Source organism: Pseudarthrobacter sp. NCCP-2145, assembly GCF_023708005.1.
In the GTDB taxonomy this organism is placed as follows: domain Bacteria; phylum Actinomycetota; class Actinomycetes; order Actinomycetales; family Micrococcaceae; genus Arthrobacter; species Arthrobacter oxydans.
Map to the genome: position 1 here is coordinate 56,153 of NZ_BRCG01000003.1, position 57,671 is coordinate 113,823.

Here is a 57,671-nt window from a genome sequence, read left to right on the forward strand (position 1 = left end):
TCGGGCACTGGAACCAACAACGAGCCAGCACCACAAATGGCCTGGGCTTTCGGCAGATAACCGACATCAACTGCACGAGCCTATGGAAAGGCTGGACCGACAAGGACGGCAAGCGGCAACGCATGGACAGCAAGCGCCTCCGACGCACCTTCCTTGAACTTCACCAGCGTCCCGTGGCGCACACCGCTGGCACCCTGGCGGACACGTACTTGTCCCGCGACGCTGGATCCCTCGACGCAAACCAGGGGGTTGTCCAACGCGTCCTGGAGACCGAGGTAGAGCGCATCACGTCAGGGAGAATCGCCCTCGCCCTGACCCAGCGCGATGTCGAGCAGGCAGCCACTGACGCGACCGGAGTCGCCCAGCGGTTCGGGATTCCGGTCGAGACACTGCGAACCCTTCTGGAGGGCCGGCTTGAAACGGTGGCAACGTCCTGCATCGACAATAAGAACGGACCCGCAACGGAACCGGGAAAGCCGTGCACGGCATCCTTTCTGCTCTGTCTGGGCTGTGCAAATGCCCGGTCCGAACCGCGGCAGGTCCCGATTCAGGCATTGCTCCGCCAGCGGCTGGAGGCGCTTCGGGATGAGCTTCCACCCCAACGCTGGCAGCAGCTCTACGGCACGGCCGCCGAACAACTCGATGACCTACTCAAACAACAGCGGGCCGACATTGCAGTGGCTGCATCCCGGGCGACCAGCGAGGACGCAGCCCTCGTCGAAGCACTGTTAGACGGAAGGCTTGAACTGCGGTGACTCATCACGCAGCCGCACAAAGCGGGCGGCTCCTCGAGGAAAACCCGCTTGTGCTCACCAACCGGCCGGTCCGGCCAGATGTAGATCCCTCCCGGTTGTCCCGGTTCGCCGACGATAGATGGGACTTGACCCCAGGCATTTTTGAAGACCACGGCACCAAGGTGAGTCTGACCTTCGAGGCCTTTCCGTCCAGGTGGCGGTTGGCAGTAAAAGAATACTTTTGGTCTCTGATCAACGACGACACAGCCAGGTCCCTGCCGGCGGCGCAACTGGGGAAACGCGTTTCACTACGGACGATCAGTTTCGCGCGGACTCCGCTGGCAAAGGTCCTGACCTGGGCCGAAGATCACGGACTGACCTCACTGGAGGAGCTTTCGGCAGCCAAACTCGACCTCATGCTGGACCACATCTCGGCACTCGATGTGAGTTACCTCTCCAAAGGACAAATGATCAGCGAGACCCGCCGGCTATGGGCCTACCGCGACGTGGTCCCCGAGGTGCTCCGCTTGCCGGAACCTCAACCATGGCTTGGGGAGCTCGCGCGGGATTTGTTCGCCGAACCACAGCACCGATCACGGAACCGCACAGCCAGAATCGATGATGAGACCCTGGTCCCGCTCCTTGGGTGGGCCATGCGGTTCGTCGACGAGTTTTCCGCGGACCTCACTGCATCCTTTCGTGAATACTGCCTCCTGCTTCAGCAGGAGGACCGGTATCGTGCACCGGGCATTGGCCGGTGGGCGCCTCCCGGAACGCGACGGGAGAGACTACGGCACGTCCTGGACGAACTTGCCCGCGACGGCAAGAAACTGCCGGGCCGTTCCCGCGAGGACGGCAGCCGCGAAATCCGCTGGCAGCACCTTGGCAGGCTCACCTACTCGACGGGGCATGAACACTCGCGGCATGACCGGGATCTGATCCACGAATCGGGTCTCGAGATTGACGACAACGTCTACCTGGGAACGCCATGTGAAGGGATGGTTGACGGTGAACCATGGCGAACAAGGCCCATACCCTTCGATGACGCAACCAATCTCGCACAGCATCTCGCCACCGCGTGCTTCATAGTTATCGCGTATCTGTCCGGCATGCGGCCCGGGGAGGTGCTGAGCCTCGAGCGTGGTTGTGTTGAACACCATGAACCCACCGGACGGTGGTCAGTCACCGGAGTGCGGTGGAAAGGCGCGCGGACCGATGGCTGCGCCAAGGCGGTCGAGGGTCAACAAAGGGAAATTCCGTGGGTGGTCCATCCGATCGTGGCCCGGGCCATCGATGTACTGACCCGGCTGCACCCCGAGAAGCTTCTCTTCCCGTTGCGTCTTCGTCCCAAACCGGTGCGGGGTCCGGCCGAGCCAGACAATCTCAGGCCGGGCAAGGCCCTCACGACCTCTCAGATCGGCGCCGACATCGTCGAGTTCATTGAATGGGTCAACAAATACTGTGAGGACAACGCGAGGCCCGATTCCATTCCTGCTGACCATCATGGCCGTGTCAGCCCGAGGCGCTTTCGCAGAACTCTCGCCTGGCACATCGTTCGCCAGCCGAGGGGCCTGGTTGCAGCAGCAATCCAGTATGGGCACGTGGCTACGCACATCACCCAGGGGTACGCGGGAACCTACGGCGCGGGCTTCCTGGACGAGCTCGCGCTGGAGCGCTGGCTGGAACGCATCGAAGACGTTGATGAACTGGAAGCCTACCTCGACTCCGGAGGCCAGGTCAGCGGACCAGCGGCGACCGAATTCGAATCGAGAATCCAACGTGCGCAGGCGAAGTTTGCCGGCCGGACAATCCCCACGGGACGCCAGGCCGACAGGCTTCTCCAGGATCCGGTGCTTCAAGTCTTCAAGGGCCGGGGAATGCACTGCGTGTTCAACAAAGCCACAGCCCTGTGCACAAAGGAATCCGAAGAGAAGCCTTCCCTTGGAGAATGTAGAAGCTCATGCTCGAACATTGCGCGAACTGACGGAGACATCCTCGAACTTCGCGCCGACATCGAGTCGCTTCCCGACGATCCACTGGCACCCCCGATTCGGCACCGCCGACTCGAACTCATAAAACAAACCCTGACCGACGCCGTCAAGAACCACGAGGAGCCGAAACGATGAGCGATCAGGACGCACACATCATTCGTGCAGCACTCGAACGGGCCAAAGATGACTTGCTGGAGGGCCGGGTTCCCGGTCCCCTCACAAGCATCAGGCTGGTCGAGGTCGCCGGAGTCAAACGCCACCGCCTCACCCACGACAACAAAGACATCAACGACGAATTTCAGCAGAGAGCGCGCGAATTGAACCGCACAAAGCCTGAAGTCGACGGCGTCCGGGCACAACTCGACGACGAACGCAAACGGAACAAGCGACTGGTCGCAGAACGCGATGCACTCGATAGACGAGTCAACGCCTATGCCACCGCCCTGCACGCCGTGCTTGAGGAGCGCGATCGGCTGACCGCAGCCTTGAAAGGCCAAGAGAACATCCGCGACATCTCAGATCACAGGCGTTAGTTCAGGGTTCCGGAGCATGATCCCATCGCGATGAATCGACCAAATATGAGAGAGTGCTAGGCCGGACTGAACAAGGGAGGACATGGCCGCCTTAGCGCATCTGGCCGCTACAGTCCGCCGGCCAGCTTGTAGTAGGCGGCGTTCCAGGCCAGTTCCTTCTTGAACTGCCGGATGGTGGTGCCCTCGTCGATGGTGAGGAGTTCGGTCTTGGCGATCTCGGCGAAGTCCTCGAAGACCTCCATGCCCACCTGGGTGGAGAGGACGGTGTGGTGGGCGGCGCCGGCGGTGAGCCAGGCGGCGGCGGAGGTGGCGAAATCGGGCTTGGGCGACCAGAGCGCCCGGGCCACCGGCAGGTTCGGCAGCGGCTCGTCGAGATCGACGACGTCGACGGCGTTCGCCACCAGGCGGAACCGGTCGCGCATGTCGGACAGCGCCACGACGACGCCGGCGCCGGCGTCGGCGTCGAAGACCATCCGGACGGGATCTTCCTTGCCGCCGATGCCCAGTGCGTGGATCTCGACGCGCGGCTTCGTGGCGGTCAGGGAGGGGCAGACCTCGAGCATGTGGGCGCCGAGGATCTTCTCCTGGCCGGGAGTGAGGTGGTAGGTGTAGTCCTCCATGAGGGAGGCGCCGCCGGGCAGTCCGGCGCCCATGACCTTGGCGGCCCGGACCAGGATGGCGGTCTTCCAGTCGCCCTCGGCGCCGAAGCCGTAGCCGTCGGCCATGAGCCGCTGGACGGCCATGCCGGGGAGCTGGCGCAGTTCGCCGAGGTCTTCGAAGGAGGTGGTGAACGCGGCCGAGCCGTTCGCCTCCAGGAAGCTGCGGAGACCGAGTTCGATGCGGGCGCTGTAGCGCAGCGACTCGTGGCGGGCGCCGCCCTTTTGAAGTTCGGGGACCACCTCGTACAGGCGCTCGTACTCCGCCACCAGTGCGTCGACGTCGGACTCTGCGGCGCCGTGCACGGCGTCGGCGAGCTCGTTGACGGACCAGGTGTTGACCGAGACGCCGAAGCGCAGCTCGGCCTCGGTCTTGTCGCCTTCGGTGACGGCCACGTTGCGCATGTTGTCCCCGAAACGGGTCAGCTTCAGGGTCCGGACGGCGGCCCAGCCAGCGGAGGCGCGCTGCCAGGCACCCACCTGGCGGGCCACCTCCGGGTTGCTGACATGCCCCACCACGGTCTTCCGCGGCACACCCAGACGGGACTGGATGTAGCCGAATTCGCGGTCGCCGTGCGCGGCCTGGTTGAGGTTCATGAAGTCGAAGTCGATGTCCGCCCAGGGCAGTTCCACGTTGGCCTGGGTGTGCAGGTGCAGCAGCGGCTTGCGGAGCAGGTCCAGGCCCTGAATCCACATCTTCGCCGGGCTGAAGGTGTGCATCCAGGCCGTCACGCCGATCACGGCGTCGTCCGAGTTGGCCTCCAGCGCAGTGCGGCGGATGGCGTCCGAGTCGGTCAGCACGGGCTTCCAGACGAGCTTGACGGGCACGTCGGAGGAAGCGTTCAGGGCGGCGGCGATCTCCTGGGACTGCGCGGCGACCTGTTTCAGCACATCCTCGCCGTAGAGGTGCTGGCTGCCGGTGAGGAACCAGACCTCGTACTGCTCAAGGGACGTGTTGTTGGCGTTGGGCATGTGGGGCTCCTTGGGTAAGCTTGCGGGGCCGATCTAGCGGCCGTAGACGTTTTGGTAGCGGTCGTAGAGGGATTCGATCTTGGCCTGGTCAATGGGCAGCGGATCGCCCAGCTGCCGGGCAATGTGCACGGTGCGGGCCACTTCCTCGCACATCACGGCGGCCTTGACCGCGGATTTCGCGTCCTTGCCGATGGTGAACGGGCCGTGGTTTTGCATGAGGACCGCGGGTGAGTGGGAGTTCTTTAGCGTCTCCACGATGCCCTTCCCGATCGAGTCGTCGCCGATCAGTGCGAACGGGCCCACCGGGATAGGTCCGCCGAATTCGTCGCCCATCATGGTCAGCACGCACGGGATCTCCTCGCCGCGGGCAGCCCACGCGGTGGCGTAAGTGGAATGCGTGTGCACTACTCCGCCGACCTCGGGCATGTGTCGGTAGACGTACGCGTGGGCTGCCGTATCCGATGAGGGAGACAGGTCCGGGTTGCCCCAGGCGGCCGGATTGCCGTCGGCGTCCGAGCTTAGGCGGGCTACGGGCGTTCCGTACAGGTCGGTGACCACCATCTGCTCGGGGGTCAGGTCGTCGTAGGAGACGCCGGAGGGCTTGATGACCATGAGGTCATACCCCGGGATGCGGCCCGAGACGTTGCCCGCGGTCCACACCACCAGTTGATAGCGGGTTAGCTCGGCGTGCAGATCGCAGACTTCGCGCCTGACTTGCGCGATGGTTTCCAGCAGGTCGCTCATGCTCGGGTTCCTGCCGGGACGGTTGCCTCGTGTGCAGTGCGCTGGATTGCCTTGAGGCGGTGCATGACCTCGTTGGTTCCGCGGCCGAAGTAGTCGTGCAGGGTCCGGTATTCCTGGAAAAGGGCTTCGTAGGCTGCGACGTTCTCCGGGATCGGTGTGTAGACCGCGCCGGGGGCGGCTGCCATGGCGGCCGCGGCTTCCCGGATGTCCTTGTATTTCCCGGCGGCCACGGCAGCGTGGATTGCTGAGCCAAGGGCCGGGCCCTGCTCCGAGCCGATCGTGGAAAGCTGCAAGCCCGTGATGTCCGCGTAGACCTGCATCAGGAACGTGTTCTTCAAGAGCCCGCCGGCCACGATGAACTCCTTGACCGGAACTTCGGAATCGCGGAAGGCGTCCACGATGGTGCGCGTGCCGAACGCCGTGGCTTCAAGCAGCGCCCTGTAGGTGTCTTCGGGTTTGGTGGCCAAGGTTTGGCCGATCACCACGCCTGAGAGCTCGTGGTCCACCAGCACGGAGCGGTTGCCCGAATGCCAGTCCAGGGCGAGCAGGCCGTGCTCGCCGATGGCCTGCTTCGACGCGAGTTCGGTGAGGTATTCGTGGATGCCCAAACCCTTTTCGGCTGCGGCCTCGTGGTACTCCGGCGGCACACCGTTCTTGGTGAACCAGCCGAAGATGTCTCCGACGCCGGACTGGCCGGCTTCGTAGCCCCAGAGACCGTCCACGATGCCGCCGTCTACCACGCCGCACATGCCGGGCACTTCGCGGAGGACATCGCCGTTCATCACGTGGCAGGTGGACGTGCCCATGATCGCGACGAGTTGTCCCGGCTGTACTGCGTTGGCAGCCGGGGCGCTGACGTGGGCGTCCACGTTTCCAACCGCCACTGCGATGCCTGCAGGCAGCCCGGTCCAGGCCGCGGCTTCCTCGGTGAGGTAGCCCGCGGCGTCACCCAGACGGCCGACGGTGTGTTCCAGCTTTTCGGACACGAAGCCCTTGAACTCCGGGTTCAATGCTGCGAGGAAGTCCTCTGACGGGTATTCGCCGTCTTGGTAGATGCCCTTGTATCCGGCCGTGCAGGCGTTGCGGACGTACTTGTCGCAGAGCTGCCACACGATCCAATCGGCTGCCTCAACCCAGTGGTCCATCGCGTCGTAGACTTCGGGGTCTTCCTCGAGCAACTGCAGGCCCTTGGCGAACTCCCACTCCGAGGAGATCAGGCCGCCGTAGCGCGGGAGCCAGAACTCGTTGCGCTCTTCGGCGAGCTGGTTGATGCGGTCAGCCTGCGGCTGCGCTGCGTGGTGCCGCCACAGCTTCACGTATGCGTGCGGCCGGTCCGCGAAACGTTCCAGTTCGTTCAGCGGCGTGCCGTCCGCCGCCGTCGGGACCATAGTGCACGCGGTGAAGTCAGTGGCGATGCCCACCACCTCTGCCGGGTCGATTCCGGCGTCGGCGACGGCAGCTGGTACCGCATGGCGCAGGACGTCGCGGTAGTCGTTGGGCACTTGGAGCGCCCAGTCAGCCGGCAGCCGCTTGCCGGTGGAGGGAAGCCGCTCAGAGACGACGGCGTGCGGGTATTCGAAGACGCCGCTGCCCAGCTCGGCGCCATCCGAGACGCGGACGACGACGGCGCGCCCTGACAAGGTGCCATAGTCCACGCCGATCACGTAGCTGGCTGACGGATCCAGTGTTGGCGTCATCTGTATTTCTCCATTCGGAACGGTAGATCAATGTATTAGCGCTAACAACAAATCGGAAGATTTGCCGCTAGGCCACGTAGGTTCCAGACCCTTGCACTCGAACGACGACGTGGTTCTCAGCAAGCAACTGCATGGCCTGGCGGACAGTTCCTGTCGCCACTTTCAGCTCACGTGCCAGCTGGCCTTCGGTCATGAGTTTGGAACCTGCCGGGATGTTGTTTCGCCGCACGTCTGCGCGAATCGCTTCGGCTATCTGGAAATACAGCGGCACCGGAGAGCTCTTGAGGATCTGAATATTCATCAAGGGGACTATCTCCTTTTCGGTGTCTTCTGCCGGTGTGGCATCCGCGGGTTCCAAGGTCCGGCGCTCGTCATCGGTTGCAAGCACAGTGATGTCGTTTGCGGTTGGTGTGTTACTTTTCGGCTCCGGCGAGGGCGCCTTTGACGAAGTACTTTTGGAGGAAGAGGTAGGCGATGAGGATTGGGAGGAGTCCGATGAGCGCGGCGGCGGCTGCGGCGCCGACGTTGTTGCCCTGGGTACCGAAGAAGCTGGCTGCGGCGGGGGCGAGCGTGCGGACTTCGGCTTTGTTCAGGATGTAGGAGCTCATGGCGAACTCGTTCCATACGTTGGTTGATGTGAGGATCACGACGGTCGCGAAGACGGGCTTGAGTGAGGGGAGCACGATGCGTAGGAACGTGGTGGTGAGTCCGGCGCCGTCGATGGCGGCTGCTTCCTCGAGAGAGAGTGGCAGTGTCCGCATGAACTGGGTGAACAGGAACACTGCGAGGGGGAGTTGCAGGGTGGTGAGGACCAGGATGAGGCTGACGTAGGTGTTCAGGAGGCCGAGCTGGGCGAGCATTGTGTAGAGGGGAACGAGGATGCTCAGGGGTGGGACCATGAGCATGCCGAGGATGGCCAGCGAGACGAAACGGTTCAGTTTCGTGCTGCGGCGCGCGAGGGGGTAGGCGGCCATGGCGCCGACGATGCAGGTGAGCGCGGTGCTGACGACGGTGACGATCAGGCCGTTCTCCAGGGCCCAGTCGAGGTGCCCGGAGTCCCAGGCTGTGGCGAAGTTATGGAGTGTTCCGCCGTTCAGGGGTGGGAGCCACAGCGAGGTGGTGTCGGTGACGGGTTTGAAGGCTGTGGTCAGGGCCAGATAGAACGGGGTCACCTGTGTGATCACGGCGATGGCGATGAAGATCCAGCGTCCGAGTTGTCCGGCTTGGGAGGTGCGCCGGACGCGTGGTGAAGCGGTCCGTTTCGGTGCGATTGTGGTGGCCATCAGAGGTCCTTTCCGGTGCGGTCCATGCGCGCGACGAGGAAGATTGAGACCACGGCGATCAGCACGAAAAGCGCGACGCCCATGGCGGAGGCGTAGCCGGCGGCCTGCTGGCCGAAGTAGCTGCGTGCAATCAGGGTCGACACTGAGTGTGAGGAGTATCCGGGGCCGCCGGCCGTGAGGACCTGGATGACGTCGTAGAGCTTGAGCCCGCCGATGAGGTTGATGATCACGCTGGAAATGATGGCCGGTCGCAGCAGGGGCAGGGTGATGGACCGGAAGAGGCGCAGTCCGCGGGCGCCGTCTACTTCAGCGGCCTCGGTGATTTCCTGGCCGATGCCTTGGAGGCCGGCGAGGTAGATGACCATTGAGATGCCGACGAATTGAAGCGTGTTAATGAGCACGACGATGGTGACCGTTCCGGGGCCGGTGGAGAGCCAGGCGATCCGGTCGAATCCGACCGAGACGAGGATGTCGTTCAGGGCGCCGCGGTCGTACTGGAAGAGGAAGTAGTACATCATGGTCATCACGACGGGCGAGACGAGAACGGGCAGGTAGATCAGGGCCCGGGCGAAGGCCTTGCTGCGGCCGGCGCCGTCGAGGGCGACGGCGAGCCCGAGGCCGAGGACCTGCTGCAGCACCGTGCAGCCGATGCCGTAGATGAGCGTGTTGACCAGCGCGGTCTGGAACGTCGCGTCGGTGAAGAGCCGCGCGAAATTATCGAGTCCAACGAAGGCCTTGGTGGGGGAGTATCCGTCCCAGTTCGTGAATGCGAGTCCGATGCCCTGGACAAGCGGGTAGAGCATGAAGATGGCGACCATGGCGATCGCAGGCACATACATCAGGTTCATTGACCCGCCACGGCGCCGCCGCGGCCGGCGTTCTTTGTGGGATTCGACCCCCTTGGTGGTCCGGGGGAGGGTGGTTTGTTGGCTCATGTCTCTTGCTTTCGCGAGGTTTTGGATCGGCGGTGCCGATGGGTAATGCGGATGGGGGCCTGCCGGTTGGTTCGTGGGCAGGCCCCCTTTTTTGGGCTATTTCTGGCCGTACAGTGTGGCGAACTGGTTCTTCATCTGGGCGACGGCGCCAGCGACGTCGGATTGTCCGGAGATCACGGAGTCGGTGGTCGCGACCATCGTGTTCCACGAGCCGTTCGGAAGGTACACGCGGTCGAAGTATGGCTTGACCGGGGTCGATCCGCTGGTGACGTACTTGTCGTAGCTGGCGGTGAGCTTGCCGAAGTCGACCTTGACGTCCACAAGGCCTGCCGCGGCGCCGTTCGCTTCGGCAAGGGCAGTTGCGTTCGCCGGCTGGGCGAGGAAGTCAAGGAACGCCAAGGCGTTGTCTTTGTGGCTGCTGGTCTTGGAGACCCCGAACGAGTCGATGCCTTCGCCGCCGATCAGGTACGGGGTATCGCCGTTGGTGGGCGGCAGCGGGATGAAACCGACGTTGGCGTCCGGGTTGTAGGTCCGGGCCGAGGCGAGGATGTTGTTGTTGTAGATCTCGAAGCCGGCCGTTCCGTTGGCGAGGGCGCGGGCCATGTCATCTTCCGAAGCGGAAGAGTAGTCCTTGTTGAACCAGCCCTTGCTCTGCCAGGACTTCACCCGGTCGAGGACCTTGGTGTAAGCGGAGGTGACGAAAGTGCCCTCCTTCATCTGGGTGAGTTCGGCGTCCGTGAACGAGTCTGCGGCCAGGTAGTCGGCCATGTGGCCGGCCGGGCCTTGGGCCTTGCCGCTGGAAAAGATCGGCGTGCTTCCCTTGGCTGCAACCGCCGCTGCTGCGGCATCGAAAGCGTCCCATGTGGTGATTGTGGCCGGGTCGATGCCGGCCTTGTCAAGGACGTCCTTGTTGTATGCGATGCCGGCCGTGTCGAAGGCGCCGGGGAAGGCGTAAATCTGGCCGTCACTGTCACGCATCGCGGAGTCCAGGCCCGGGTTGACCTTTGATGCCCATGGCCGGTCGGTGAGCGGTTCCAGGAACTTGCTGTAGCGCAGCAGGGACCAGCCGTGGGTGGTGAAGATATCGGGGATGTCACCGGAGGCGAGCTTGACCTTCATCTGGTCCTCGTAGTCCGTTGACGCCGCTGTCATCTTCACGGAGATACCCTTCTCCTCCTTGAACTTGGCGATGAGGTCCGTCATCGCCTTGTACTGGGGAGTGTCGGTGCCGCCGTTGAGGAACAGCTGAACCTCATCACTGCCGGAGGAGGTGCCGCGGTCGCATCCGGTTGCGCTGACAAGGAGGGCAGCGACACCGAGAGCCGCGATTGCCGCCCGTGCCGTTTTCCGAGAAAGCTTCATTGCTTGTCCTTCGTGGTTGGGTTACTGCAGATGGGTTGGAGGAGTTAGCCGCGCGGGATCGTGTAGACCCGTGCGGTGGCACCGCTGATGCCGGGTCGCATCAGAACGGTGTTGCCCGGGCCGTCGGTAACGTCCCAGGGGGCGAGGGTGCGGGGGTAGATTTCAACGAGTTGCCCGGCGTGGACACCGTCGCCCAGGTCCAGCGAGATTTCAGAGTTCTCATCGCCGCGGTTCCAGATGTAGAGGAGGTCAGCCTCGGGACCGGAGAGCGTCAGCGCGATGGTGTCGGCGTACCACTGGGGAAGACCGGCAGGCCAGCTCGGAGTGGACGCGGCGATGTTGTCGCGGATCACTTTGAATTGCCTGTAGGCATCGTGCACGAGCTCAAGCTGATCCGGGTTCATCCGGTTGAGATAGCCGGAAGCGTAGAGCCGGCCGCTGAGGCCGGTGACCATGGTGAAGGCGATCTCCTCCTGGGTCATCCACGACTGTGGATAGGCCCAGTTGCCCGCCTGCTCAGGGAGCATTTGCACCGGTGCGCCTGCGGCGATCGCCGGGTAAAGGCGGAAGTCCTCCTGGTCGGAGGTGGACTGGAAGTCGAACAGTTCCAGCATGGCGAAGTCGGCCCGCATGGCACCGGAACTGCAGTTCTCGAAGACCACGTTGGGGTAGCGGCGGCGGAGCCCGGCGAACCAGTCGAGATGGGCGCGGTTGTGCCCGAGCAGGCCCGCGCCGACTGAGAAGGCTTCGAAGTCCGTGCCCGGCCCGGGGGTCACGTTGTAGTCCAGCTTGAAGAAGTCGATGCCGAACGTCGTGATGAGCCGGTCGAATGTCGTGTCCAGGTGCGCGCGGGCAGCGGGGTGGCGCAGGTCAAGGAAGTAGCGTTTATGCTCTGTGACGCGGTGCCCATGGCGCTGCAGAAAAGCACCGTCCGGGAGTTGCTGGGCGACCGGGCTGTCGACGCCGATGACTTCAGGCTCCAGCCAGATCCCGACTCCCATACCGGCATCCCGGATCGCCGAAACCACCCGTGCCAGTCCGCCGTCGGGAAAGCGCCGGGCCGAAGGAAGCCACTCGCCGACAGAGGGCCACCAATCGCCGGCCGCCGTGTCGTCGTACCAGCCGGCGTCAATGCAGAAGCACTCGGCGCCGGCGGCCGCCGCTTCCTGGATAAGAGGGAGCAGCTTCTCGGTCGTCGGGTCGCCGTTAATCGTGTTCATGTAGTCGTTGAAGACCAGTAGTGAACTAGTGTCGGCATTCTGGTGGCGGCGCAACCACCGACGATGGCGGGTGAGCTCTGCGATGACGCCCACGAACCCGTCCCCGCTGACGGCAAACGACACCGGCACCGACGTGAACGCTTCGCCTGGTGCAAGTTTGTGCGACCAGTGGTGATCGAGATCCTCCGGGCCGAGCAGGACGAGGGCCACGGAGTCCTCATCCTCGCGGACGTTATCAACCTCCCAGCGCCACCCCCCATTGTGTTCGATCTGCCACGCAAAGGACCGTCCTGTGGCCTTGTTCTCAAGGGCGCCGGTCGGCAGGGCACGTGCCGTGGACCAGGTAGAGGTGCTGACCTTCTCAACGCCACCACGACCGGGCTGGTTCATGTTGGCCGAGTTGAAATCGGCAAGGTTTTTCTGGCTCCACAACGCCTGGGTCGTCCAGCGGAATTCCGCCAACTGCTCGCCAGTACCGGAGTGCAGCAGCAGGTCCTTCGTCGATTCGCCAGGATAGACGAACGCCCCGGCCGAAAAGGAACTGACCGCCTCAAGGATCACTGGAGTGGCCGATGTGTTCACGACAGTCGTCTTCACGCGGGCGGCTGCCAGCGCGGGCGACGCGGTGAACGTCGTCGTCACCTCCAACCCCGTATGCGGGTCCCGCTGCACGACCTCCAGTTCGGCGGCTCCGTCGTGGACGCTCTCGGCGTGGCTTGCGTAGCGAAGGCGGGAACCCACCCCGGTGTTGGTGAAGCGCGTCGTTGTCCGGGCACGGCCGTCGCCCGTTGCGATGAGTTCGACAATCGGCTGCATGGTACGCGCCACCGCGGAATCCGTGTCACTGACGCCGCTCAGGATCACCGGCAGATCGGTGTCGGCGGTGAAGGTCAGGCGCATTTGGCCCGTGGTCCACTCGAAGCGGAACGGGAGCGGGGCAACGGATTCTTCCGCTTCCTGCTCTGCCACAACCGTGGTGGTTGGCGAGGTCTGCGTGTTGTCCAAACGATGCTCCTTTGCGTCGATCCGCCTAATGCAAGCGTTGATCAAATCCGATTGAAGAACAGCATATGTCCTGACATGAAGTCATGCAAGCGTTGATCATTTTTTAATTGCAAGAAGTTTTCGGGCCGGTTTCGTCCCGCAGGGTGTTCAGACAGCGGGTGTGGGAGGTGCCGTGCTTTCCCTGATGACAAGTCCGTAAGACGGCATGCCGGCCGTGCGGTGCGGCTCTTCGAGTTCCATCAGCAGTTCCAGTGCCGCCACGCCGGCCCAATCAAAATCAAGCCGGTAGGTGGTCAGGGCCGGAACCCAAGCCGCCGCCAGAGGCTCGTCGTCGATCCCTGCGACGCTGATGTCTTCCGGGACCCGCTTGCCCGCTTCGTGGATGCTGCGCATCACGGCGAACGCGAGCTCGTCGTTGGCGCAAAAGATCGCTGTTACGTCGGGGTCGCGCGCCAAGGCCGCGCCTGCCTCGCGGGCGGCAGTGATTGACCAGTCGGTTCTATGGACTTCAGGGACGGAGGCGCCCGCATCAATCAGCGCCTGGCGCCAGGCCGCTTCGCGGATATGTGGTTCCCCGCCGCGGCTTGGGGCGGCGACGTGATGAACTGTCCGGTGGCCAAGCGCGAGCAAGTGATTCGTGACCTCGTACGCCGCCCTCCTGTCATCGACGCGCACATGGGGTACGTCGATGTCGGTTTGGTCGCCATGTATCACCGTGGAGATGGGCAAGGTACCCAGGCTGTCCTTCAGGCGCGCGTCGTAAGTGGTGTAGTCAAGGACGACGACCCCGACGATAGGCTGACCAAGCAGCAGATCCAGAGCCGAGGTGGCGTTTTGCAGGTCTGCAGGGTCGAGGGCGACAATGGCAACGAGGTAGCCGGCCTGGCGTGCCCGGCTTTCGATGTTGGCCAGCATTCGCGTGTAGCCATGCAATGCGGTGTCACGCGTGATGACGCCGACAATCGGCTGCCGCCCCTGCACGAGTGCGCGGGCCGCACCGTTCGGCCGGTAGCCGAGCTTTTTCATCGCGGCCCGGACACGATCCTTCGTCACATCGCGCACCGGAATGTTGCCGGTCAGGACGCGGGAGACGGTAGGCTGCGAAACGCCGGCAACGCGTGCGACATCGGCAATCGTCGGCGGCCTCTTGCGCTCACCAGACATCCCCGTTCCAAAGTCACGCTGGAAAAGTGGCCGTGCTGATTCGTCGGGCGATGGGGCGTCGGCCTGTTGTTCAGGCGCCACCTCAACCAGGCCATGAATACGTTGATCATCCACAACACCAATCATCGCTCATGCAACTGAAATGCGGGTAATTCACGAAGACATTCCGAGAGTCGAGCACTGTTTCATCCGCCGTGTGGATAGCTTGAGCCAGATGCGGCACGCAAAAGGCAGGACGCGGTGGCACGCAACTAGACTCACCAAGCCGCTCCGGAAAACGGCACCGATCAACTACACCTACGTCTCCAATGACCACCGCCTGACTACCTTAGAGGCAAAACAGTCCGCAGTGGCCCTGTACTAAACCTCTTGCGGCAGCTGTTGTAGAACGCCGTCTTGCCCTCCAGAAGGGAACCTCGAAGGGTTGCCTGGAGGATCTTGTTGCGCTGCTCCAAGGCGACTTTCGCCTTCCACGAGTGCGGCCACAGCCTCCTCCCTGATTTCCCGCGGCCTGGGCGGCGTCCTAATTAGCATCTGATCCAGAAGAAAGTCGAAGCCCTTGAGCGTCCCCGAGGCCTCCAACAACAGCTTTGTGGATACAGAATGTAAACCTCCAGCCACGCGGAGTACCTGCCGAGCAGCTCCATGACCCGGGCGCTGATGTCGCCATAGAGCTCGTAGTTGCTGGATTTGGCCACCAGTCCCCATTCCTTCGCGCGGGGTGCGAGTTTGAACCACGGCTCGCCGGTGGCAATGCCCAGGGCCTTCGCCTCGGGGGAGCGGGTGACGGCGCAGCCGTCGTTGTTCGAAAGGACCACCAGCGGCCTGCCCTCCAGCGAGGGATCGAAGGCACGCTCCGCCGAGGCGTAGAAACAGTTCACGTCTACGTGGGCGATCTGCGGCATCTGCCGCATGGGGACGGTTTTGCTCATCGGCAGGCACCCGGACGCCGCCGGCTAGACATGGTGCAGGCACCTCGTGGCCACGCCCCAGATGGTCAGCTCCGAGAGGGCAGGCACTCTGATGTCCGGATACTTTGGATTCTCCGCCTGCAGCACCACGCCTGTGGCTGTAAGGCGCAGGCGCTTCACCGTCAGCTCCCCGTCCAGCACGGCAATCACCACCGAGCCGTCCCGGGGTTCCAGTGCCCTGTTGACGATCAGCTCATCACCGTCGCTGATGCCCGCGCGCTCCATGGAGTCTCCTGTCACGCGGACCACGAACGTGCTGGTGATGTCCTTGATCAGGTGGGCGTTCAGGTCGATCCGGCCATCGAAGTAGTCCTGCGCCGGCGAAGGAAACCCTGCGGCGACGGGAACCGGGGCAATCAGCACTGACAACAACGAGGCGCCCGCATGTATCACGCGGGGACCGATAATAACGCCCACAACACACCTTTATTCGAATATATGTTCGATTACTTCAGTGTAGACCCTGGCCCTGACAATGCCACCCCCGGAGTATCTGGCGTCCCTGCCTCCGGGTGCTTCACTGTGAGGCAGCCACCTTAAAAAGCAGAGTGGTGCTGCCCGGCTGGGCAGCGCCACTCTGCGTCTGGTTGTGGTTAGGTCAGCCGGCGACGGCGGGCCGTGACTCCCGGACCACCGACGGCGTGAACTTCGCCCCGGTATCCGGGAAGGAGGGCACCTGGATGCGGGCGTGGGTGTGGACTTCCTGAACCGTCCGCCGGGTGTGCTCCGCGATCTCTTCCATGGTGGCCACCCACATGCCGTCCATTCCCTTGACCCGTTCAATCAGCTGTTCCAGGGCTACAGCCTTGGAAGGCCGGCCGGAGATGAAGGGATGGTTGGTCAGGACGAAGCAGCTGCCCTGCGCATGGTGCGCCTCCGCCTCCAGCGTCCACATTTCCAGGACCTTCGCCGGGCTCTCGATGACGCCGCTGCCGGTGACGCCCGGGTAGAACGCGTACTGCTCCCAGTCGTCCAGCGCCCAGTCCACCGGAATCTCCACAATGTCCCGGGAGTCGCCCGGGGCGACGCTGAAGCGGTAGGGGGCATCGCCGTCGAGCAGGCTTGAATCGTAGAGGAAGCCGCGGTCCGCCAGGAGCGCCGGGGAGTGCCAGTTCAGTTCCCACCACGGCGCCCGGTAGCCCACCGGTTCCACCCCGGCTGCCTTGGCCAGCGCCTCCAGGCCGCGGTCGATGTAACGTGCCTCCGTCTCGGCGTCGATACCCTGCATGGGCTCGTGCAGGTAGCCGTGGTGGGCCACCTCATGCCCCGCGTCCACGATGCGCCGGACCGTGTCCGGATAGCACTCGGCGGTGAAGCCGGGGACGAAGAACGTGGCACGGATGTCCTGCCGCTGGAGGATCTGCAGCAGCCGGGGGACTGCCACCTTGGGCCCGTAGGACTGGTGGGTCATCAGGGACATCCGGCTGGTGCTCTTGGGATCGTGGGCGATGGTGCAGGATTCGGCGTCGACGTCGAAGGTGAAGGAGGCTGCCGCCTGCTTGCCCTCGGGCCAGGTGATCGGGTGGGCGGAATCGGGGAATGCGTCAATGGTCATGTCAGGTGTTCCTAGGTTAGAGGCCGGCCGGGGCGCTGGGCCGGGCAGGGATTCCGGCCAGGGCCGGGGAGGGCTGGGCGTCGGCGCCGGCAGCCGGAGCGGATTCGAGGAACTTGCGGTGGACCCTCGGGCCCAGGATGGCGTAGCTCGTGGCGCTCGCCAGCCCGCCGGCCAGCCAGGACAGGTCCCAGCCGCCCAGGGCCACGGCGATGGGGCCCTGCATGGCGGGAACGAGGCCGTACATAAACAGCCAGGTGGCGAAGATGCCGACCAGGAGGGAGGTGACTCCCGCCCAGTTGACGCCGGGCAGCCGCTTGGTCCCGACGCCGTCGAACAGCCGTGCGGGGTTGCCGGGCCAGCGCTTCTCGATCCAGAAGTAGTGCACCAGCATCACGCCGCCCCAGGCGGCCACCCAGGCCACCAGTCCGATGAGCCAGGCGTCCAGCACCGCTGCGAAGTCCTCCTGGAAGATGAAGAAGACGACGGCGATGAGCGAGAAGACGCCGACGAACAGGTTCAGCTTGCGGCGGCTGATGGTGATGTCCAGTGACTGGGTGGCCACCGAAAAGGTGTAGATGTTCAGGATGTTGGTGGCGATGGGGCCGTGCAGCACCATCAGCAGGACGGGCAGGGCGAGGACGCCGAAGTTCTGGACGATGAGCTTCCCGGGATCGATTTCACCGCTGTTGGTGGCCAGGCTCGCACCCAGCACGCCGAGCCAGACGACCGGGATGAACTGGCCCAGGACGGACGCCAGGTAGACCTTCTTCTTGGGGACCTCGGTGCTGACGAAGCGGGAGTAATCGGCGGCGTACGTGAACCAGGTGATGCCCCAGCCGATGCCGATGGCCGTCATGACGGCGCTCATGGCCGCGATCCGCTCGGAGCCTTCCAGGATGTTGCCCGCGGGGCCGGCGTAGGCCCAGTCGATCTTCATGCCGAACCAGGCAACAGCGGACATAACGGCCAGAATGATGATGGTGGGCGGGACGGTCCACTTTTCAAAGGCGGCGATCGCCTTGTAGCCAAACCAGGCGATGGCCACCTGGGTGGCCATGATGGCCGTTGCGACGCCGATCTTCCAGGCGTAGTTCTGCGCCGTGGGATCCACCCAGCCGAGCGTTCCGAACAGCGCCATCACCAGGTCCAGGATGATCCAGGTGTTGACGGCGCACCAGCCGATCACCAGGAGGGCCTGGATGCTTGCGGGGAGGTAGTTTCCGCGCCGGCCGAAGGCTGCCCGGGCCAGAACCATGCCGGTGGCGCCGGTCTTCTGGCCCAGCAGGACGAAGCAGCCAAAGAGCAGCATGCCGATCAGGTTGCCGAGGACCAGGACGATGACGGTATCCGCGAAACCCAGCCCCAGGTGGATTCCGAGGGCGCCCAATACCCAGTTGATGGGGGCCAGGTTGGCGCCGGCCCAGATCCAGAACTGGCCTGAAACCTTGTGCGTGCGCTGGGACTCGGGAATGGGCTGGAGCCAGGCTTCGCAGTCCTCGGCCGGCGCCATTGCCGGCCCAGACTGCTTCGTGGAGAGGTTGTCTTGCATGGGGAAAGCCTCCAGTAAGTGAAAGGGATAGATCCAGATTATGTGGCTCATGCCACAACCACCACATACAATGTGTCGTGAAGATTCACCTTCTACTTGACGGAGTGTCATGCCCATACGGCTGCAGGATGTTTTGAAACATTCCACCCTCACCCCGGCGGACCCCGTAATACGCGCGGCGGCGGCGATTGCGGCCCAAACGCAGCTGCGCTGGATCCACTCCAGTGAAGTTTTGGACATCGCACCGTTACTTGGCGGCGGAGAACTGCTGCTCACCGGCGGCCAGGCCCTGGCCGCGGCAACGGACAAGCGGCGCATCGGCTACATCTGGGAGCTGGCGGAGCGTGGAGTAGCTGCATTGGCCATCGAGACGGGCGTGGCCCTGCCGTCCATTCCGTCCTCCATGGTGGGAGCAGCCGAAGCCGCAGGGCTTCCCCTGATCGAGCTGCGCAAGGTGGTGCCCTTCGTAGGCGTGATGGAGGCCATCAACTCGTTGCTGGTGAGCGAATCTGCCGCGCACCTGCAGCAGGCTGACCGGGCAAGCCATGCCATGGCGGTGGAGCTGGCCCACGGCGGCAGCCTTGACCGGATCCTGGCCGTCCTCGCCGACGCCACCGGCGCGGAAGTTGTCCTGACATCCAACGCGGGTGCTCCGCTGGCAAGCGCACTGCCTGCCGGCCATGCCGCGGATGCCGGGCCTGCTCCGGCGGGGGACGCCGACCAGGACCGGGCACGCACTACCCATATTGATGTGTCCGTACGGGGCATACCGTCGGCGCGACTAAGCCTCCACACGCTGGAGGGAGGAGACATGAACCTGGCAAGGATTGCCGGGAACCGGTCAGTGGACATTCTGGCGCTGGCCCTGCTGCAGCGCATGCCGCCCGGCCTGAAGGAGATGGCGGGTGCCGCGCTGATCCGCGCCGTTGATTCCGGTACGCAGAACTGGAGGCTCCAACAGCTCGCACCGGCTGCGGGGATTCCCCCGGCCGCGCAGCTGGTGGCGGTTGTGATCCGTTCCCCCGGCTCCCGGCAGCTCCGAACCACGGTGGAACAGCTGCTGGACCGGGTGGGCCGGCACAGTGCCAGCTATGCGGATAACGAGGAGCTGCTGGCGCTTGCGGCGTTGCGGACCGGTAAGGCGCAGGAGGACAGGAGCGAGATCCTGGCCGGGCTCCGGACGCTCGAGCTGCCCGAGGGCAGCATCAGCGCGGTAGGCCCGGTGGCCGCCGGGATTTCGTCGGCACCCTGGTCGCTGGCAGAGGCGCGGCTGACGCTGGATATTGGAGCCCGTGATGAGCTGCGCCCGTCCGGGGCGCGGCTGGCCGGTGGAGCGCTCGACGCGGAGGCGTTTGCGGTGGAACGGATGGCCTTCCATGCCCTGGATGCGGCCAGGCGCGAGGACTTTGTCCGCCAGCAGTTGGGGTCCGTCCTTGACTACGATGCGCAGCGCCGCTCGCAGTTGGCCGAGACGCTGCGGGTATGGGTGGACTCCGGCTGCAACACCGCACAGGCTGCGCGGGAGCTGCACCTGGAGCGGCAGTCCATGCACCAGCGGCTGCAACGGATCTTCTCCCTGTGCGGCGGCGACCCCCGCAGCACCGGCCGCCTTGCCGCCCTCCACCTGGCCAGCCGCCTCGCCGCCCTGCACTCCGACTAGGCCCCAACCCTCTCTTCCTTAATGCCCCTTCCCCGGCGATCCTCTCTCACCTAACGTCGGGTTCCGGGAAACCCTCTCGCAGTTAATGCGCGTTTTGGGCGGACGCTCTCTCACCCCTCGGAAACCTAACCGCGGGCCTGTGGATAACTTCTGCAGCCTTGAGCCGGATCGGGGCAGAATGCCAGCATGCAAAAGCAGGATTCCCTGCCCCTGCCGTTGGCAGCGGCTCCCTTCACCTTCAGCTCAGCCATGTCTTCCGGCGTCCCGTTAAGCAGGCTCCGCCGCAAGGATGTGATCAATGTGAGCCGCGGCCTCTACCGTCCGGCGGGCTGGGATTTTGACCTGGAAGGCGCGGCCAGGGCGTTGTCCGCGGCGTCGCCGGGAGCCTGGATCTCGCATGTGACCGCGGCACGGCTTCGATGCCAACTGCTGCCGCCATGGCTGGCGGATTCGTCAGAGCTGCATCTGAGCAAGCCGAGGTCGCTGCCATCGGTCCGCCGGAAGGGCGTGATCGGCCATACCGTGCTGGCACGTGAGGATGAGACTGAACTTGTCGACGGCATCCGCCTGAGCACCCGGTCCCGCACGTGGCTTGATGTGGCCCGCATCCTGCCGCTCCACGACCTGGTGAGCATGGGGGACCAACTCATCCGCATGCCACGGATGGATTTCGAGGGAAGGGCACAGCCCTACGACACCATAGCGGGCCTTCGCGCGCTTGTAGCCCGCCACCCGAACCTCCAGGGCATCGTCCGCGCCCGCGAAGCGCTGGATCTGATGCGGGTGGGGGCTGACTCCGCGCCCGAATCGCTCCTTCGCTTGGCAATCGCCGACGCCGGGCTCCCGGAGCCCGAACTCCAGGTGCCGTTGCGCGCAGGAGACGCGCGGTCGCCGTCGGCCGATCTCGGCTACCGTCATCGCCGCCTTGCCATCCAGTACGACGGCGACCATCACCTCGGTGACGCACAGATCCTGAGCGACAGGAGACGGGACAAGGCCTTCGAATCAGCCGGCTGGACGGTTCTCATCTTCGATAAGGACGATCTTGCTGACGAGTTTCAGCGCGCAGTGCAGGGGATCAAACGGGCACTCCGGAACGGTTGGCTTGACCACCCCCAGGCGTCGGGGTTTGCCGGCGGGGCCTGAGCATCAAGGGACTTCTGGGCAATGACGACGGCGGTGCTTAAGGCCGTGGCGCCCCCTCACCAGGGTGAGAGAGCGCCACGTAAAAACCAGCATCAGGTGAGAGAGCGTCACGCAAAAGCCGGCGTTAGGTGAGAGAGCGTCGCAGGGGGCTACCGGAGGACCACCGTGCGGTTGCCCTGCAGGATGACCCGGCCCTCGCAGTGCCACCGCACCGCGTTGGACAGGGCCTTGCACTCGGTGTCACGGCCGGCGGCCACCAGGTCCTCGGGCCCGTAGGTGTGGTCCACCTCTACGGTCTGCTGGGAAATGATGGGCCCCTCGTCCAGCTCGCTGTTGACGTAGTGCGCGGTGGCACCCACGGTCTTGACGCCGCGCGCGTACGCCTGGTGGTACGGCTTGGCGCCCTTGAAACTGGGCAGGAACGAGTGGTGGATGTTGATCGCCTTGCCGTCCAGCTTCCGGGTCAGGTTGTCGCTGAGTACCTGCATGTACCGGGCCAGCACCACAAGCTCCACATCGAACTCGTCCACCAGTTCCAGCAGCCGCGCCTCGGCCGCAGGCTTGGTGTCAGCCGTGACCGGCACATGGAAGAACGGGATCCCGTGCCACTCCACCAGGGCCTGGTGGTCGGTGTGGTTGGACACCACGGCCACCACGTCCACGGGCAGTTCGCCGATGCGTGCCCGGAACAGCAGGTCGTTAAGGCAGTGCCCGAACTTGGACACCATGATCAGCACCCGCCGCTTGGAGCCGTGCGGCTCCAGCCTCCAGCGCATCCCGAAACGCTCGGCAACCGGCCCAAACGCGGCCCGCAGCGTGTCCGCGGTGGAGGCATCGCCGTCGGACGCGAAATGCACCCGCATGAAGAAGTGCCCTTCGCTGCGTTCGCCGAACTGCTGGTTGTCGATGATGTCGCAGCCGTGCTCCAGCAGGAAGCCGGACACGGCGTGGACGATGCCCGGCGACTCGCTGCAGTCCAGCGTGAGGACATGCTCCACGGTGGTCACCGGCGCGGACAGGGAAGTTTCAGTCTCAATGGCGGTCATGGTTCAGCACTCGATCACATTCACGGCGAGTCCTCCTCGGGAGGTTTCCTTGTACTTGGTTTTCATGTCGGCGCCGGTTTCGCGCATCGTCTTGATGGCTTTGTCCAGGGACACCTTGTGGCTGCCGTCGCCGTGCAGGGCAAGGCGGGCGGCGTTGATGGCCTTGACGCTGGCGATCGCGTTGCGTTCGATGCAGGGGATCTGCACCAGCCCGCCCACGGGGTCGCACGTCAGGCCGAGGTTGTGTTCAATGCCCACCTCGGCGGCGTTCTCCACCTGGGCGGGCGTGCCGCCCAGGACCTCGCAGAGCCCGGCGGCGGCCATGGAGCAGGCGGAGCCCACCTCGCCCTGGCAGCCCACCTCGGCACCGGAGATGGAGGCGTTGATCTTGAACAGGATTCCGACGGCGGCCGCCGCCAGCAGGAAGCGGACCACGCCGTCGTCGTTGGCGCCGGGGACAAACTTCACGTAGTAGTGCAGCACCGCCGGGACGATGCCCGCCGCGCCGTTGGTGGGCGCCGTGACGATGCGCCCGCCGGCGGCGTTTTCCTCGTTCACGGCCAGCGCGAACAGGTTCACCCATTCCATGGCCCGGAGCGGATCGGTCACGCCGGTGTCCGCCGTCAGGGTCTGGAACAACGACGGCGCGCGGCGGCGGACGTTGAGCCCGCCCGGAAGGATGCCTTCCGCGGCGCAGCCGTTGTCCACGCATTCGCGCATGACCGCCCACAGCCCCAGCAGCTTCTCCCGGAGCTCCGCTTCGGGCCGCCAGGTCAGTTCATTGGCGAGCATGACGTCCGAGATGGACATCCCCTCGCGTTGGCAGATCTCCAGGAGCTCGTCCGCCGTGGTGAACGGGTAAGGCAGGACGGTGGAGTCCGCCACCACCCTGTCTCCGGCGTCGGCGTCCCCGTCAACAACAAAGCCGCCCCCAATCGAATAGAAGCTCCGTTCGCTGAGGACTGACCCGGCATGGTCCAGGGCGCGGAAGGTCATGCCGTTGGGGTGGGCCGGGAGGGACTTGCGCCGGTGCAGCACTACGTCCTCGTCCCAGTTGAAGTCCACCCGGTGGTCCCCGCCGATCCACAGTTCGGCGTCCAGCGCGGCTGCGGCCACCTGGTCGTCGGCCGTGAAAGTGTCCACGGTTTCGGGGTCCAGGCCCTTGAGGCCCAGGACCACGGCCTTGTCCGAGCCGTGGCCCCGCCCGGTGGCGCCCAGCGAGCCGAACAGTTCAGCCTGTACGCGCCGGGTGGAGCTCAGGTGTCCGTCACCCTTGAGTCCGTCGGCGAACAGCTTTGCTGCCCGCATCGGGCCGACCGTGTGTGACGACGACGGCCCGATGCCAACGGAGAACAGGTCCAGGACGCTGAGGGCCATTTAGGGGACCTCAGGCGAGGCATACTCGCGCATTGCGTCGAGCAGCCAGCGGCCCAGGAAATCAGCGAACGACGCGCGGGGGAAGAGCCGGAACGTCTCCTCGCCGGTCTTCCACAGCACCACGGGGATGTTGCCCACCTCCGTGGAAAGCGCCGTGCCGGCTTTCAGCACGCGCGGGTGCAGGTCCAGCGAGCAGCCCTTCTCCAGGACGGCCCGGGCCCGCGTCCCGGTGAGCTCGAACGTGGTGCGGTTCGCGGAGAGGTCCACCACCTGGCCGGCGCCGTCCCCCAGGGCTTCGCGGAGCGCCTGGATCAGGCCGCCGCCCAGGGATTCGTGGGCTTCCCGTGGTGCCACCACCAGGAACTCTTCCGGGCCAAGCCACAGCACGGAGGAGTCCCCGGTTCCGGTGACGCTGCCGCACGTGGCGGGCAGGCCGCCGGTGACAGCGGCGACGCGCTGTCCGGCGTCGCTGTCCCGGTTGACCCGGAGGCCCACCATGGTCAGGAAAGCCACTTCGCTGATCTCCACCACGCCCCGGACGGAGCCGGTTTCAAAGTCTGCGCGGAGCTGGGCGGCGGGGCTGACCCGGAGTGAGAGGTTCTTCTCGTAGGAGGTTGCGGGTGCTGCTGTTTCAGCCATCTTTGCGGGTCCCTTCGGGGTCAAAAAGTACGGTTTCGGCGACGACGACGTCCACCAGCTGGTCGCCGGCGGCGGCAGTCAGGGTTTCGCCGATGCGGTTGCGGCCGTTCTTGATCAGGGCCAGGCCAAAGGACCTGCCGAGCGCCGCGCTGTGGTAGCTGGAGGTGACGAAGCCTTCCATCGGGACCGGCCCGTAGGCAGGGTTGGTGGAACGGCCCTTCTCCACGAGTTGGGTGCCTTCCGGCAGCCGCAGCGTCCCGTCCACCGGCAGCACGCTCACCAGGTGCTTGCGGTCCTCGCGCTGGCCGTCGGCCCGGGAGTAGGAGCGCTTGCCGATGAAGTCCTTGGCCTTGGAGACGATCCATTCCATGCCGGCGTCCTGCGGGGTGACCGTGCCGTCCGTGTCCTGGCCGACGATCGGGTAGCCCTTCTCGGCGCGGAGCACGTGCATGGTTTCGGTGCCGTACGGGGTGATGTTGAATTCGGCGCCGGCAGCCGCCACGGCCTCCCAGGTGTTCAGCCCGTACCAGGACGGAACGTTGATCTCGTAGGCCAGTTCACCGGAGAAGGAGATCCGGCAGACCCGGGCGCGGACGCCGGAGGCCAGGGTGGTTTCGCGGAACGTCATGAACGGGAAGGCCTCGGCTTCCAGCCCGCCGTTGGCCGCCAGTTCCGGGGCCACCTTGGCAAGGACTGCGCGGGACTTGGGCCCGACGACGGCAATGGTGGACCACTGTTCGGTCACCGAGGTGCAGTGGACGTCCAGGTCCGGCCATTCGGTCTGCAGCCATTCCTCCAGCCAGTCCAGCACCTTCGCGGCGCCGCCGGTGGTGGTGGTCATGAAGTAGGTGTCGTCGTCCAGGCGCAGGGTCACGCCGTCGTCGAAGATCATGCCGTCAGCCATGCACATCACGCCATAGCGGGCGGAACCCGGGGCGAGCTTCTTGAACGCGTTGGTGTAGATCCGGTTGAGGAACTCGCCGGCGTCCTTGCCCCGGATTTCGATCTTGCCCAGGGTGGTGGCGTCCATGAAGCCCACGGATTCGCGGACGGCGGCGCATTCGCGCAGCACGGCCGTGTCCATGTCCTCGCTGCCCTGCGGGTAGTACCAGGGCCGCTTCCACTGTCCGACGTCCTCGAACAGGGCGCCCTTGGCGACGTGCCACGGGTGGATGGAGGTCTTGCGGGCGGGGTCGAACAGCTCGCCGCGCTGGCGTCCGGCCAGTGCCGCGAAGGCCACGGGCGTGAACGGTGCGCGGTAGGTGGTGGTGCCGATGTCGCCGATGCCGCGGGAGGCTTCTCCTGCGGTGCGCAGCGCGGCGGCGATAACGCCGATCGCGTTGACGCCGGAGGTCTTGCCCTGGTCGTTGGCGGTGCTGATGGAGGTGTAGCGCTTGATGTGTTCCACCGAGCGCATGCCGGCCCCGGTGGACCGCAGCACGTCAGCCACGGACTGGTCGCGCTGGAAGTCGACGTAGTGCTGGTGCCAGTTGTCCGGGGTTCCCGTCTCGCCGGGGACCAGCCACAGCTGGCGGGTGGGGGCGGAGGCCTTCGGCTCCGCCAGGACGAGAGGAGCGACGGCGGACGCGAACCCGGCAGCGATGGCTGCGGCTGCACCGGCGGAGATGCCCTCGGCCAGGCAGTCGGCCAGGTCGAAGCTGCCGCGGCCCGAGCCGATGGTCTGCTGGTTGGGGACCACGGTGCTCGGCACGAAGGCGGCCAGCTCGTCGTCCCAGCGCAGCTTGCCCTGCCGCTGGGAGTGCAGGTGCACCAGCGGGCTCCAGCCGCCGGAGACAGCCAGCAGGTCGCAGGCGATCTGTTCGACGCCCGAGGTGAGCTCGCCGTCGTCGTTAATGCTGCGGACGGTGACGCCGTCCACGCGGCCGTCTGCTGACTGCGAGGACGTGTTGGCCACGGCGCTGCCGATCAGCACGCGGGTGCCGGACTCGACGGCGGCAGCAGCCACGGCGGTGAGCTGCGGGCGGGCGTCCACCACGGCGGCAACCTTGACGCCCGCGGCGCGGAGGTCCGCGGCCACGGCGTAGGCGCTGTCATTGGTGGTGCTGATGACCACGCGGCGGCCGGCGGCCACCCCGTAGCGGTTCAGGTAGGTGCGGACGGCCGAGGCGAGGATGATGCCCGGGCGGTCGTTGTTCTCGAACACCAGGGGACGCTCGTGGGCGCCCGGCGCCAGGACCACCTGGTTGGCACGGATGTGCCAAATCCGCTGCCGGGATACTCCGGACGCGGCAGGGGAGGACAGGTGGTCCGTGCGGTTCTGGACGGCGATCACGTAGTTGGCGTCGTAGGCGCCGAAGGCCGTGGTGCGGTTCAGGACGGTGGATTCGGCGCCTGAAACGAGCTCGGCTTCGACGTCCGCCACCCATTCCAGGGCGGGCTTGCCTTCGATGGTCTCAACGAGTTCCGGTGCCGTTGACCCGGACAGGAGGGACCCGCCCAGCTCGGGCTGGTCGTCCAGCAGCATCACGCGGGCGCCGGTGCGGACGGCTTCGCGGGCTGCGGCCAGGCCGGCGGGGCCGCCGCCGACCACCAGGACGTCGGTGTGGACGTACTTCTTGTCGTACTCGGCGCGGTCCTCCTCGGGATCCAGCTTGCCCAGGCCGCTGAGCAGTTCCGCCTTCAGGCCGTCCACCAGGGTGACGGTGGTGGCGGGGAGCATGGATTCGGCGACGTCGCCCGGGAAGCGCGCAGCGATCTTCACCATCGCATTGGATTCCTCCACACCGGCGGACATGATGCCGCGGGGGCGGTCCTCGTAGAGCGAGTTGCCGGCGTTGATGCGGCCGTTGGCGATCAGGGCGGAGGCGAGGGTGTCGCCGGGGTGCCCCGTGAATTCCTCGCCGTCCACGGTGAAACGCCAGGAGATGGTGCGGTCGATGCGGCCGCCGGAAGCGAGGCGGGCGTTCTGGGAAGTCACTTGGTTGCTCCTTCCGGGGCAGTGGTGCTGGCGGGTGTGGTGCTGGTGCCGGAAATGCTCGTCCCGGACGTGCTGGGGGCCGCGGTCCCTGTGGTGGTGCTGTCCGGGGCGAGGCTGGCGGTGCCCGTTTCGACGGTCAGCTGACCGGCAGCGTCAGGCCGGGGCGTGCCCATCGGGTAGATGGCCTGGATGTCATAGGTGACGGTGTCGCGGAGCATGTTGAACCACTGGCGGCAGCCGGTGCTGTGCAGCCAGCGCTCGGCGAAGGCGCCCTTGGTGTTGTCCCGGTAGAACAGGTACTCGGCCCACTGGCGGTCGGTCAGCTCGTTCGGGTTTTCGGGGTAGGGCACGTGGGCCTGGCCGCCGTAGTGGAATTCGGTCTCGTCGCGGGAGCCGCAGTTGGGGCAGGAGATGAGCAGCATGTGCGTCTTCTTTCTAAAGTGCAGTGTTCGCTGGCGGCTAGTGGGCCACGGCGGCGGCGCCGTGTTCGTCGATCAGCGCGCCGGTTTCGAAGCGTTCCAGCGCAAACGGCTTGTTCAGCTTGTGCGGGGAGCCCGTGGCGATGTTGTGCGCGAAGGTGAGCCCGGCCGCGGGGGTGGCCTTGAATCCGCCGGTGCCCCAGCCGCAGTTCACGAACATGTTCTCCACCGGGGTGTTGCCCACGATCGGGGAGGCGTCCAGCGTGGTGTCCACAATGCCGCCCCAGGTCCGGAGCACGTGGGCCCGGGCAAAGATGGGAAAGAGCTCAACGGCGGCGGCCATCTGGTGCTCGATCACGTGGAACGAGCCGCGCTGGCCGTAGCCGTTGTAGGAATCGACGCCGGCGCCCATCACCAGTTCGCCCTTGTGGGCCTGGGAAACGTAGACGTGCACGTGGTTGGACATGACCACCGTGGGGTGGACGGGCTCGTGCAGCTCGGAGACCAGGGCCTGGAGCGGGTGGGACTGGATGGGGAGCCGGAAGCCGGCCATCTCGGCCAGGACCGAGCTGTGCCCGGCGGCGGCGAGGCCCACCTTTTCGGTGTTGATGGTGCCGCGGTTGGTCTTGACGCCCACCACGCGGTTGCCGTCCTTGACGAAGCCGGTGACTTCGCAGTTCTGGATGATGTCCACGCCCATCTCATCGCACTTGCGGGCGAAGGCCCAGGCAACGTGGTCGTGCTTGGCGATGCCGGCCCGGGGCTGGTACGTGGCGCCCATGACGGGGTAGCGGATGTTGTCGCTGATGTTCAGGATGGGGCAAAGTTCCTTGACCTGCTTCGGGTCCAGCCACTCGGCGTCCACGCCGTTGAGCTTGTTCGCTCCCACGCGCCGCATGCTTTCACGGACGTCGCCCAGGGTGTGGGCGAGGTTCATCACGCCGCGCTGGCTGAAGAGGAAGTCGTACTCGAGCTCCTCCGGCAGGATCTCCCAGAGCTTGAGGGCGTGCTCGTAGATGGCCGCGCTCTCGTCCCAGAGGTAGTTGGAACGGATGATGGTGGTGTTCCGGGCCATGTTGCCGCCGGCCAGCCAGCCCTTTTCCAGGACGGCGATGTTGGTCATGCCGTGGTTCTTGGCCAGGAAGTAGGCGGTAGCCAGGCCGTGCCCGCCGCCGCCCACGATCACGGCGTCGTAGGAGGACTTGGGCTCCGGGTTGCGCCAGAGGAAGTCGGGGTGCTCGGGGAGGAGGTCTGCACTCACTGGGCTGCTCCAATCAGGTCTGCTTCAAGGGCGGCAACTTCAGTGCCGTTGCTGAGGTGTGGGTAGAGGGGAAACTGCTCGGCCAGCGCGGTGACGCGGGCGCGGAGTTCGACGGCGGTGCTGTCGCCCAGGGTGCCGCTGCCCGCAGCGGCGATCAGCGCCGTCGCAATAATGTCTGCGACTTCCTCGAATTCCTTGGCGCCGAAGCCGCGGGTGGCGAGGGCCGGGGTGCCGATGCGCAGCCCCGAGGAGACCATCGGCGGGCGGGGATCGAAGGGGACGGCATTGCGGTTGACGGTGATGCCGATGCGGTGCAGGGCGTCTTCGGCCTGCTGTCCGTCCAGCTCGGAATTGCGGAGGTCCACGAGGACCAGGTGCACGTCGGTGCCGCCGTTGACCACGGAGATTCCGGCCGCGGCAACGTCGTCGCGGAGGAGCCGTTCGGCGAGAAGCTTGGATCCCTCAAGGACACGCTGCTGGCGTTCCTTGAACTCGGGGGAGGCGGCGAGCTTGAAGGCCACGGCCTTGGCGGCGATCACGTGCTCCAGCGGGCCGCCCTGCTGGCCGGGGAACACGGCGCTGTTGATCTTCTTGCCGTACTGCTCCTTGGCAAGGATGACGCCGCCGCGCGGGCCGCCGAGGGTCTTGTGGGTGGTGGTGGTGACGACGTCGGCGTAGGGCACCGGGTTCGGGTGCAGGCCGGCGGCCACCAGGCCTGCGAAGTGGGCCATGTCCACCATGAGGTACGCGTCCACCAGGTCGGCGATGCGGCGGAACTCGGCGAAGTCCAGCTGGCGGGAGTAGGCGGACCAGCCGGCCACGATCAGCTTGGGCCGGTGTTCCAGGGCCAGCGCCTCAACCTCGGCCATATCGATGCGAAGGTCCGATTCGCTTACGTGGTACGGGACCACGTTGTAGAGCTTGCCGGAGAAGTTGATCTTCATGCCGTGGGTAAGGTGGCCGCCGTGGGCCAGGCTCAGTCCCATGATGGTGTCGCCCGGGTTCAGCAGGGCGAACATGGCGGCGGCATTGGCCTGCGCGCCGGAGTGCGGCTGGACGTTGGCGAATTCTGCGCCGAACAGGGCCTTGACCCGGTCGATGGCGAGCTGCTCCACAACATCCACGTGCTCGCAGCCGCCGTAGTAGCGCTTGCCCGGGTAGCCCTCGGCGTACTTGTTGGTCAGTACCGAGCCCTGGGCCTCCATGACCGCGGACGGGGCAAAGTTCTCGGAGGCGATCATTTCCAGCGTCGACTGCTGGCGGCCCAGCTCACTGGCAATGGCCTGCTGGACCTCGGGATCAACGACCGAAAGTCGCTCGTTCAACTGCTCAACCACGGATGCTCCTTTGAAATACCACTTGCTTACTAACTGATATATCAGTGTGAGCTCAATGGTATGATCGGCATCACAGCAGAGTCAATAGCTGGACGAAAGTGACGTGAAGCCCGGCACGGGCAGCCCGTCACGTCAGCGGAGAACGGAGCGGCGCGTTGAATGCACTTCTTGCCCTGCCTCAGGCGGAGGACGAGGCACCGTCCCAGGCTGAGGCCGCCTACCGGCAGCTGCGGGACAAACTGATCATGCTGGAAATCCGCCCCGGCGAGCCGATCAACGAGGGCCAGGTGGCGGCTGAACTCGGGCTTGGGCGCACCCCCGTGCGGGAGGCCATCAAGCGGCTGGAGGTTGACCACCTGGTCATTTCCTATCCCCGCCGCGGCACCTTCGCCACGAATGTCGACTTCACGGAGCTGGCGGACGTCTCGGAAATCCGGGAACTCCTGGAGCCGCTGGCCGCGCGCCGGGCGGCGAAAAGGGCCAGTGACAGCATGCGCCGCGAACTGCTGCAGGTGGCCGATGCCATCGCGGAGCTGGGGCCCGGCCAGGGGGAGTCGCGCGAGCTGATGCGCTATGACCTGATGGTGCACCGGCTGATCTACAAGGCGGCCGCGAACCCGCACCTGGAAAGCACCCTGATCCGCTACGACAACCTGGCCACCCGCATCTGGTGCGTGGTGCTGGACAAGGTGCCGTCAGTGAGCGGCCACATCACCGAGCACGTGGACCTGCTCAAGGCGGTGGCCGCCGGCGACGCTGACAAGGCTGCCGAGCTGGCCCTGCACCATGTCACGAGCTTCGAGGAAACCATCCGCAAGGTGCTGTAGCCCCCCGGGACGCTCTCTCACTTAACGCCGTATAAACCGGGACGCTCTCTCACTTAACGCCGTATAAACCGGGACGCTCTCTCACTCCTGAAAGGATGGAATGCGCTCCATGCCCGCTGCCGCCCGGAACGCACAGGACCGCACTGCCAGGTTCGGGTTCGCCTTCATTGGCGTTCTGCTCATCGCAGTCAACCTTCGGGTGTCCTTTGTCAGCGTGGGGCCGGTCCTGTCCAACATCAGCTCCGACCTTGGCCTGTCCAGCGCCGCGGCAGGTTTCCTGACGGGTCTTCCGCTCATTGCTTTTGCCGTCTTCTCGCCCCTGGCGCCCGGCCTCGCTTCGCGCCTGGGCCTCGACCGTGCGCTGTGGATGTCCCTGCTGATCCTGGCCTCGGGCATCGTGCTCCGCTCCTTGCCCGTGCCCGGCTTCATCTGGCTGGGCACAGCACTCATTGGCCTCGCAATCGCGTTCCTCAATGTCCTGGTCCCTTCACTGGTGAAGCGGGACTTTCCCACGAGGGTCAGCCAGCTCACCGGAAGCTACACCGCCACCCAGGCCGCCTTTGCCGCCATGGGGGCCGCCGTCGTCGTGCCCGTGGCGCAAACGTCCCCCGCGGGATGGCGCCTTGCCCTCGGCATCTGGGTGGGACTTGCCCTCATTGCCATGGCGGTGCTCCTGCCGTGGCTGCGCCGGCACGGCTCCGGCACCGTGAGCGCCGCCAGGCCGGACGTGTCCTACCGGTCGCCGTGGACTTCAGCCTTGGGCTGGCAGGTGACGATCTTCATGGGGCTGCAGTCAATCGCCTTTTACGTCCTGATGGCATGGCTGCCCACCATCGAACAAAGCCGCGGGGTGCCGGCCACTACCGCCGGCATCCACCTGTCCGTTTTCCTGCTCGTTAGCGTCTTCGCCAGCCTTGCCGCAGGGGGCATCCTTCACCGGGGCTCGGACCAGCGGATCGTTAGCGCCGCCAGCGGAGCGGTGATGGTTGTGACGTTCCTGGGCCTGGCGCTTGCGCCGGACCTCATCCTGTTGTGGGTCCTCCTGGGGGCAACCGGGTGCGGGAGCCTGATCGTCATTGCCCTGTCTCTGTTCAGCCTCCGGACCGTCAACTACCCGCAGGCGGCATCATTGTCCGGCATGGCGCAGTCCGTCGGCTACGGCATGGCTGCTGTGGGTCCGGTGATGTTCGGCGGGCTGCGCGATCTGAGCGGAGATTGGACCCTTCCCCTCCTGGTCACCGCGGGCATCATGGCCGTCCTCGCCGTGACGGGTGTGCTCGCCGGGCGGAACCGGGTCATCAGGCCTGCGGCGTAGCCCCCCGTCAGGCGTGCGCCTGGGCCCGGACGGACGTCCGTTCCACGGCGGGGCAGTTGATCCGGGCCACCCCGTCCGTTGCGGTTCCGGGCGCCCCATCCAGCCCGAGGAGCATCCTCACACCGGCAGCGCCCAGTTCGTAGTGGGGGAGGGACACGGTGGAAAGCGGCGGCCGCAGGTGGGCGGCAATGACTTCCTGGTTGTCGAACCCCACCACGGCCATGTCGTCGGGGATGGACAGGCCGTGCTCGCGCAGGCCGTCGTAGAGGCCCATGGCCATCCGGTCGTTGTAGCAGAACACCGCGCTCACGCCGCGGGTAAGGAGATCGGACGTGGCGCCGTAGCCGCCTTCCTGGTCCGGGTAGGCTTCCAGCACCAGTTCGGGGTCGAACGGAACACCTGCCTTTTCCAGTGCTTCCCGGTACCCCTGGAGCCGCCCGTCCTTGGCCGGCGCCGGAATGGTGGCATTGATGAAGGCAATCTTCCGGTGCCCGTGCCCCAGCAGGATTTCCGTGGCCGAGCGGCCGCCCTGCACCTCGTCGGGTACCACGGCGCGGGTGCCCGGCTCGTTGGAGAAGCAGTTGACCAAAACGAAGTCGGCCTCCCGCAGCGGCGCCGGAATGTCCGTCTGGCGGTGGAACCACGTGGAGTAGAGGATTCCGCGGACCTTGTATTCCAGCATCATCTGGATGGCGTCCTGCTCGAGCTCGCCGTTGCCTTCGGTGTTGGCAATGAGGAGGGCGTACCCGTGCTTCCACGCCTCGTCCTGGGCTCCGTGGATGATCTGGCCGGCGAAGGGCGTGGTGGCAACGCCGTCCGCCACCAGCCCGATGAACCGGGACGTGCCGCTGACCAGGGTCTTTGCCATCGCGTTGGGCCGGTAGCCCAGGGTCCGGATGGCGTCCTGCACCCGCCGGCGGGTTTCCTCGGCGATCCGGGCGGCCTTTTTCTTGTTCACCACCAGGGACACCGTGGCTGTGGAAACGCCGGCCGCTTCTGCGACGTCGCGGAGGGTGACGGGGTGCGCGCGCTCCGGGGTTTTCGGCGCCCGGGCGGCAGGTGCCGGCACCTCCGCACCATTCTCCATTGAACTCATCTGCCCTCCTTGAGGAGTATATCCATCCGCCGTTGCCGTCATCCCTTCGTCGCCCCGCTTTCAAGTCCCTGGATCATGGCCTTGTTGAGCACCAGGAACACCAGCAGCAGGGGGGTGATGGTCACGCAGACAGCGGCAAACGTTGCCGTCCAGTCCACCTTGCCCATGGCGCCGATGTAGTTCTGCAGGCCCAGCGGAATGGTCTTCAGGTCCTCGGACAGGACGAAGGTGTTGGCGAAGATGAAGTCGTTCCAGATGAAGATGCTGTTCACCAGGACCACGGTCACCACGGTGTTCAGGGACAGCGGCATGGTGATCAGCCCGAAGATCCGGTAGGGGCCGGCGCCGTCCAGGGATGCTGCCTCGTATGTTTCCTTGGGGATGTACTCGTAGAACGAGCAGAAGAGGTAGATGGACATGGGAAGCGAGAACCCGGCCAGCGGGATGATCATCGAGAGGTAGGTGTCCAGCAGGTTCACCGCCGAATAGTCGATGAACAACGGGACCAGGGCTATCTGCACCGGGACGATGATGCCGATCAGGAACAGGCCGCGGACCAGCTTGCTGAGCCGGAACCCCAGGACCTGGATGGCGTAGGCGGCCATCATGCCCAGCAGGACAATCAGGATGTTCGCCCCCATGGTGACGATGAAGCTGTTCAGGATGTTCCGCCCCAGGTCGCCGGTTTCGAACGCCCTGGCATAGTTCTCCCATGTCAGGGAGCTGGGCAGGGCAAACGGATCACCGGTGGCGAAGTCCTGTTCCGTGCGGAGGCTGGTCAGGAACAGCCACGCCAGTGGGTACACCTGCACGATCACGATGAGCATGATCAGCACGCGGGACAGCGTCCGGAACAGGTCGGGCCTGCGCCGGCGGCGCTTTCCGGGCGGACGGACAGGTACGACGGCGGCGGGCGGGGTGGGAGGGGCTGCCTGGGTGATCATGAGTCTGCCTTCCGCTTCAGCAGGAACAGGATGAGGCCGACGGCGACGAGGCACTCAACCACGATGAACACCGAGATGGTGCTGGCGTAGCCGAAGTCCGTGCTGGTGAACGCCGTCTTGTACATGTAGGTGGTGAGCAGTTCCGAGGACTGCCCCGGACCGCCGTTGGTCATCAGGTAGGGGATGTCGAAACCGCGCAGCCCGTAGGTGGTGGCCATAATGGTGGTGGTGATCCACACCGGGCGGATGTACGGGAAGCGGATCTTGGTGAACAGCGTCCACCGGGACGCGCCATCCAGGACGGCGGCTTCCTCAAGCTCCTTGGGCACAGCGAGCAGGGCCGCGTAGATGATGAGCATGTACAGTCCGGTGAAACGCCATCCTTCCGGTGCGGAGACCGCCGCAAGGACCGTGTTGACGTCCGAGAGCCAGGGCCGCTCGAGGCTGTCGAGGCCCACCCAGTGGAACAGCTGGTTGAGAAGGCCCACGGGTTCCAGGGAGTAGATCCGCACGAAGAGGAAGGCGATGGCCACCGTGGAGATCACGGCCGGCAGCAGGTAGAGGGTCTTGATCAGTTCACGTCCGCGGCGGAGCGACGTGAGGAGGCTGGCGACCACCAGGGCGCCGCCGAGCTGCAGCACCAGGCAGATGGCCAGGTAGACGAGGGCGTTCAGGAACGCCCTCCAGAAGATATCGTCGGCGACGAACATCCGGACGTAGTTGTCCAGGCCCACGAACTCCATATCGCTGATGCCGTTCCAGGAAAAGAAGCTCAGGAACAGGGACTGGAGGATGGGAAAGAGGACTGCTGCGCCGTAAAGGAGCAGCGGTGGAAGCAGGAAGACCAGGACCGAGGTCCGTGACCTGTTGGGCAGCATCCTGTTGGGTTGCATGGCGGGGCCTTTCGGGCCTTGCGGGCGGGGGAACGCTTTCGCTTGTGCGTCCCCCCGCCGCGTTGGTTTCGTGGGGAAGCAGTGCCTACTTGAAGAACTTGGGGGCGTTCTGCGCGATCGTCTTGTCCATGGTTTCGGTGAACTGCTCAGGCGTGATGTTGCCCTGCACCAGCAGCACCAGCTCCTGCTGCAGCCGGCCGTTGGTGGTCGGGTCCAGCTGCGTGTCCCACGGCATGGCCTGCATGGAACCGAGGCCGTCGGCCTGGTCCAGGGCCTTCTGGTACAGCGGCGTGGCATTGGCCGGCACAACGGTTTCGACGTCGGTGGTGGGGGACAGTGCCCCGGTGGCGGCATATTCCGCGGGGTACTTTTCCAGGGCGAACTTCAGGAAGTCGCTCACCAGGGGATCGTAGGTCTTGGCGTTCACGGCCATGCCGATGCCGGACGGCGACACGAACTCGTTGGCCCCCGTCACGGACCCTGCCGTGGTGGGGAGGGTGAAGAAGTCGATGTCGTTGCGGACGGCCGGGTCCAGCTTGTCCGTGGCCAGGCTGGGGAGTTCCCACGTGCCGATGTTGTACATGGCGGCCTGTCCGGAGGTGAACTGGTTCTGCGCGTCCGAGTAGCCCTGGGCGGAGAAGCCGTCCTGGAAACACTTGGCCTTGCCCAGTTCCGCCATCCAGCTCACGGTCTTCTGGCCGGCAGGATCGCTGAACTTCGCCTCGCCCTTCTTCAGTTTCTGGACGAACTCCGGGCCGGCTTCGCGGAAGGGCTGGTAGGCGATGTAGCGTTCCAGCGGCCACTGGTCCTGGCCGTCGATGGCAATGGGGGTGATGCCGGCGCTACGCAGGGCGGTGCACATGGCCGGGATGTCATCGAGCGATGTTGGTACCGCCACGCCGGCCTTCTCCAGCAGTGCCTTGTTGTACCAGATGAATTCCAGCTCGAACTGGAAGGGGATCATGTACAGGGAGCCGTCGTCGAAGCGCTGGTAGTCCAGCGCGCCCGGACGGTAGTTGTCGTAGATGTCCAGTGACTCCAGCAGCTTCTCGGCGTCCACCATCTTGCCCTGCTTGGCCAGCTGCTGGGCGAAGGGAGTTGCGTCCGTATCGAACAGTTCGGGCAGCTTGTTGGCTGCCGCCAGGGTTTCGAGTTTCTGGATGTAGGAGGGCCGGTCCGGGGTGGTGATCAGGTTGAGCTCAAAGCCCGGGTGGTCCTTGGCATAGTCGTCGGCGAGCTTCTTCATGATGTTGATGACCGCTCCGTCAGCGGGGCGGGAGAGCAGCCACGAGATCTCGCGGGCCTTGATCTCGCCGGTGGGGCTGACGTTGGACGGGTCGGTGGAGCTCGCGCCCCCGCAGGCTGTCAGTGCCAGGGCGGTGACGGCTGCGGCAGCGGCAGCGCGGAACATGTTCTTCATATGGGTCAATCTCCCTTGATTGGAACGGAGGATGGGTGTTGGGGGTATTCAGTTGTCGGTGCGCTTGCGTACGTCGAAATCCGTGAGGGTAACCGTGCCCTCGCCGGCGAACACGCCTATTCCGCCGGCGGGGAGGTCGTAGATGCGGGTGCTGAGTGCCACCTGGCGGTCCACGACGGCGACGCACAGGTCGCCGTCGACCACCACTTCCAGCGTGTGGCTGCCGGGGGAGAGGTCGCAGGGGCGTTCCAGTTCGATGGCGTAGGGAACGTCGCCCGAGACATGCCACTGGGCTTCCCCGGTGATGGTCCGTGGCCACCGGTCGAACACAAGGCGTCCGCGCTTCGGTTCAAGGCGGAGGACGTAGGAGTGGTCGCCGTCCGGGCTGGAGCGCAGCAGGATCCCGCATTCCGTGGTGCCCGGCTGGATGTCCAGCACCGCTTTGGCATAGAACTGCGTGGGCAGGTCCTGTGCTGTGACGGCGGCGCTATAGGAGTCCGGCGCGTCCAACCGGATGGGCAGCGGGCTCTCCAGCTCGAGCGGGACCGTGTCCCAAAAGCTGTCCACAAGCTCGTCCGCGAGGCCGAATGCCAGCGTTCCGTCGGGGTTCTGCCGTGCCTCCAGGACGGACATGGTGCCCGCCCACTGCCACGCGCCGTCGTCGCAATTGCCTTCCTTGCTGGCAATCCAGCCGAAGAAGAACCGCCGGCCGTCCCGCTCCGCCGTCTTGGAGGCGTAGAACGCACGCCCGTCGATGCTGTCCAGGTCCGGAACTGTCCACGGCCCCGTGGGGCTCTTGGCCATCCGGTACCGGGTGGTGAACGTTTCGGAAAACTCGGAGTAGGCCATGTACCACCACCCGTTCCATTCGAAGACGTCCGGGCATTCATGCGTGATGTACCTGCGGGGATCCCAGAACGGGTCCGTGTGCTCCCACGTCATCAGGTCCGTGGAAACGCACTGGGCGATGACCCCGCGGCGGCGTTCGGGACCGTCGGAGTGCCGGGCCGCCAGGAGCATCCGCCACAGGCCGGCCTCCTCGTCACGGAAGACAAAGGGGTCCCGCCAGTCCGCTGACTCGTAGCCGTCCGGTGCGCCGAACGTAAGCTCCGGGTGCTTGACCCACGTGTTCATGCCGTCCGTGCTGGTGGCGTGCATGACCAGCTGCAGGGGCAGGCCGTCCGTCCCGAGGTTGCCCGGGTTCTGGCCGGTGTAGAACAGGTGGTGGACGCCTGAGTCGTCAGCAATGACGCTGCCTGTGTAGCAGTTGAAGTCCAAGTCCTCTGTGGTTCCGTGGGGGAGGGCCACCCCGTGGTCCTGGAACTGGGTGAGGTCCTTGGTGGTCACCAGGTTCCAGGCCGTGCCGGGCTTCGGGTCGGCGCGTACCTCGTGAAGGTAGAAGAGCCAGAACTCCCCGTCCTTCTGGTAAGGGATAAGGTCTCCAACCCATGCATCGGCGGGCTGGAAGAAGACTGGGTAGCTCATCGGCGTTGATGTCCATTTCTGCTAAAGCGTTTGATCACCATGAAGCTAGCGTGAAATCGCATGTTGATCAAGCGTTTTAGCAAAAATTGTTCCGAAGGTCTTTTGCGGCTGGTTTGTGACGGAGGGCACTTTTGCTGAAACGCTTGACCGTGGGGTTGCCGCTCGGTATGTTCTTCTGCTAAAGCGCTTAAGCAGCCGGTGATCCGATCAGCGAACCACCGAAGGTTCCATCACCCCGAGCGCCAGGCGGAGCAGCCGCCCCCTGAAAGGAAGTCAACGATGACACATGCCTTTTCCCGTCGCCACGTCCTGCAAGGCACCGGAGCAGGAGCGCTCGCCCTGTTCATGGGCGGTGCCGCAGCTGCCGTCCCTGCCCGGGCGGCGCAGGGCTCACAGCGGGCCGTCTACCACATGACGCCGCCGTCCGGCTGGCTGTGCGACCCGCAGCGGCCGGTGTTCCTGGACGGCAAGTACCACCTCTACTACCTGCACTCCACGCAGAACAACGGCCAGGGCGGCTGGGACCACGCCACCACGGCAGACTGCGTGGCATTCACCCACCATGGCGATGCGCTGCCGCTGCAGCCCGACTTCCCCGTGTGGTCCGGATCGGCAGTGGTGGATACCGCCAACACAGCGGGCTTCGGCGCGGGGGCCATCGTGGTCCTTGCCACCCAGCCCACCGGCGGCATCCGCAAGTACCAGGAGCAGTACCTCTACTGGTCGACCGACGGCGGCTACACGTTTACTGCGCTGCCGGACCCGGTCATCGTCAACACGGACGGAAGGGCGGCCACCACGCAGGCGGAAATCGACAATGCCGAATGGTTCCGGGACCCGAAGATCCACTGGGATGCGGTGCGCAACGAGTGGGTCTGCGTGATCGGCCGGGCGCGGTATGCGGCCTTCTATACCTCCCAGAACCTGCGTGACTGGCAGCTGAAGCGCAACTTCGACTTCCCCAACCCCGCGCTGGGCGGCATCGAATGCCCCGACCTGTTCGAGATGACGGCCGACGACGGCACCAGCCATTGGGTGCTCGGCGCCAGCATGGACGCCTACGGCATCGGACTGCCCATGACCTACGCCTACTGGACCGGCACGTGGGACGGCACCCAGTTCCTGGCTGACGATGTCAGCAATCCGCAATGGCTGGACTGGGGCTGGGACTGGTACGGCGCGGTGACATGGCCGGCTGCAGAGGCGCCGGCAACACGGCGGTACGCCATCGGGTGGATGAACAACTGGAAGTACGCCGCCCGCGACGTTCCCACGGATGCGTCCGACGGGTACAACGGGCAGAACTCGATCGTGCGGGAACTGCGCCTGGCACGCCAGGGCGGAGGCTGGTACAGCCTGCTCAGCAGTCCCGTCACGGCGCTTTCGAACTACGCCGGCTCCACCACCGCGTTCCCGGCCCGGACGGTTAACGGCAGCTATGTCCTGCCCTGGAACGGCCGCGCCTACGAGCTGGAGCTCGACATCTCCTGGGAGGCCGCCGCGAACATCGGGGTCTCGGTGGGCCGCTCCGCCGACGGCGCCCGGCACACGAACATCGGCAAGTACGGCAATGAGCTGTACGTGGACCGTGCGCCCTCGGACCTCGCCGGCTTCCCACTGCTGCCGTACACGCGTGCGGCAGCGCCCATCGACGCCGCCGCGCGGTCCGTCCACCTGCGGATCTTCGTGGACACCCAAAGCGTCGAGGTGTTCGTCAACGCCGGCCACACGGTGCTCTCGCAGCAGGTGCACTTCGCCGACCGCGACACCGGGATCTCCTTCTACACCGACGGCGGACCTGCAACGTTCTCCGGCATCACCATCCGGTCTTTCCGGTAGCCGGCCACCGTAAGCGGCGGCCCCCACGCATGGGTGGGGGCCGCCGTCGGTATTGCGGCATGTTCAGCAGCCGGCGGGAAAACCAGCGGCCGGCAGGAAGAATCAGATGATGGCTGCCTTCAGTTCCTTGGCCGCCAGGGCGGGATCCTCGGCGCTGTAGATGGAACCGCCCACAACGGCCACGTCCGCGCCGGCGCGCTGCACGGCCCCGATGGTGGAGAGGTTCACGCCGCCGGCCACCGAGAAGGGCACGCGGGCTTCTTCTCCGGCGCCCAGCAGGACGTTCAGGTTGTAGCCGGGCAGCGCCTGCTCGTCCAGGCCGGCATGGAACTCGATGAACCTGGCGCCCAGGGCGCGCGCTTCCTTGGCGCGGGACACCTTGTCCGCAACGCCGATCAGGTCCACCACCACGCCCTTGTTGTGGGCTGTGGCTGCCTTGACGGCGCCGGCGATGGTGGAGTCGTCGGCGCTGCCCAGGACGGACACCAGGTCCGCGCCCGCGTTGAAGGCGATGTCGGCCTCGAGCTCGCCGGCGTCCATGGTCTTCATGTCCGCGAAGATGATCTTGTCCGGGTGGGCCGTCTTGACGGCAGTCACGGCCGAGAGCCCGGCGTTCTTGATCAGCGGGGTGCCGAGCTCGATGATGTCCACGGACTCGGCAACCTTGCCGGCCAGGTCCAGTGCGGCCACAACGGTGAGGACATCCATGGCTACTTGCAGTTTCATGTGGGGGTTCGCTTTCTCTTGTTTCCTGCTTCTTGTAGTGGGGAAGGGGCCGGGCAACCTACTCGAGGTTTGCGTGCCGCAGCCAGAGGTCCTCCGGGGCGGCGGCGTCCTCGTCCCACAGGCTTTGGAACACCGCCTCGGTGGCGGCGAACAGCACCTGCTCAAAGAGGCTGCCCGAGTACTGGCGCGTGAGTGACGAGCCGTGATCGGTCTTCCGGGCGGCAGGGATGATCACGACGGCGGCGGCAGCGGCCGCGAGCGGGGAACCTGGGGCGGTGGTGTAGGCAGCCACGCGGGCGCCGTGGGCGGCTGCGGCTTCCGCGGCCTTGACGACGCCGGCGGTGGTGCCTGAGCCGGAAGCCGCGAGGAGCAGGTCGCCGGTGCGGATGGCAGGCGCCGTGGTCTCGCCCACCACGTGGACGGTCAGGCCCAGGTGCATGAGCCGCATGGCCGCCATCTTCAGGACCAGGCCGCTGCGGCCGGCGCCGGCCACGAAGATCCTGTCTGCCAGCCGAAGTTCGGTCACCAGCGCGGCCACCTCGAGCGGGTCGACCTGCTGCAACACTGAGCCGATTTCGTCCAGGACGAGGCCACGGTTGTGGTGGAAGGCCCGTGCCGTTCCCGTCAGGGCGGCGGGGACTGCTTGTGTGGTGGCGTTCATGCGTATACCTCCTTGGATGCTGGCGCCCTTCCATCCTCGCCTGCCCAGGGGGTGGGTGGAACGGCACGTCGGGGCGGCCATGGCCATCCGAATGGGTAGGTGCATCGGGGGCGGCCCATCTACACTGGGCACGTGGATCACCAAGACGCAGCCCTGCTCCAGTCAATAGCCGCCCTGGCAACGGCACCCCTGTTGGACATGGCGCACCGGCTGCGCGAGGCTGCCGCCCCATACATCGCGTCCAGCGCGCTGGTGATTTTCACGGAGGACTGCACCGGCCGGCCGCAGAAGAAGGCCGGTGACGAGGCCATCATCAGCCGGGTGTCCATAGCGGAGCTGGACGCCATCCGGGCAACGCTCGTGGAAGCGGGCGACGCCGGCAGCTGGAGCGGGGACGCCACGTTCGGCGGCGGTGTTCGCCCGGTGCTCGCGGTGTCCTCGCCGAGCAACGCGCTCCTGGTCCTCGCGGACCCGCAGCCGGCCGGGCCGGAGGCGCAGTGGATGCTGCGCTACCTCTGGACCCTCGCAGCTGAACGGATCCGCGAAAAGGTGGCTGATGCGCCGCCGTCGTACCTCATCGAATCACGCGCCGCCTCGGCGGAGCGCCTGCGGGTGACCGCTGAACTGGTGGACCAGCACTCCACCACCCTCGAAACGCTGCTTGCGGCGCTGAGGTCGCCTGCGCTGGGGGACGCCGCGGCCCGGACGGCGGCAACGGACGTCGCGGCCAGGGCCCTGGTGGGCCTGCGCACCCTCAACGACCGCACCACCGGCCTCGTGGAGGAACCGGTCGCTTCCGCATTCCAGCGCCTCCGCGAGGACCTCCGGCCGCTGATGGGCTTCAGCGGCATCGACGTGCAGTTCATCGAACCGCCAGTAAACGGCCGCGCGCTTCCCGGCGAGGTGGCCCACGCAGCCAGGGCGATTGTCCGCGGGCTGGTCCTCGCCATGGTGGACCAGGAGGGCGTCCGCCGGATCCGCACGCAATGGGACTGCGACGGCGTGAACCTCCTCATCAACGTGCGCGACGATGGCCCGGGCGAGCTTTCCGCGTCGGCGCCTGCGATGGCGCGCCTGGTCCAGCGTGTTGAAGCGCTGGACGGGAGCATGGGCGTGGACGTGGTGCCCGGCTGGGGCGCCGACGTCGCCGTGGCAATTCCGCTGGATCCGCCCGCCCGGCCGCTGGCCGACGTCGCCCAGTGGAACCTGGGGGAGCGCGAGCTGGAGGTCCTCCAGCTTCTCGCCGCCGGCCAGCGGAACCGGGGGATTGCCGCGAAACTCCACATCAGCGAAAACACCGTGAAGTTCCACCTGCGCAACCTCTACCGGAAGATCGGCGCATCGTCGCGCACTGAGGCGATGGCGCTCGCCCACAGCAACGGCCTGCGCTGATTTCACGCGGCGCAAGCTACTTGAGAGTATTAGTCATGGCTTCGAACAATGAGCGCGAACCCGACGTCGATGGTGAAGCGGGCCACGGCGGCGTCCAGTCCGTGGACCGTGCCCTCGCGGTCCTTGAGATCCTGGCGCGGGACGGCCACGCCGGCGTGAGCGACATTGCCGAGGAAATGGGCATCCACAAATCCACTGTGTCGCGGCTGCTCGGCTCACTGGTGAGCCGGGAAATGGTCCACCAGAACAGTGAGCGCGGAAAGTACCAGCTGGGCTTCGGAATCCTCCGGCTGGCAAGCTCCATCCCCGGGCGCCTGAGCCTGGTGCGGGAGGCCCGTACGGTCATGGAGGCCCTGGCGGACCAGTTCAAGGAAACGGTGAACCTCGCCGTGCTGCGCTCCAACTATGCCGTGAACGTAGACCAGGCGATGGGGCCGTCAACCCTGGCCACGTATGACTGGGTGGGCAGCCTGACCCCGCTGCACGCCACCTCCAGCGGCAAAGTCCTGCTGGCGGCACTGTCCGCGGATGACCGGGACCGGATCCTGACGGAGACGGGGCTGCCGGCGCGGACCCCCCGCACCATCACCAACCGCAAAGACCTTGAAACCGAGCTGATCACCGTGGCCCGGGATGGCTATGCCGTGACCCGGGAGGAGTTCGAAATCGGAATCAACTCGATGTCCGTGCCGGTGTACAGCCACTTGGGAACGGTCATTGGCGCCATCAGCATCTCCGGGCCGGCCTTCCGTTTCGATCCGGAGAAGGAGCCGGGACTGGCAGAAGGCCTCAAGGATGCAGGCCTCCAGGTGAGTGCAAGGATGGGCTACACCCGGCGGTAGGGCGCCGGGGTCCCCGCCGGGTCCCGCCGGGGTCCACAGGGAAGATGCGGACGCTGCCAAACGCTGCGATTCCGCGCGCAGGCAGCGATCAGAGATCCTCTTCGAGACGGGCGGTAAGGATCCGGTTGGCGTTAACCTGCAGGATGCGGAGCGACTCCTGGATCAGGGGTGAGGCGATGCTGCCCCTGCGCACCGCGGCGACAATGCGGCGCGTGGGTTTCGCCCGGCCGGTGAGGCGCAGCCGAACCACGTTTTCGGCACCATGCAAAGGTGCAAGCCGGGGCAGCAGGCCTACGCCCAGCCCGGCACCCACGAAGGCGATGTGGGTTTCCCATTCAACGGCTTCGTGGGCAATCCGCGGCGTCACCCCGACTGCCGTGAAGGCCGCGGTGAAGAGGGAGTGGTAGGCGGAACCGGCGGCCTCCGTGATCCAGGGTTCCGATGCCAGCTCTTCGAGCGTCGCCGTTTCCCGTGATGCCAGCGGATGGTCACCGGGAATGATCACGTCCAGTGGATCGTCGAGCAGGACTCTCTGCTCGAAGCGCGGATCGTCCTCACCATAACTGTCGGACTGCATGGCGACAATGACTGCCAGGTCGATCCGTTCCGCAATCAGCAAGTCGAAGCAGCGGGCAGGCTCAGCCTCAAGAACCTGCACCTCCAGCGAGGGGTGTGTCGAGCGCAGGGTGGCGGCCAGCGGCGCCAGCAAGTGGGCGGCTGCAGAGGAGAATCCGCCGAGGCCAAGATGGGCCTGCACCTGGTCGCCGGCCTCCATGGCCGCGGCGCGCAGGCTCTCCCATTGGGCGATGAGGGGATCCGAGCCCGCCACGAGAAAACGTCCCGTGGCGGTAAGCCGCAGGCCCCGGCCGTCTTTCGTCAGCAGCTGCATTCCGAGTACGCGTTGGAGCTCCCGCAACTGCGCGGAGACGGCGGAGGGGGAATAGCCCGTGAGTTCCGCGGTCGCGCCTACCGTGCCGCACCGGGCGAATACGCGGAGCGTGATGAGTCGCGCGTCAATCATGCATTTATTCTGCACGGTAATCTTCAAAGTTTTGCGCTTTTCTTGCAGCAGTTGTGACCCTAATCTCATGACAACGAGTACATCGACCACTGCCGGTACCACCCCCGCACCCCTGGTCAACACGCAACACCCACTACCCATGCCTCCCGGGAGGAAACCCATGACTGCTTCAGTGAACGTGCCCCTCAATTCACGCGGAAAAATCGCTGCATCATTGCCTGCCGAGCAGCTGGCCGAGATCACCGCGTTGTTTGAGTTCCGTCGCACCGGCTACTCCCTCGACGCCCCCTTCTACACTGATGCCTCGATCTTCAAGGTGGACATGGAGGCCATTTTCGGCCAGCACTGGATCTTTGCAGCCAGCACCGCCGAGCTGCCCGAGCCGGGTGACTACGTCACCGTCGACTACGGGCCATACTCCCTGATTGTGCTGCGCAACGACGACGGCGGCGTGAACGTCCTGCACAACGTATGCCGCCACCGCGGCGCCCGCGTCCTGACTGACGCTGCAGGGTCAACCGGAAACCTGGTGTGCGGCTACCACTCGTGGACCTACTCGCCGGAGGGAAATCTGATCCATGCCTCCGCTCCGGGGGAAACGAAGTTCGACAAGAGCTGCTTCGGCCTCAAGCGCGCCCACGGCCGCGAGGTCGCCGGACTCATCTTCGTCTGCATCGCAGACGAACCGCCAACGGACTTCGACGAAACCGCAAAGATCTTTGAGCCCTACCTGGCGCCCCACGATCTCTCGAAGACAAAAATCGCCTACCAGCAGAACATCATCGAAGAGGGCAACTGGAAGCTCGTCATGGAGAACAACCGTGAGTGCTACCACTGTGACGGCCACCCCGAGCTCGCCTGCTCCCTCTTCCCCACCTGGGGCCTGACGGAAGGCCTGATCCCGCCCCACCTTGAGGAAGTGTGGAACCGGAACAAGGAAGCCCAGTCCTCCCTCGAGGAGCGGTGCCGCCGCTATGGCCTTCCGTACGAGGTGGTCGAGCAGCTTGACACGCGCATCGCGGGAATCCGCATCTCACGGGAATCACTCGATGGAGAGGGCGAATCGTTCTCTGCCGACGGGCGCAGGCTTTCCAAGAAGCTGCTTGGCGACCTGCCCGACTTCCGCCTCGGCCGCTGCTCCATGCACCTGCAGCCCAACAGCTGGTTCCATTTCCTGGGCGACCACGTCATCACGTTCGGTGTCTTCCCCATTAACGAGCACCAGAGCCTCGTGCGCACCACGTGGCTGGTGGCTGACGACGCCGTGGAAGGCGTCGACTACGACCTCGAGAAGCTCACCTACACCTGGAAGCAGACCAACCTGCAGGACAAGGCATTCGTGGAGCTCTGCCAGCAGGGCGCCGGCAGTCCCGCCTACGAGCCCGGCCCCTACATGAAGAGCGAATACCAGGTGGAGGCATTCATCAACTGGTACGTACAGCGCGTGCAGGAGCACTTGGCATGATTGAACTCCTCACTGAAACGGCAGTCCAGGAACCACAGCGTATCCGGGGTCTTGAGATGCCGTGGAACAGGGTGATGGGAAGCGCCGAGACGCCCGCCCGGGCAGCCCGTGCGCTGGGCCCATGGCATCCGCAGGAGTTTATGGCCGAATGCGTCGAGACGGTTCCCGAGGCCGGCGGCATGATGACCTTCGTGTTCCGCCGCTGCGACGGTGCACCCCTGGCGTTCCGCGCGGGCCAGTACGTGAACGTCGCATTTCCCGTGAACGGCGAAGACCAGGAACCGGCGGACCGCAGCTACTCGCTGTCCAGTTCGCCCACCCAGCCGTGGACCTTCAGCATCACCGTCAAGTGCGACCCCACGGGCCTGGTCTCACCGTGGGTGCACGAGAACGTCAAACCCGGCGCTGTCCTTGAGATGCTGGGACCGGTGGGAGCATTCCACCTGCCCGATGCAGACCGGCGGGCACGATACCTCTTGCTTGCCGCCGGCGCAGGCATTACTCCCATCATGTCCATGGTTCGGACCATCCACTCCCTGCCCGGACACGCCGATGTTGTGGTGCTTTACCATGGCTCGGATGCCGGCGGCTTCGCCTTCCACCGGGAATTGGCCTACATCGCCTCCGTGGACTCGCGCGTCAAGGTCCACTACTCCCTGGGCGACCGCAGGGTGCCGGAGGGGTGGGAAGGACTCAGTGGAAGGCTGACGGCGGCCATGCTCGAGGAGGTGGCCCCGGACGCCAACGGCCGCCAGGTGTACGCATGCGGTCCTGAGGGTTACCTGAACACCGCCACCGGGCTCCTCAGGAAGGTCGGTGTCGACGACACGTCCATCTACATGGAGTTCTTCTCGGGAGACCGCCAGACGCTCCTTGAATACCAGGCGGAGGTGGCGCTTGCAGCCGATGTCGCGGAGGAGATCGCCGAGGAGATCGCCGAATCCGCCGAGGACTACTTTGAAAGCCAGCCGGCCGCGTTCGGCCTCTACGAGCCTGGCTACGACGCCGACGGAACCCTGCAGGCCTCCGGGATGCCGCTGGAGATCGTCGACCCGGAGGCGCCCGGCCCGGACCCCTCCGCCGACAGCCCGGGCGGGGAGCCGGACGCCGGTTCCCCTGACGCCTCGAGCTTCGACACGGTGGGAACAGGCAGCCTCACCATGGCCTTCACGCGTACCGGTATCAATGTCCGGATCGACCCAAGCGAGCGCATCCTCGAGGTGGCCCAGCGTGCTGGTGTGAGGATTGGCGCGAACTGCAAGGAAGGGATGTGCGGCTCCTGCAAGGTCGTCAAGCTTTCGGGGGAAGTCGAGATGAACCACCAGGGCGGGATCCGGGCACGGGAAATCTCTGCAGGCAAGTTCCTGCCCTGCTGCTCCACCGCGCAGACGGACCTGGTGATTGATGCCTGACCCCGTTCCGGGGCAGCCGTCAAGGCGCAGCCGAACCCGCGAAATAGGGCTTAAGAATTCGGAAAAACCTTGACACGCACCTGTGGCGCGGGCCACTCTGTTGCTTATTACGAGACGTGTTGATCCTTGCGGAACAACCGCCCCATTCACAGCAAAAGCTGATTCTGCTTACTGAATGCCAGGAAGCACCAGATCCTCCGCCCGGCTTGGGGACGCCGGAGCACTGCGCCAGCCCATGAATTCAAACCAAAGGACTTGACATGGCTTTGAACAGCGACATCCGCCCGGATGCCCATTCCCCCCTTGAGCAGGAGGAGCCCAAGCTCGTTCCACCTGCGCCGGAGAACTCTCCTTCCGCCCACGACTCACTCGACGCGGAGGACACCCAGCAGATCATGCAGGAACTCCGCCAGACCAAGGCCGAGCAGGCCGTGGCGGAGCGCCGGAACCGTAAGCTCACCCTCGACAAGGCCACTTTCGGCATCACCGGCATCCTGGCCCTCGCGTTCGTGGCCTGGGGTTTCCTGGGCCGGGACAGCCTGGCTGCAACCTCAACCGTCGCGCTGGACTGGGTGATGGAATACACCGGCTGGCTTTTTATGGTGCTGGCCTCGCTGTTCGTCGTCTTTGTCCTCTGGCTGGCCCTCGGAAAATGGGGCAACATCCCGCTGGGCAAGGACGGGGAACGCCCCGAATTCCGGACGGTCTCGTGGATCGCCATGATGTTCGCCGCCGGCATGGGCATCGGCCTGATGTTCTACGGCGTGGCCGAGCCGCTGTACCACTACATCGCCCCACCGCCGGGCACCGTGGACGGCCGGACGCCCGCTGCCATCCAGACAGCCATGGCCACCTCCATCTTCCACTGGACCCTGCATCCCTGGGCGATGTACGCCGTCGTAGGAATCGCCATGGCCTACGGCACCTACCGCCTGGGGCGCAGGCAACTGATCTCCGCGGCCTTTACGTCCCTGTTCGGCATCAGGACGGTGGAAGGGCCGGTAGGAAAGTTCATCAACATCCTGGCGATCTTCGCCACGCTGTTCGGCACGGCGGCCTCCCTGGGACTTGGCGCGCTGCAGATCGGCAGCGGGCTGAGCTCAAACGGCTGGATGGGCGAGGTGGGCACGCCCGTGCTCGTGGCCATTGTGGCCGTCCTGACCGCCTGCTTTGTGGCCTCGGCAGTGTCCGGCATCAGCCGCGGCATCCAGTGGCTGTCCAACATCAACATGGTCCTGGCCGTGGTCCTGGCACTCATCGTCTTCATCGCCGGCCCCACGCTCTTCATCCTTAACCTCATCCCTGCCGCAGTGGGGGACTACGCCCGGGATCTGGCCGAAATGTCCTCCCGCACCGAGGCGGTCGGTGACGAGGCCCTTCGCACCTGGATGTCCGGCTGGACCATCTTCTACTGGGCATGGTGGGTGTCCTGGACGCCTTTCGTAGGCATGTTCATCGCCCGGATCAGCCGCGGCCGCACCATCCGGCAGTTCGTTACCGGCGTCCTGCTGGTCCCCAGCGTTGTCAGTGTCATCTGGTTCGGCATCTTCGGCGGGGCCGCGTTCAAGGTCCAGGAGAAAGCGGACCAGGCCGGCCAGCCGGGGCTGGTGGCCATGTCTGACGGCGCACCGTCCATCGACTTCGACGGAGCACTGTTCGACCTCGTCAACAACCTGGCCATGCCGGGCTGGCTGACCGGAGCAGTCATTGTCCTGGCCATGGTCCTGGTGGGAATCTTCTTTGTCACCGGCGCCGACTCGGCGTCACTGGTGATGTCTTCCCTCAGCTCCAACGGTTCTGCCGAACCAAAACGAGGGCTGGTCATCTTCTGGGGCCTGCTCACCGGCGCCGTGGCGGCCGTGATGCTGCTCGCCGGAGGCGACAAGCCCTCGGAGGCGCTCTCCGGGCTGCAGCGCATCACCATCGTGGCAGCCCTGCCGTTCGTGCTGGTCATGCTGCTGCTCTGCTTCGCCCTGGTCAAGGACCTGCGCCGGGACCCGCTGTCCCTGCGGCGGCGGCTCGCCGACTCGGTGGTGGAACGCGCCATCCGGACCGGAGTGGACCAGCACGGCGGCGTCCAGTTCGATCTCGTGACCCAGCACCAATGTGATCAGCACTGTTCAGAGGACGGCCCGTGCGCCGCTTCCGCCGCTGACACCCCAGCCCCCGCAAAGAACCAGGAGTAGACCATGACCACAGTCCTTGAGGGCCGCCCTGCCGCAAACGCGACGGCGGAAGCCGGCGCCGTCCCCAGCGTCCGCAGTACCGGCACCGCACAGTACGTCCTCACGCTGGCGTGCCCGGAGCGCCCCGGAATCGTCCGGGCGATCACCGCATTCCTCGCTGACCGCGGCTTCGACATCGTTGAACACCAGCAGTTCGATGACCACATGAGCGGCAAGCTCTACCTGCGCACGGCCTTCACCCCGGGAGACAAGGAAGTTTCCGCGGAAGGCCTCAGCGCAGAGTTCGCCGCCACTGCCAATGAGTTCGACATGGAGTTCGCCATCCACGACGGCAGCCCCCAGCGCGTGCTGGTGATGGTCTCGAAGTTCGGCCACTGCCTCAACGACCTCATCTTCCGGTGGCGCGCCGGAAGCCTGGGTGCGGAGATCGCCGTCGTGGTGTCCAACCACGAGGACCTCCGCCCCATGGCTGAAGCCGCCGGCCTGCCGTTCATCCACGTCCCGGTCACCGCGGACACCAAGCCGCAGGCCGAGGCGCGCCTGCTGGAACTGGTCGAGGAGTACCAGGCGGACCTGGTGGTCCTGGCCCGCTATATGCAGGTCCTCTCGGACGGCCTCAGCAAGACCCTCCGCGGCCGCGCCATCAACATCCACCATTCCTTCCTGCCCGGGTTCAAAGGGGCCAAGCCCTACCACCAGGCCTACGACCGCGGCGTGAAGCTCATCGGCGCCACCGCGCACTACGTCACCGCAGACCTGGACGAAGGCCCGATCATCGAGCAGGAAGTGTTCCGCGTGGACCACAGCCTGGACCCGAATGCGCTGGTCACTGTGGGCAGGGACGCCGAATCGCAGGCACTGTCCCGCGCCGTCAGGTGGCACTGCCAGCACAGGGTCCTGCTCAACAACACCCGCACCGTCGTCTTCCGCTAACGCGAACACCAGGAGAACTACTTATGAGCGCATCACCACGCGTTGTCATCATCGGCGCCGGCATCGTCGGAACCAACCTTGCCGACGAACTCGCCACCCGGGGCTGGACCAACATCACGGTGGTGGAACAGGGCCCGCTGGAACTTGCCGGCGGCTCCACGTCGCACGCGCCGGGCCTGGTGTTCCAGAACAACCCGTCACGGACCATGACCGAATTCGCCACCTACACGGTGAACAAGCTGCTGGCCCTGAGCAAGGACGGCCAGTCCTGCTTCAACCAGGTCGGCGGCCTGGAACTGGCAACCACCCCCGAGCGCCTGGCCGACCTCAAGCGCAAGATGGGCGTGATGACCTCCTGGGGCGTCGAAAGCCGGATCGTGGACGCCGACGAATGCGAAAAGATCTACCCCCTCCTGAACACGGGCAAGCTCACCGGCGGCCGCGAAGTCCTGGGCGGCCTGCTCATCCCCACCGACGGCCTGGCACTGGCCGCCCGTGCGGTGCAGTTGCTGATCGAACGCTCCAGCGAGGCCGGCGTGAAGTACCAGGGCAACACCACCGTCACCGGCATCGCCCGGGAGGGCGGCAAGGTGACCGGCGTCGAAACCGGCAACGGACTGATCCCGGCGGACATCGTGGTGTCCTGCGCAGGTTTCTGGGGCCGTGAACTCGGCAAGATGGTGGGCCTGGAAGTCCCGCTGCTGCCGCTGGCCCACCAGTACGCCATCAGCACCCCGCTGCCCGAACTCGAGGGCGTCAACGAGCTTCCCAAGGGCGCCGGCAAGCCCATCCTGCGCTACCAGGACAAGAACCTGTACTACCGGGAATGGGGCGATCGCATCGGCATCGGCAGCTACGCCCACCGCCCCATGCCGGTGGACATGTCCGCCCTGCCGAAGGTCGCCGCAGAGGAAATGTCGGACCACCGCATGCCTTCCCGCCTGGAGTTCACCCTGGAAGACTTCCTGCCCGCCTGGGAGGACAGCCAGGACCTGCTGCCGGCGCTGCGCAGCTCAGCGATCCAGGACGGCTTCAACGGCATCTTCTCCTTCACCCCGGACGGCGGCCCGCTCATGGGCGAGGCGCCCGAGCTCTCCGGCTTCTTCGTGGCCGAAGCCGTCTGGGTCACGCACTCGGCCGGCGTGGCCAAGGCAATGGCGGAGCTGCTGGTGGAAGGCCGGTCCCGCACGGACCTGCACGGCTGCGAGCTCGCCCGCTTCGAAAAGGTCCAGACCTCCGATGCGTACGTCAGCGAGACATCCCAGCAGAACTTCGTGGAGATCTACGACGTGATGCACCCGCTGCAGCCCAGGGAATCTCCGCGGGACCTGCGCGTGAGCCCGTTCAACGTCCGCCAGAAGGAACTGGGAGCGTTCTTCCTGGAGTCCGCCGGCTGGGAGCGGCCGCACTGGTTCGAGGCCAACCGCGGCCTGCTCGAGGAGCTGCCGGCCGAGTGGCAGGCGCCGGAGCGGGACTCCTGGTCCGCCATGTTCTCGTCCCCCATCTCGGCGGCCGAGGCGTGGAAGACGCGTACCGCCGTCGCGCTTTTCGACATGACGCCGCTGAAGCGGCTGTCCGTGGTGGGCCCGGGCGCGCAGGCGCTGCTGCACCGGCTCAGCACCGGCAACATCGCCAAGAAACCGGGCGCCGTGACGTACTGCCTGCTGCTGGAGCATGACGGCGGCATCCGCAGTGACGTGACCGTCGCGCGGCTGGCGGAGGAGGACTTCCAGCTGGGCGTGAACAGCAACGTGGACTTCGACTACCTCCGGGTGGAGGCCCGGAAGCAGTCCGCTGCCGATCCAAGCCAGTGGGTGCATGTCTCCGACATCACCGGCAGCACCTGCTGCATCGGGCTGTGGGGCCCGCTGGCGCGCGAAGTGATCGGCAAGGTCAGCTCGGACGACCTCACCAACGACGGCCTGAAGTACTTCCGCACCAAGGAAATCTCCGTGGGCGGCATCCCGGTGACAGCCATGCGGCTCTCCTACGTGGGCGAACTCGGCTGGGAGCTCTACACCACCGCCGAGTACGGGCTGAAGCTCTGGGACCTGCTGTTCGAGGCGGGCCGGGAGCACGGCATCATTGCCGCCGGCCGCGGCGCCTTCAACAGCATGCGGCTGGAGAAGGGGTACCGGCTGTGGGGCACGGACATGACGTCCGAGCACCACCCGTACGAGTCCGGCCTGGGCTTCTCGGTGGCCAAGGACAAGACCGGTTTCGTGGGTTGTGAGGCTCTCGCCGCCCGCAAGGAGCAGCCCGCCACGCGGGCGCTGCGCTGCCTGACGGTCGACGACGGCACGTCCATCGTGCTGGGCAAGGAACCGGTGTACGCGAACGGTGCTGCGGTTGGTTACGTCACGAGCGCCGCCTACGGCTACACCGTCCGCAGGCCGATCGCCTACGCTTGGCTGCCGGCGTCGGTATCCGAGGGCGACTCGGTGGAGATTGAGTACTTCGGCAAGCGCATTGCTGCCACGGTCTCTGCCGAGCCGCTGTTCGATCCGGGCATGGAGCGCCTCCGGGGCTAGCCCGGAACCTGTCCGTAGTTGTCATCGGAAACCGGGGGCCGCCGAACAGGCGGCCCCCGGTTTTTCGTGGGCCGGCCCGGTTCCCGGCTTATTGTCGGACCCCCTTGGCAGGATGGGTTTATGGGCAGGAAAGCGGTGGCGAGGGCGTTTGCGGATATCAGGGCCGCCCTTGCCGTGCTCAACGCTGAGGTGGACGGGTGCGGTTCGGAGCCGTTCTCTGCTGCCGATCCGTTAGCCGGGCTGGCAGATGGGAGCCTGGACATCCTCGCTGGTGCCAGGGAGGCCGAAGCCGGGCTTGCAGGCCTGAAGGCCCGCGCTGCCATGAGATACGCCGGCACCGCCCATACCCTGGCGCCTCTCGGGGCCCCGGTGCCGGCACAGGAGATGGCTGTGGCCGCCGAGATCGGGTGCGTGCTGGCCCTCGGGCCGCGGGCCGCCAGCACGTTCCTGTCCGTATCCCACGCGCTGACCACCACCCTGCCCCTGACCCTCGCGGCCCTGCACGCCGGCACGATCTCCTGGCAGCACGCCCTGGTCATGGTGAACGAGGCCGCAACCCTGGACCCGGCCGGGGTCGTCGCCCTGGAAGCCCACTTCCTCGACCCGGCCGTCCCTAAACCGCCCACCGCCGCAGCAATCGGCGAAATGCCGGCGCACCGGTTCAAGGCCAAGGCCCGCACCTGGCGGGAACGCCACCATCCCGAATCGCTGGGGAAGCGCCATGCCAAGGGGGTGGCGGACCGGCGGGTGGAATACCGGCCTGACCAGGACGGGATGGCTTGGCTCTCCGCTTGTTTGCCCGCGCACCAGGCGCTGGCAGGCTGGAACCGCCTTAACGCTCTCGCGCGGGCCGCACAAGGACCCAACGAACCCCGCACCCTCACCCAGCTCCGGACCGACAAATTCGCCGAAGCCATCCTCACCAGCGGAACCAGTGCAACCTTCCATGCAGACAACAGTGCAGGTAACGGCGAGGAAGCAAGCGACAGCGACGGAGCCGGCGCAGGAACTGGTGCCGGCCTGCTTTCCCCGGGGATCCGGGCCCAGGTCCTGGTCACCGTGCCGGTGTTCTCGCTGATGGGCCTCACGGAGGAGCCGGCGGTGTTGGACGGGTTCGGCCCCGTTCCGCCGTCCATGGCACGGGACCTGGTTGCACACGGAGCAGACTCCTTTCACCGCGTCCTGGTCGACCCGCGGGACGGGGCACCACTGGAAATTGGGCGCACCAGCTACCGGGTGACCAAGGCGATGCGGAATTGGCTCAGGCTGAGGGACGGCAAATGCCCCTTCCCCGGCTGCAGCAACAACTCCCTCGACAACGAGGCCGACCACCTCGTCGCCTGGCACCACGGCGGGACCACCGGGATCAGCAACCTGGGACAGCCCTGCCCGAAACACCACAAACTCCGGCACACCACCGGCTGGACACCAACACCAGCCACCAAAAACCAACCACCCGGCTGGACCTCACCCACCGGTCGCCACTACAAAAGCGAACACCAGGACTGGGAACCACCCCACTGGCCGAGCCAGCTGAAGCTAGGTACGGCGGATTTCCTGCACACTGCCCAGTCGCCGGGAGAGGACGCCTTGGAGCGCTTCCTCCGCGCCCGCGCGTGACTACGCATCGGCCACCGGCGTGTGGATGAAACACCGACGGCGACACGGGCACCTGCCGCGTGCCGCCGTCGTCGTTCTGCCGGTAGGAGCGCCGCGGGGGCTATCCCGCCGTGGCAGGCTCCAGTTGCCCGGAAGAATCCTGGTCGGTGGTTTCCGCGAGGTGCGGCACGAACCGGACGAACATGGCCTTAAAGCCGGGGGTGTTGGATTCGCGGGCCACGTTTTCCTTGTGGACCAGGGCGTTGGCTTCGGGGAAGTACGCGGCGGCACAACCCTTGGCGGTGGGGTAGGCGATCAGGCGGAACTTGTCGGCCTGCCGGTCGTGGCCGCGGAAGGTGCTGACCACGTCCACCAGGTCCCGGTCCTTGAAGCCCAGCTCCACCAGGTCCTCGGGGTGGACCAGGATGACGCGGCGGCCGCCGGAGATGCCGCGGTAGCGGTCGTCCTGGCCGTAGAAGGTGGTGTTGTACTGGTCGTGGCTGCGGATGGTCTGGAGCACCAGGTGCCCGTCGGGCGGGGTGAGGTATTCCAGCGGGCTCACGGTGAACCTGCCCCGGCCGATGTCGGTTTTGAAGGACCGGGTATCGCGCGGCGGGTTGGGCAGGACGAACCCGTTCTTGGTCCGGATCCTGGCGTTGAAGTCCTCGAAGCCGGGCAGCACGCGGGCGATGTGGTCGCGGATCACGTCGTAGTCCTCGGCCATGGCTTTCCAGTCCACCGGGTGGTCCGGGCCGAACGCCGCCTCGGCCATCCGTGCCACGATCACGGGTTCGGCGAGCAGGTGCTCGGAGACCGGCGTGAGCCTGCCCTGCGTGGAGTGGACCACAGACATCGAATCCTCCACGGAGAGGAACTGTGCACCGCTGGGGTGCTTGTCGTCCTTGTCCGTCCGGCCCAGGGTGGGCAGGATCAGCGAGGTGCGCCCATGCACCACGTGTGAGCGGTTGGGCTTGGTGGAGATGTGCACGGTCAGGCCGATCCGCTGCATGCCGGCTTCCAGGGTCTCGGTGTCGGAGCAGGCCAGGGAGAAGTTGCCGCCCATGGACACAAAAAAGTCCACCTCGTTGCGTTCGAACGCCTCCATCGCTTCCACGGCGTCATACCCGTGGTGCCGGGGTGAAGTAATCCCGAACTCGGTGTCCAGCGCCTCCAGCAGCCATTCCTTGGGTTTTTCCCAGATGCCCATGGTGCGGTCGCCCTGGACGTTGGAGTGCCCGCGGACCGGGCAGGCGCCGGCTCCGGGCTTGCCGAAGTTGCCCTGCAGCAGCAGGACGTTGACCATCTCCTTGATGGTGTCCACCGAGTGCGGCTGCTGCGTGACGCCCAGGGCCCAGCAGAAGATGGTGGCCTTGGACTTGATGAGCATCCCGGCAACGGTCTCGATCTGCTCCCGGGACAGCCCGGTGGCCTTCTCGGTTTCGGCCCAATCCAGGCTGCCGCGGGCCTCGCGGTAGGCGGCGAACCCGTCTGTCTGCGCCTCGATGAAGGAATGGTCGACGACGGTGCCCGGGTTCCGCTCTTCCTCCGCCAGGAGCAGGTGGCCAAGGGCCTGGAACAGTGCCAGGTCACCGCCGACCTTGATCTGCAGATATTCGTCGGCAAGCGGCGTGCCGCCGCCCACCACGCCGGAGACGGTCTGCGGGTCCCTGAAATTGAACAGCCCGGCCTCGGGCAGCGGGTTGACCGCCACCACTTTGCCGCCCTTGTCCTTGCATTCCTTCAGCGCGGACAGCATCCGCGGATGGTTGGTCCCGGGGTTCTGCCCCACCACGAAGATCAGCTCGGAATCATGGATATCGTCCAGGGACACGGTCCCCTTGCCAATCCCGATGGTCGGGTTCAGAGCCGAACCCGAGGACTCGTGGCACATGTTGGAGCAGTCCGGCAGGTTGTTGGTGCCCAAAGCCCGCGCGAACAGCTGGTACATAAACGCCGTCTCGTTCGCGGTGCGCCCGGAGGTGTAGAAAACGCAACGGTCGGCCGTGGTGGCCCGCACATGCTCGCCGATCAGGTCGAAGGCATCACCCCAGGAGATCGGTGAATAGTGGCTCTCGCCTGCCCGGATCACCACGGGTTCACTCAGCCGGCCCTGGTTGCCCAGCCAGTACTCGGTCTTCGTCGAGAGCTCGGCGATCGAATGCCTGGCCCAGAACTCGGCACCGACGGTGCGGAGGGTGTTTTCCTCGGCCACCGCCTTGGCGCCGTTCTCGCAGAACTCGGCGGTCTTGCGCTTCTTGTCCGACTCCGGCCACGCGCAGCCCGGGCAGTCGAAACCGCCCCGCTGGTTCAGCCGCAGCAGCGAGTGCGCCGTGCGGGCCACCCCGGCCTGGGCCACCGCGCGTTCCAGCGCCACCATCACGGCTTTCACGCCTGCCGCCTCGGCCTTGGGCTTATGGACTTCGAGGTTGTCCTCGTCAATGTCCGCAACGGGGGCGGGCTGCTTACCGAACTTCATTGTTCCAACTTCCTTACCGGCATGCGTGGTGTTTGTACTGTGTTGCGTGGGCGCCACGAAGGCGCGGTTGCCGCTGGCGCCGCGAAGGCGCGCCGGGCAATCCCGGCGCGCCCCGCGCGATGCTCAGCTCGACGGCTACTGCGAAACCTTCGCCAGCGTTTCCGTTTCGGCAGCGATGGTGGTGTTGTCCCCGTGGCCGGTGCGGACCACAGTCCCGGGCGGGAGGGTGAGCAGGCGTTCCCGGATGGAGGCCAGGATGGTGGGGTAGTCGCTGTAGGACCGTCCTGTGGCACCCGGGCCGCCGTTGAACAGCGTGTCTCCGGTGAAGACCGTTCCTTCGCTTTCCAGGTAGAAGCAGGTGGAGCCCGGGGAATGGCCGGGGGTGTGGATGGCCTTCAGTGTTGCACCGCCCAC

At 65.7% G+C, this 57,671-nt stretch carries 45 protein-coding genes and 1 pseudogene (2 of these 46 running past the window's edge); 16 read left to right on the top strand and 30 right to left on the bottom strand.

Features of this window, described 5'->3' with window-relative positions; translation table 11 throughout:
- The 3 genes in view from NFU08_RS03250 to NFU08_RS03260 are tightly spaced (each overlapping or abutting the next) and all read left to right on the top strand, a layout consistent with a single transcriptional unit that may run on beyond the window.
- Window positions 1-755: the 3' portion of a hypothetical protein gene (locus NFU08_RS03250; RefSeq protein WP_251420709.1), read on the top strand. Its footprint begins 1,090 nt before the window's first position; 755 of the gene's 1,845 nt are visible here — the last part of the coding sequence; its start codon lies beyond the left edge, outside the window; the stop codon is at window positions 753-755.
- Window positions 752-2,860, top strand: a complete 2,109-nt coding sequence (locus tag NFU08_RS03255; RefSeq protein WP_251420711.1) for a hypothetical protein — start codon at window positions 752-754, stop codon at window positions 2,858-2,860. Before NFU08_RS03250 ends, NFU08_RS03255 begins: the two co-directional genes overlap by 4 nt.
- Entirely contained in the window at window positions 2,857-3,258 is a 402-nt protein-coding gene (locus tag NFU08_RS03260; protein ID WP_251420713.1) for a hypothetical protein, read from the top strand. Before NFU08_RS03255 ends, NFU08_RS03260 begins: the two co-directional genes overlap by 4 nt.
- Before the next feature lie 107 nt (window positions 3,259-3,365).
- Here the strand turns inward: NFU08_RS03260 and araA are convergent, their stop codons facing one another.
- From araA to NFU08_RS03325, 13 genes and pseudogenes are all read right to left on the bottom strand, one after another.
- Window positions 3,366-4,886: an L-arabinose isomerase gene (gene araA, locus NFU08_RS03265; RefSeq protein WP_251420715.1), complete on the bottom strand. Its 1,521-nt coding sequence runs from the start codon at window positions 4,884-4,886 to the stop codon at window positions 3,366-3,368.
- 33 nt (window positions 4,887-4,919) lie between these two features.
- On the bottom strand, window positions 4,920-5,630 hold the full coding sequence (locus NFU08_RS03270) for an L-ribulose-5-phosphate 4-epimerase (RefSeq protein ID WP_251420718.1): 711 nt from the start codon (window positions 5,628-5,630) through the stop codon (window positions 4,920-4,922).
- Window positions 5,627-7,327 (bottom strand): ribulokinase, encoded by a 1,701-nt coding sequence (araB, locus tag NFU08_RS03275; RefSeq protein WP_251420720.1) that lies wholly within the window; start codon window positions 7,325-7,327, stop codon window positions 5,627-5,629. Before araB ends, NFU08_RS03270 begins: the two co-directional genes overlap by 4 nt.
- A gap of 67 nt (window positions 7,328-7,394) precedes the next feature.
- The gene (locus tag NFU08_RS03280) at window positions 7,395-7,628 is read right to left on the bottom strand and encodes a GntR family transcriptional regulator (protein WP_174179721.1); all 234 of its coding nucleotides are present in this window, start codon (window positions 7,626-7,628) and stop codon (window positions 7,395-7,397) included.
- Between the two features lie 112 nt (window positions 7,629-7,740).
- Complete coding sequence (locus NFU08_RS03285) at window positions 7,741-8,610, bottom strand: carbohydrate ABC transporter permease (RefSeq protein WP_251420722.1); 870 nt, start codon at window positions 8,608-8,610, stop codon at window positions 7,741-7,743.
- The gene (locus tag NFU08_RS03290; RefSeq protein ID WP_174179717.1) at window positions 8,610-9,545 is read right to left on the bottom strand and encodes a carbohydrate ABC transporter permease; all 936 of its coding nucleotides are present in this window, start codon (window positions 9,543-9,545) and stop codon (window positions 8,610-8,612) included. The genes NFU08_RS03285 and NFU08_RS03290 overlap by 1 nt, the downstream gene beginning before the upstream one ends.
- A 96-nt stretch (window positions 9,546-9,641) precedes the next feature.
- Window positions 9,642-10,907, bottom strand: a complete 1,266-nt coding sequence (locus NFU08_RS03295) for an ABC transporter substrate-binding protein (RefSeq protein ID WP_251420723.1) — start codon at window positions 10,905-10,907, stop codon at window positions 9,642-9,644.
- Window positions 10,908-10,951: 44 nt separating this feature from the next.
- The gene (locus NFU08_RS03300) at window positions 10,952-13,132 is read right to left on the bottom strand and encodes a glycoside hydrolase family 36 protein (protein WP_251420725.1); all 2,181 of its coding nucleotides are present in this window, start codon (window positions 13,130-13,132) and stop codon (window positions 10,952-10,954) included.
- Between the two features lie 147 nt (window positions 13,133-13,279).
- Entirely contained in the window at window positions 13,280-14,410 is a 1,131-nt protein-coding gene (locus tag NFU08_RS03305; RefSeq protein WP_251420727.1) for a LacI family DNA-binding transcriptional regulator, read from the bottom strand.
- 491 nt (window positions 14,411-14,901) lie between these two features.
- A pseudogene (locus tag NFU08_RS03310) lies at window positions 14,902-15,210 on the bottom strand (DNA polymerase V subunit UmuC); the annotation flags it as partial.
- A 42-nt stretch (window positions 15,211-15,252) separates the two neighbouring features.
- Window positions 15,253-15,684: a LexA family transcriptional regulator gene (locus NFU08_RS03315; protein WP_251420729.1), complete on the bottom strand. Its 432-nt coding sequence runs from the start codon at window positions 15,682-15,684 to the stop codon at window positions 15,253-15,255.
- Between the two features lie 181 nt (window positions 15,685-15,865).
- The gene (locus NFU08_RS03320; RefSeq protein ID WP_174179709.1) at window positions 15,866-16,822 is read right to left on the bottom strand and encodes a polysaccharide deacetylase; all 957 of its coding nucleotides are present in this window, start codon (window positions 16,820-16,822) and stop codon (window positions 15,866-15,868) included.
- Between the two features lie 16 nt (window positions 16,823-16,838).
- Window positions 16,839-18,371: a cytosine permease gene (locus NFU08_RS03325; RefSeq protein WP_251420731.1), complete on the bottom strand. Its 1,533-nt coding sequence runs from the start codon at window positions 18,369-18,371 to the stop codon at window positions 16,839-16,841.
- A gap of 109 nt (window positions 18,372-18,480) precedes the next feature.
- Here NFU08_RS03325 and NFU08_RS03330 point away from each other — a divergent pair, with 109 nt between their 5' ends.
- Together NFU08_RS03330 and NFU08_RS03335 are read left to right on the top strand one after the other, a co-directional pair.
- Window positions 18,481-20,031: a PucR family transcriptional regulator gene (locus NFU08_RS03330; RefSeq protein ID WP_251420732.1), complete on the top strand. Its 1,551-nt coding sequence runs from the start codon at window positions 18,481-18,483 to the stop codon at window positions 20,029-20,031.
- Between the two features lie 186 nt (window positions 20,032-20,217).
- Window positions 20,218-21,177 (top strand): DUF559 domain-containing protein, encoded by a 960-nt coding sequence (locus NFU08_RS03335; RefSeq protein WP_251420734.1) that lies wholly within the window; start codon window positions 20,218-20,220, stop codon window positions 21,175-21,177.
- 149 nt (window positions 21,178-21,326) lie between these two features.
- Here the strand turns inward: NFU08_RS03335 and purU (NFU08_RS03340) are convergent, their stop codons facing one another.
- From purU (NFU08_RS03340) to glyA, 7 genes are read right to left on the bottom strand one after another with little or no spacing between them, the layout of a single operon-like run.
- Window positions 21,327-22,223, bottom strand: coding sequence for a formyltetrahydrofolate deformylase (gene purU, locus NFU08_RS03340; protein WP_104185779.1), 897 nt, complete (start codon window positions 22,221-22,223; stop codon window positions 21,327-21,329).
- 3 nt (window positions 22,224-22,226) lie between these two features.
- Window positions 22,227-23,600: an L-serine ammonia-lyase gene (locus tag NFU08_RS03345; RefSeq protein WP_174179699.1), complete on the bottom strand. Its 1,374-nt coding sequence runs from the start codon at window positions 23,598-23,600 to the stop codon at window positions 22,227-22,229.
- A complete protein-coding gene (locus NFU08_RS03350) occupies window positions 23,601-24,239 on the bottom strand; it encodes a sarcosine oxidase subunit gamma (RefSeq protein WP_251420736.1) in 639 nt (212 codons plus the stop codon).
- On the bottom strand, window positions 24,232-27,177 hold the full coding sequence (locus NFU08_RS03355; RefSeq protein ID WP_251420738.1) for a sarcosine oxidase subunit alpha family protein: 2,946 nt from the start codon (window positions 27,175-27,177) through the stop codon (window positions 24,232-24,234). Before NFU08_RS03355 ends, NFU08_RS03350 begins: the two co-directional genes overlap by 8 nt.
- A complete protein-coding gene (locus NFU08_RS03360) occupies window positions 27,174-27,599 on the bottom strand; it encodes a sarcosine oxidase subunit delta (RefSeq protein ID WP_174179693.1) in 426 nt (141 codons plus the stop codon). Before NFU08_RS03360 ends, NFU08_RS03355 begins: the two co-directional genes overlap by 4 nt.
- 37 nt (window positions 27,600-27,636) lie before the next feature.
- Window positions 27,637-28,857: a sarcosine oxidase subunit beta family protein gene (locus NFU08_RS03365; protein ID WP_104185774.1), complete on the bottom strand. Its 1,221-nt coding sequence runs from the start codon at window positions 28,855-28,857 to the stop codon at window positions 27,637-27,639.
- Entirely contained in the window at window positions 28,854-30,194 is a 1,341-nt protein-coding gene (glyA, locus tag NFU08_RS03370) for a serine hydroxymethyltransferase (RefSeq protein WP_285835568.1), read from the bottom strand. Before glyA ends, NFU08_RS03365 begins: the two co-directional genes overlap by 4 nt.
- 155 nt (window positions 30,195-30,349) lie before the next feature.
- On the opposite strand from glyA, the gene NFU08_RS03375 reads away from it, so the two are divergent.
- Window positions 30,350-31,021, top strand: a complete 672-nt coding sequence (locus NFU08_RS03375; protein ID WP_251420740.1) for a GntR family transcriptional regulator — start codon at window positions 30,350-30,352, stop codon at window positions 31,019-31,021.
- A gap of 100 nt (window positions 31,022-31,121) precedes the next feature.
- Window positions 31,122-32,336 (top strand): MFS transporter, encoded by a 1,215-nt coding sequence (locus NFU08_RS03380; protein ID WP_251420741.1) that lies wholly within the window; start codon window positions 31,122-31,124, stop codon window positions 32,334-32,336.
- Window positions 32,337-32,343: 7 nt separating this feature from the next.
- On the opposite strand, the gene NFU08_RS03385 is transcribed toward NFU08_RS03380, so the two are convergent.
- From NFU08_RS03385 to NFU08_RS03405, 5 genes are all read right to left on the bottom strand, one after another.
- Entirely contained in the window at window positions 32,344-33,432 is a 1,089-nt protein-coding gene (locus tag NFU08_RS03385; RefSeq protein WP_397425083.1) for a LacI family DNA-binding transcriptional regulator, read from the bottom strand.
- 38 nt (window positions 33,433-33,470) lie between these two features.
- Window positions 33,471-34,376 (bottom strand): carbohydrate ABC transporter permease, encoded by a 906-nt coding sequence (locus tag NFU08_RS03390; RefSeq protein ID WP_251420743.1) that lies wholly within the window; start codon window positions 34,374-34,376, stop codon window positions 33,471-33,473.
- Window positions 34,373-35,254, bottom strand: coding sequence for a carbohydrate ABC transporter permease (locus tag NFU08_RS03395; RefSeq protein WP_251420958.1), 882 nt, complete (start codon window positions 35,252-35,254; stop codon window positions 34,373-34,375). The genes NFU08_RS03390 and NFU08_RS03395 overlap by 4 nt, the downstream gene beginning before the upstream one ends.
- Before the next feature lie 100 nt (window positions 35,255-35,354).
- Window positions 35,355-36,689, bottom strand: coding sequence for an ABC transporter substrate-binding protein (locus NFU08_RS03400; protein ID WP_174179048.1), 1,335 nt, complete (start codon window positions 36,687-36,689; stop codon window positions 35,355-35,357).
- A gap of 48 nt (window positions 36,690-36,737) precedes the next feature.
- Window positions 36,738-38,174 carry a glycoside hydrolase family 32 protein gene (locus NFU08_RS03405; RefSeq protein WP_251420745.1) on the bottom strand — a complete coding sequence of 479 codons (1,437 nt, stop codon included), beginning with the start codon at window positions 38,172-38,174 and terminating at the stop codon, window positions 36,738-36,740.
- Window positions 38,175-38,453: 279 nt separating this feature from the next.
- On the opposite strand from NFU08_RS03405, the gene NFU08_RS03410 reads away from it, so the two are divergent.
- A complete protein-coding gene (locus NFU08_RS03410) occupies window positions 38,454-40,013 on the top strand; it encodes a glycoside hydrolase family 32 protein (RefSeq protein WP_251420746.1) in 1,560 nt (519 codons plus the stop codon).
- 102 nt (window positions 40,014-40,115) lie between these two features.
- Here NFU08_RS03410 and hxlA read toward each other — a convergent pair whose 3' ends face one another.
- The gene (gene hxlA / locus NFU08_RS03415) at window positions 40,116-40,739 is read right to left on the bottom strand and encodes a 3-hexulose-6-phosphate synthase (protein WP_251420748.1); all 624 of its coding nucleotides are present in this window, start codon (window positions 40,737-40,739) and stop codon (window positions 40,116-40,118) included.
- Window positions 40,740-40,797: 58 nt separating this feature from the next.
- Window positions 40,798-41,400, bottom strand: a complete 603-nt coding sequence (gene hxlB / locus NFU08_RS03420; RefSeq protein WP_251420750.1) for a 6-phospho-3-hexuloisomerase — start codon at window positions 41,398-41,400, stop codon at window positions 40,798-40,800.
- 132 nt (window positions 41,401-41,532) lie between these two features.
- Between hxlB and NFU08_RS03425 the strand changes: the two genes are divergently transcribed.
- On the top strand, window positions 41,533-42,792 hold the full coding sequence (locus NFU08_RS03425; protein WP_251420753.1) for a response regulator transcription factor family protein: 1,260 nt from the start codon (window positions 41,533-41,535) through the stop codon (window positions 42,790-42,792).
- A gap of 35 nt (window positions 42,793-42,827) precedes the next feature.
- Window positions 42,828-43,634, top strand: coding sequence for an IclR family transcriptional regulator (locus NFU08_RS03430; RefSeq protein WP_251420755.1), 807 nt, complete (start codon window positions 42,828-42,830; stop codon window positions 43,632-43,634).
- Between the two features lie 88 nt (window positions 43,635-43,722).
- Here NFU08_RS03430 and NFU08_RS03435 read toward each other — a convergent pair whose 3' ends face one another.
- Complete coding sequence (locus NFU08_RS03435) at window positions 43,723-44,655, bottom strand: LysR family transcriptional regulator (protein ID WP_174179035.1); 933 nt, start codon at window positions 44,653-44,655, stop codon at window positions 43,723-43,725.
- A 160-nt stretch (window positions 44,656-44,815) separates the two neighbouring features.
- Here NFU08_RS03435 and NFU08_RS03440 point away from each other — a divergent pair, with 160 nt between their 5' ends.
- The 6 genes from NFU08_RS03440 (at window position 44,816) to NFU08_RS03465 (ending at window position 54,802) form a co-directional block, all read left to right on the top strand.
- Window positions 44,816-46,120, top strand: a complete 1,305-nt coding sequence (locus tag NFU08_RS03440) for an SRPBCC family protein (RefSeq protein WP_251420757.1) — start codon at window positions 44,816-44,818, stop codon at window positions 46,118-46,120.
- Complete coding sequence (locus tag NFU08_RS03445) at window positions 46,117-47,532, top strand: ferredoxin reductase (RefSeq protein ID WP_251420759.1); 1,416 nt, start codon at window positions 46,117-46,119, stop codon at window positions 47,530-47,532. The genes NFU08_RS03440 and NFU08_RS03445 overlap by 4 nt, the downstream gene beginning before the upstream one ends.
- Window positions 47,533-47,792: 260 nt before the next feature.
- Window positions 47,793-49,718 (top strand): BCCT family transporter, encoded by a 1,926-nt coding sequence (locus NFU08_RS03450; protein ID WP_251420761.1) that lies wholly within the window; start codon window positions 47,793-47,795, stop codon window positions 49,716-49,718.
- Between the two features lie 3 nt (window positions 49,719-49,721).
- On the top strand, window positions 49,722-50,651 hold the full coding sequence (gene purU / locus NFU08_RS03455) for a formyltetrahydrofolate deformylase (RefSeq protein ID WP_174179027.1): 930 nt from the start codon (window positions 49,722-49,724) through the stop codon (window positions 50,649-50,651).
- A 23-nt stretch (window positions 50,652-50,674) separates the two neighbouring features.
- Window positions 50,675-53,182: an FAD-dependent oxidoreductase gene (locus NFU08_RS03460; RefSeq protein ID WP_251420763.1), complete on the top strand. Its 2,508-nt coding sequence runs from the start codon at window positions 50,675-50,677 to the stop codon at window positions 53,180-53,182.
- 120 nt (window positions 53,183-53,302) lie between these two features.
- Window positions 53,303-54,802: an HNH endonuclease signature motif containing protein gene (locus NFU08_RS03465; protein ID WP_251420766.1), complete on the top strand. Its 1,500-nt coding sequence runs from the start codon at window positions 53,303-53,305 to the stop codon at window positions 54,800-54,802.
- Window positions 54,803-54,902: 100 nt separating this feature from the next.
- Here NFU08_RS03465 and NFU08_RS03470 read toward each other — a convergent pair whose 3' ends face one another.
- Together NFU08_RS03470 and NFU08_RS03475 are read right to left on the bottom strand one after the other, a co-directional pair.
- On the bottom strand, window positions 54,903-57,257 hold the full coding sequence (locus tag NFU08_RS03470) for an FdhF/YdeP family oxidoreductase (protein ID WP_251420768.1): 2,355 nt from the start codon (window positions 57,255-57,257) through the stop codon (window positions 54,903-54,905).
- A 135-nt stretch (window positions 57,258-57,392) separates the two neighbouring features.
- Window positions 57,393-57,671: the 3' portion of an MBL fold metallo-hydrolase gene (locus NFU08_RS03475; protein WP_251420769.1), read on the bottom strand. It continues 339 nt past the right edge of the window; 279 of the gene's 618 nt are visible here — the last part of the coding sequence; its start codon lies beyond the right edge, outside the window; the stop codon is at window positions 57,393-57,395.

Bases quoted from the DNA above. Each gene is read 5' to 3' on its own strand.
- NFU08_RS03295 (WP_251420723.1), bottom strand. From the start codon at position 10,907: ATGAAGCTTTCTCGGAAAACGGCACGGGCGGCAATCGCGGCTCTCGGT.
- NFU08_RS03270 (WP_251420718.1), bottom strand. From the start codon at position 5,630: ATGAGCGACCTGCTGGAAACCATCGCGCAAGTCAGGCGCGAAGTCTGC.
- NFU08_RS03445 (WP_251420759.1), top strand. From the start codon at position 46,117: ATGATTGAACTCCTCACTGAAACGGCAGTCCAGGAACCACAGCGTATC.
- araA (WP_251420715.1), bottom strand. From the start codon at position 4,886: ATGCCCAACGCCAACAACACGTCCCTTGAGCAGTACGAGGTCTGGTTC.
- NFU08_RS03410 (WP_251420746.1), top strand. From the start codon at position 38,454: ATGACACATGCCTTTTCCCGTCGCCACGTCCTGCAAGGCACCGGAGCA.
- NFU08_RS03330 (WP_251420732.1), top strand. From the start codon at position 18,481: ATGCCCATACGGCTGCAGGATGTTTTGAAACATTCCACCCTCACCCCG.
- araB (WP_251420720.1), bottom strand. From the start codon at position 7,327: ATGACGCCAACACTGGATCCGTCAGCCAGCTACGTGATCGGCGTGGAC.
- NFU08_RS03405 (WP_251420745.1), bottom strand. From the start codon at position 38,174: ATGAGCTACCCAGTCTTCTTCCAGCCCGCCGATGCATGGGTTGGAGAC.
- hxlB (WP_251420750.1), bottom strand. From the start codon at position 41,400: ATGAACGCCACCACACAAGCAGTCCCCGCCGCCCTGACGGGAACGGCA.
- NFU08_RS03320 (WP_174179709.1), bottom strand. From the start codon at position 16,822: ATGACCATTGACGCATTCCCCGATTCCGCCCACCCGATCACCTGGCCC.
- hxlA (WP_251420748.1), bottom strand. From the start codon at position 40,739: ATGAAACTGCAAGTAGCCATGGATGTCCTCACCGTTGTGGCCGCACTG.
- NFU08_RS03385 (WP_397425083.1), bottom strand. From the start codon at position 33,432: ATGAGTTCAATGGAGAATGGTGCGGAGGTGCCGGCACCTGCCGCCCGG.
- NFU08_RS03260 (WP_251420713.1), top strand. From the start codon at position 2,857: ATGAGCGATCAGGACGCACACATCATTCGTGCAGCACTCGAACGGGCC.
- NFU08_RS03435 (WP_174179035.1), bottom strand. From the start codon at position 44,655: ATGATTGACGCGCGACTCATCACGCTCCGCGTATTCGCCCGGTGCGGC.
- NFU08_RS03390 (WP_251420743.1), bottom strand. From the start codon at position 34,376: ATGATCACCCAGGCAGCCCCTCCCACCCCGCCCGCCGCCGTCGTACCT.
- NFU08_RS03290 (WP_174179717.1), bottom strand. From the start codon at position 9,545: ATGAGCCAACAAACCACCCTCCCCCGGACCACCAAGGGGGTCGAATCC.
- NFU08_RS03285 (WP_251420722.1), bottom strand. From the start codon at position 8,610: ATGGCCACCACAATCGCACCGAAACGGACCGCTTCACCACGCGTCCGG.
- NFU08_RS03325 (WP_251420731.1), bottom strand. From the start codon at position 18,371: ATGCAAGACAACCTCTCCACGAAGCAGTCTGGGCCGGCAATGGCGCCG.
- purU (WP_174179027.1), top strand. From the start codon at position 49,722: ATGACCACAGTCCTTGAGGGCCGCCCTGCCGCAAACGCGACGGCGGAA.
- NFU08_RS03335 (WP_251420734.1), top strand. From the start codon at position 20,218: ATGCAAAAGCAGGATTCCCTGCCCCTGCCGTTGGCAGCGGCTCCCTTC.
- purU (WP_104185779.1), bottom strand. From the start codon at position 22,223: ATGACCGCCATTGAGACTGAAACTTCCCTGTCCGCGCCGGTGACCACC.
- NFU08_RS03360 (WP_174179693.1), bottom strand. From the start codon at position 27,599: ATGCTGCTCATCTCCTGCCCCAACTGCGGCTCCCGCGACGAGACCGAA.
- NFU08_RS03380 (WP_251420741.1), top strand. From the start codon at position 31,122: ATGCGCTCCATGCCCGCTGCCGCCCGGAACGCACAGGACCGCACTGCC.
- NFU08_RS03280 (WP_174179721.1), bottom strand. From the start codon at position 7,628: ATGAATATTCAGATCCTCAAGAGCTCTCCGGTGCCGCTGTATTTCCAG.
- NFU08_RS03440 (WP_251420757.1), top strand. From the start codon at position 44,816: ATGACTGCTTCAGTGAACGTGCCCCTCAATTCACGCGGAAAAATCGCT.
- NFU08_RS03345 (WP_174179699.1), bottom strand. From the start codon at position 23,600: ATGGCCCTCAGCGTCCTGGACCTGTTCTCCGTTGGCATCGGGCCGTCG.
- NFU08_RS03465 (WP_251420766.1), top strand. From the start codon at position 53,303: ATGGGCAGGAAAGCGGTGGCGAGGGCGTTTGCGGATATCAGGGCCGCC.
- NFU08_RS03450 (WP_251420761.1), top strand. From the start codon at position 47,793: ATGGCTTTGAACAGCGACATCCGCCCGGATGCCCATTCCCCCCTTGAG.
- NFU08_RS03395 (WP_251420958.1), bottom strand. From the start codon at position 35,254: ATGCTGCCCAACAGGTCACGGACCTCGGTCCTGGTCTTCCTGCTTCCA.
- NFU08_RS03470 (WP_251420768.1), bottom strand. From the start codon at position 57,257: ATGAAGTTCGGTAAGCAGCCCGCCCCCGTTGCGGACATTGACGAGGAC.
- NFU08_RS03400 (WP_174179048.1), bottom strand. From the start codon at position 36,689: ATGAAGAACATGTTCCGCGCTGCCGCTGCCGCAGCCGTCACCGCCCTG.
- NFU08_RS03350 (WP_251420736.1), bottom strand. From the start codon at position 24,239: ATGGCTGAAACAGCAGCACCCGCAACCTCCTACGAGAAGAACCTCTCA.
- NFU08_RS03460 (WP_251420763.1), top strand. From the start codon at position 50,675: ATGAGCGCATCACCACGCGTTGTCATCATCGGCGCCGGCATCGTCGGA.
- NFU08_RS03430 (WP_251420755.1), top strand. From the start codon at position 42,828: ATGGCTTCGAACAATGAGCGCGAACCCGACGTCGATGGTGAAGCGGGC.